The 57671-nt window shown below is 70.1% G+C and carries 53 protein-coding genes and 1 pseudogene (1 of these 54 running past the window's edge); 30 read left to right on the forward strand and 24 right to left on the reverse strand.

The features are described 5' to 3' along the window. The first annotated feature begins 687 nt into the window (after positions 1-687). Positions 688-2328, forward strand: coding sequence for an ABC transporter substrate-binding protein (locus ACFPFQ_RS09825; RefSeq protein ID WP_379617067.1), 1641 nt, complete (start codon positions 688-690; stop codon positions 2326-2328). A gap of 360 nt (positions 2329-2688) precedes the next feature. Then, positions 2689-3444 carry an SDR family NAD(P)-dependent oxidoreductase gene (locus ACFPFQ_RS09830; protein WP_379617188.1) on the forward strand — a complete coding sequence of 252 codons (756 nt, stop codon included), beginning with the start codon at positions 2689-2691 and terminating at the stop codon, positions 3442-3444. Between the two features lie 222 nt (positions 3445-3666). Here ACFPFQ_RS09830 and ACFPFQ_RS09835 read toward each other — a convergent pair whose 3' ends face one another. Further along, positions 3667-4005 (reverse strand): hypothetical protein, encoded by a 339-nt coding sequence (locus ACFPFQ_RS09835; protein ID WP_379617069.1) that lies wholly within the window; start codon positions 4003-4005, stop codon positions 3667-3669. Further along, positions 3983-4297: a hypothetical protein gene (locus ACFPFQ_RS09840; RefSeq protein WP_379617071.1), complete on the reverse strand. Its 315-nt coding sequence runs from the start codon at positions 4295-4297 to the stop codon at positions 3983-3985. The genes ACFPFQ_RS09835 and ACFPFQ_RS09840 overlap by 23 nt, the downstream gene beginning before the upstream one ends. A gap of 298 nt (positions 4298-4595) precedes the next feature. Here ACFPFQ_RS09840 and ACFPFQ_RS09845 point away from each other — a divergent pair, with 298 nt between their 5' ends. After that, entirely contained in the window at positions 4596-5162 is a 567-nt protein-coding gene (locus ACFPFQ_RS09845) for an RNA polymerase sigma factor (RefSeq protein WP_379617073.1), read from the forward strand. Continuing rightward, positions 5159-5749, forward strand: a complete 591-nt coding sequence (locus ACFPFQ_RS09850; RefSeq protein ID WP_379617190.1) for an Asp23/Gls24 family envelope stress response protein — start codon at positions 5159-5161, stop codon at positions 5747-5749. Before ACFPFQ_RS09845 ends, ACFPFQ_RS09850 begins: the two co-directional genes overlap by 4 nt. A 194-nt stretch (positions 5750-5943) precedes the next feature. Here ACFPFQ_RS09850 and ACFPFQ_RS09855 read toward each other — a convergent pair whose 3' ends face one another. The 7 genes and pseudogenes from ACFPFQ_RS09855 to ACFPFQ_RS09885 all read right to left on the reverse strand — a co-directional run bounded on the left by ACFPFQ_RS09855 (position 5944) and on the right by ACFPFQ_RS09885 (position 11467). Further along, positions 5944-6099: a DUF5313 family protein gene (locus tag ACFPFQ_RS09855; protein WP_379617192.1), complete on the reverse strand. Its 156-nt coding sequence runs from the start codon at positions 6097-6099 to the stop codon at positions 5944-5946. Between the two features lie 25 nt (positions 6100-6124). Further along, positions 6125-6358, reverse strand: a pseudogene (locus tag ACFPFQ_RS09860) (DUF5313 family protein); the annotation flags it as partial. 135 nt (positions 6359-6493) lie between these two features. Further along, the gene (locus tag ACFPFQ_RS09865; protein ID WP_379617075.1) at positions 6494-7363 is read right to left on the reverse strand and encodes a hypothetical protein; all 870 of its coding nucleotides are present in this window, start codon (positions 7361-7363) and stop codon (positions 6494-6496) included. A 328-nt stretch (positions 7364-7691) separates the two neighbouring features. Next, the gene (locus ACFPFQ_RS09870) at positions 7692-7901 is read right to left on the reverse strand and encodes a hypothetical protein (RefSeq protein WP_379617077.1); all 210 of its coding nucleotides are present in this window, start codon (positions 7899-7901) and stop codon (positions 7692-7694) included. A 113-nt stretch (positions 7902-8014) separates the two neighbouring features. Beyond that, the gene (locus ACFPFQ_RS09875) at positions 8015-9040 is read right to left on the reverse strand and encodes a hypothetical protein (RefSeq protein ID WP_379617079.1); all 1026 of its coding nucleotides are present in this window, start codon (positions 9038-9040) and stop codon (positions 8015-8017) included. 154 nt (positions 9041-9194) lie between these two features. Further along, a complete protein-coding gene (locus ACFPFQ_RS09880) occupies positions 9195-9431 on the reverse strand; it encodes a hypothetical protein (RefSeq protein WP_379617081.1) in 237 nt (78 codons plus the stop codon). A gap of 1094 nt (positions 9432-10525) precedes the next feature. Then, complete coding sequence (locus tag ACFPFQ_RS09885; protein WP_027504856.1) at positions 10526-11467, reverse strand: GlxA family transcriptional regulator; 942 nt, start codon at positions 11465-11467, stop codon at positions 10526-10528. 107 nt (positions 11468-11574) lie between these two features. Between ACFPFQ_RS09885 and ACFPFQ_RS09890 the strand changes: the two genes are divergently transcribed. Continuing rightward, on the forward strand, positions 11575-11886 hold the full coding sequence (locus ACFPFQ_RS09890) for a putative quinol monooxygenase (RefSeq protein ID WP_006247389.1): 312 nt from the start codon (positions 11575-11577) through the stop codon (positions 11884-11886). A 781-nt stretch (positions 11887-12667) separates the two neighbouring features. On the opposite strand, the gene ACFPFQ_RS09895 is transcribed toward ACFPFQ_RS09890, so the two are convergent. Further along, positions 12668-13417, reverse strand: a complete 750-nt coding sequence (locus ACFPFQ_RS09895) for an IS5 family transposase (RefSeq protein WP_379617084.1) — start codon at positions 13415-13417, stop codon at positions 12668-12670. Between the two features lie 248 nt (positions 13418-13665). Here ACFPFQ_RS09895 and ACFPFQ_RS09900 point away from each other — a divergent pair, with 248 nt between their 5' ends. Next, positions 13666-14226 carry a MarR family winged helix-turn-helix transcriptional regulator gene (locus ACFPFQ_RS09900; protein WP_379617086.1) on the forward strand — a complete coding sequence of 187 codons (561 nt, stop codon included), beginning with the start codon at positions 13666-13668 and terminating at the stop codon, positions 14224-14226. Positions 14227-14344: 118 nt separating this feature from the next. On the opposite strand, the gene ACFPFQ_RS09905 is transcribed toward ACFPFQ_RS09900, so the two are convergent. The 6 genes from ACFPFQ_RS09905 to ACFPFQ_RS09930 form a co-directional block, all read right to left on the reverse strand. Beyond that, a complete protein-coding gene (locus tag ACFPFQ_RS09905) occupies positions 14345-14764 on the reverse strand; it encodes a DUF6527 family protein (RefSeq protein ID WP_379617088.1) in 420 nt (139 codons plus the stop codon). Continuing rightward, positions 14761-16071, reverse strand: coding sequence for a ThiF family adenylyltransferase (locus ACFPFQ_RS09910; protein ID WP_379617090.1), 1311 nt, complete (start codon positions 16069-16071; stop codon positions 14761-14763). Before ACFPFQ_RS09910 ends, ACFPFQ_RS09905 begins: the two co-directional genes overlap by 4 nt. Continuing rightward, positions 16046-16345: a multiubiquitin domain-containing protein gene (locus tag ACFPFQ_RS09915; protein ID WP_379617092.1), complete on the reverse strand. Its 300-nt coding sequence runs from the start codon at positions 16343-16345 to the stop codon at positions 16046-16048. Before ACFPFQ_RS09915 ends, ACFPFQ_RS09910 begins: the two co-directional genes overlap by 26 nt. A gap of 103 nt (positions 16346-16448) precedes the next feature. Next, on the reverse strand, positions 16449-17444 hold the full coding sequence (locus ACFPFQ_RS09920) for an ImmA/IrrE family metallo-endopeptidase (RefSeq protein ID WP_379617094.1): 996 nt from the start codon (positions 17442-17444) through the stop codon (positions 16449-16451). A gap of 53 nt (positions 17445-17497) precedes the next feature. Continuing rightward, entirely contained in the window at positions 17498-18388 is an 891-nt protein-coding gene (locus ACFPFQ_RS09925; RefSeq protein WP_379617096.1) for a hypothetical protein, read from the reverse strand. Continuing rightward, positions 18378-19385 (reverse strand): hypothetical protein, encoded by a 1008-nt coding sequence (locus ACFPFQ_RS09930; RefSeq protein ID WP_379617098.1) that lies wholly within the window; start codon positions 19383-19385, stop codon positions 18378-18380. The genes ACFPFQ_RS09925 and ACFPFQ_RS09930 overlap by 11 nt, the downstream gene beginning before the upstream one ends. 501 nt (positions 19386-19886) lie before the next feature. On the opposite strand from ACFPFQ_RS09930, the gene ACFPFQ_RS09935 reads away from it, so the two are divergent. Both ACFPFQ_RS09935 and ACFPFQ_RS09940 read left to right on the forward strand, forming a co-directional pair. Then, the gene (locus ACFPFQ_RS09935) at positions 19887-20687 is read left to right on the forward strand and encodes a hypothetical protein (protein WP_379617100.1); all 801 of its coding nucleotides are present in this window, start codon (positions 19887-19889) and stop codon (positions 20685-20687) included. After that, positions 20684-20914 carry a hypothetical protein gene (locus ACFPFQ_RS09940; protein ID WP_379617102.1) on the forward strand — a complete coding sequence of 77 codons (231 nt, stop codon included), beginning with the start codon at positions 20684-20686 and terminating at the stop codon, positions 20912-20914. The genes ACFPFQ_RS09935 and ACFPFQ_RS09940 overlap by 4 nt, the downstream gene beginning before the upstream one ends. A gap of 2075 nt (positions 20915-22989) precedes the next feature. Here the strand turns inward: ACFPFQ_RS09940 and ACFPFQ_RS09945 are convergent. After that, positions 22990-23118: a hypothetical protein gene (locus ACFPFQ_RS09945; protein WP_379617104.1), complete on the reverse strand. Its 129-nt coding sequence runs from the start codon at positions 23116-23118 to the stop codon at positions 22990-22992. A 237-nt stretch (positions 23119-23355) separates the two neighbouring features. Here ACFPFQ_RS09945 and ACFPFQ_RS09950 point away from each other — a divergent pair, with 237 nt between their 5' ends. Together ACFPFQ_RS09950 and ACFPFQ_RS09955 are read left to right on the forward strand one after the other, a co-directional pair. Continuing rightward, the gene (locus ACFPFQ_RS09950) at positions 23356-23778 is read left to right on the forward strand and encodes a hypothetical protein (protein ID WP_379617106.1); all 423 of its coding nucleotides are present in this window, start codon (positions 23356-23358) and stop codon (positions 23776-23778) included. 339 nt (positions 23779-24117) lie between these two features. Then, the gene (locus tag ACFPFQ_RS09955; RefSeq protein WP_379617108.1) at positions 24118-25986 is read left to right on the forward strand and encodes a hypothetical protein; all 1869 of its coding nucleotides are present in this window, start codon (positions 24118-24120) and stop codon (positions 25984-25986) included. Here the strand turns inward: ACFPFQ_RS09955 and ACFPFQ_RS09960 are convergent. From ACFPFQ_RS09960 to ACFPFQ_RS09970, 3 genes are all read right to left on the reverse strand, one after another. Further along, complete coding sequence (locus ACFPFQ_RS09960; RefSeq protein ID WP_379617110.1) at positions 25934-26602, reverse strand: DUF305 domain-containing protein; 669 nt, start codon at positions 26600-26602, stop codon at positions 25934-25936. The genes ACFPFQ_RS09955 and ACFPFQ_RS09960 overlap by 53 nt on opposite strands. Positions 26603-26871: 269 nt before the next feature. Next, positions 26872-27039, reverse strand: coding sequence for a hypothetical protein (locus ACFPFQ_RS09965; protein ID WP_379617112.1), 168 nt, complete (start codon positions 27037-27039; stop codon positions 26872-26874). A 368-nt stretch (positions 27040-27407) separates the two neighbouring features. Then, positions 27408-28340, reverse strand: a complete 933-nt coding sequence (locus ACFPFQ_RS09970) for a LysR family transcriptional regulator (RefSeq protein ID WP_379617114.1) — start codon at positions 28338-28340, stop codon at positions 27408-27410. 71 nt (positions 28341-28411) lie between these two features. Here ACFPFQ_RS09970 and ACFPFQ_RS09975 point away from each other — a divergent pair, with 71 nt between their 5' ends. The 16 genes from ACFPFQ_RS09975 to ACFPFQ_RS10050 all read left to right on the forward strand — a co-directional run bounded on the left by ACFPFQ_RS09975 (position 28412) and on the right by ACFPFQ_RS10050 (position 44641). Beyond that, entirely contained in the window at positions 28412-29440 is a 1029-nt protein-coding gene (locus ACFPFQ_RS09975) for a YeiH family protein (RefSeq protein WP_379617116.1), read from the forward strand. Between the two features lie 618 nt (positions 29441-30058). Then, complete coding sequence (locus ACFPFQ_RS09980) at positions 30059-30862, forward strand: GntR family transcriptional regulator (RefSeq protein WP_379617118.1); 804 nt, start codon at positions 30059-30061, stop codon at positions 30860-30862. Between the two features lie 497 nt (positions 30863-31359). Continuing rightward, a complete protein-coding gene (locus ACFPFQ_RS09985) occupies positions 31360-33078 on the forward strand; it encodes a fumarate reductase/succinate dehydrogenase flavoprotein subunit (protein ID WP_379617120.1) in 1719 nt (572 codons plus the stop codon). Then, positions 33075-34001: a HEAT repeat domain-containing protein gene (locus ACFPFQ_RS09990; protein WP_379617122.1), complete on the forward strand. Its 927-nt coding sequence runs from the start codon at positions 33075-33077 to the stop codon at positions 33999-34001. Before ACFPFQ_RS09985 ends, ACFPFQ_RS09990 begins: the two co-directional genes overlap by 4 nt. 79 nt (positions 34002-34080) lie before the next feature. Continuing rightward, complete coding sequence (locus ACFPFQ_RS09995; RefSeq protein WP_379617124.1) at positions 34081-34308, forward strand: 4Fe-4S dicluster domain-containing protein; 228 nt, start codon at positions 34081-34083, stop codon at positions 34306-34308. Beyond that, positions 34305-35732, forward strand: coding sequence for an ABC transporter substrate-binding protein (locus ACFPFQ_RS10000; RefSeq protein ID WP_379617126.1), 1428 nt, complete (start codon positions 34305-34307; stop codon positions 35730-35732). The genes ACFPFQ_RS09995 and ACFPFQ_RS10000 overlap by 4 nt, the downstream gene beginning before the upstream one ends. A 15-nt stretch (positions 35733-35747) precedes the next feature. After that, positions 35748-36692 carry an ABC transporter permease gene (locus tag ACFPFQ_RS10005; protein WP_379617128.1) on the forward strand — a complete coding sequence of 315 codons (945 nt, stop codon included), beginning with the start codon at positions 35748-35750 and terminating at the stop codon, positions 36690-36692. Next, a complete protein-coding gene (locus tag ACFPFQ_RS10010) occupies positions 36689-37507 on the forward strand; it encodes an ABC transporter ATP-binding protein (RefSeq protein ID WP_379617130.1) in 819 nt (272 codons plus the stop codon). Before ACFPFQ_RS10005 ends, ACFPFQ_RS10010 begins: the two co-directional genes overlap by 4 nt. Positions 37508-37532: 25 nt before the next feature. Further along, positions 37533-37871 carry a ferredoxin gene (gene fdxA / locus ACFPFQ_RS10015; RefSeq protein WP_379617132.1) on the forward strand — a complete coding sequence of 113 codons (339 nt, stop codon included), beginning with the start codon at positions 37533-37535 and terminating at the stop codon, positions 37869-37871. After that, positions 37868-38551: a hypothetical protein gene (locus ACFPFQ_RS10020; protein WP_379617134.1), complete on the forward strand. Its 684-nt coding sequence runs from the start codon at positions 37868-37870 to the stop codon at positions 38549-38551. The genes fdxA and ACFPFQ_RS10020 overlap by 4 nt, the downstream gene beginning before the upstream one ends. 47 nt (positions 38552-38598) lie before the next feature. Then, positions 38599-40434, forward strand: coding sequence for a 2-oxoacid:acceptor oxidoreductase subunit alpha (locus ACFPFQ_RS10025; RefSeq protein WP_379617194.1), 1836 nt, complete (start codon positions 38599-38601; stop codon positions 40432-40434). Beyond that, positions 40431-41564 (forward strand): 2-oxoacid:ferredoxin oxidoreductase subunit beta, encoded by a 1134-nt coding sequence (locus tag ACFPFQ_RS10030; RefSeq protein ID WP_379617136.1) that lies wholly within the window; start codon positions 40431-40433, stop codon positions 41562-41564. Before ACFPFQ_RS10025 ends, ACFPFQ_RS10030 begins: the two co-directional genes overlap by 4 nt. Further along, positions 41561-42721 carry an Mrp/NBP35 family ATP-binding protein gene (locus tag ACFPFQ_RS10035; RefSeq protein WP_379617138.1) on the forward strand — a complete coding sequence of 387 codons (1161 nt, stop codon included), beginning with the start codon at positions 41561-41563 and terminating at the stop codon, positions 42719-42721. The genes ACFPFQ_RS10030 and ACFPFQ_RS10035 overlap by 4 nt, the downstream gene beginning before the upstream one ends. Before the next feature lie 320 nt (positions 42722-43041). Beyond that, entirely contained in the window at positions 43042-43416 is a 375-nt protein-coding gene (locus ACFPFQ_RS10040) for a hypothetical protein (RefSeq protein ID WP_379617140.1), read from the forward strand. A 250-nt stretch (positions 43417-43666) separates the two neighbouring features. Then, a complete protein-coding gene (locus ACFPFQ_RS10045) occupies positions 43667-43876 on the forward strand; it encodes a hypothetical protein (RefSeq protein WP_379617142.1) in 210 nt (69 codons plus the stop codon). 519 nt (positions 43877-44395) lie between these two features. Then, positions 44396-44641, forward strand: coding sequence for a hypothetical protein (locus tag ACFPFQ_RS10050; protein WP_379617144.1), 246 nt, complete (start codon positions 44396-44398; stop codon positions 44639-44641). Between the two features lie 237 nt (positions 44642-44878). On the opposite strand, the gene ACFPFQ_RS10055 is transcribed toward ACFPFQ_RS10050, so the two are convergent. From ACFPFQ_RS10055 to ACFPFQ_RS10070, 4 genes are all read right to left on the reverse strand, one after another. Further along, positions 44879-45862: an endonuclease/exonuclease/phosphatase family protein gene (locus ACFPFQ_RS10055; protein ID WP_379617146.1), complete on the reverse strand. Its 984-nt coding sequence runs from the start codon at positions 45860-45862 to the stop codon at positions 44879-44881. A 630-nt stretch (positions 45863-46492) separates the two neighbouring features. Next, positions 46493-50374, reverse strand: coding sequence for a trypsin-like peptidase domain-containing protein (locus ACFPFQ_RS10060; RefSeq protein ID WP_379617148.1), 3882 nt, complete (start codon positions 50372-50374; stop codon positions 46493-46495). A gap of 47 nt (positions 50375-50421) precedes the next feature. Continuing rightward, positions 50422-50700, reverse strand: coding sequence for a trypco2 family protein (locus ACFPFQ_RS10065; protein WP_379617196.1), 279 nt, complete (start codon positions 50698-50700; stop codon positions 50422-50424). Then, entirely contained in the window at positions 50589-51263 is a 675-nt protein-coding gene (locus tag ACFPFQ_RS10070; RefSeq protein ID WP_379617198.1) for a hypothetical protein, read from the reverse strand. Before ACFPFQ_RS10070 ends, ACFPFQ_RS10065 begins: the two co-directional genes overlap by 112 nt. 83 nt (positions 51264-51346) lie before the next feature. On the opposite strand from ACFPFQ_RS10070, the gene ACFPFQ_RS10075 reads away from it, so the two are divergent. The 4 genes from ACFPFQ_RS10075 to ACFPFQ_RS10090 all read left to right on the forward strand — a co-directional run. Beyond that, entirely contained in the window at positions 51347-54196 is a 2850-nt protein-coding gene (locus ACFPFQ_RS10075) for a helix-turn-helix transcriptional regulator (RefSeq protein WP_379617150.1), read from the forward strand. Positions 54197-54458: 262 nt separating this feature from the next. Then, positions 54459-54983, forward strand: coding sequence for a sigma-70 family RNA polymerase sigma factor (locus tag ACFPFQ_RS10080; RefSeq protein WP_379617152.1), 525 nt, complete (start codon positions 54459-54461; stop codon positions 54981-54983). Positions 54984-55081: 98 nt separating this feature from the next. Continuing rightward, a complete protein-coding gene (locus ACFPFQ_RS10085) occupies positions 55082-57124 on the forward strand; it encodes a protein kinase domain-containing protein (RefSeq protein ID WP_379617154.1) in 2043 nt (680 codons plus the stop codon). 266 nt (positions 57125-57390) lie between these two features. Beyond that, on the forward strand, positions 57391-57671 hold the 5' portion of the coding sequence (locus ACFPFQ_RS10090) for a hypothetical protein (RefSeq protein WP_379617156.1). 172 nt of this gene lie beyond the right edge of the window; the window shows 281 of its 453 coding nt (coding positions 1-281); it begins with the start codon at positions 57391-57393; the stop codon falls past the right edge of the window.

Here is a 57671-nt window from a genome sequence, read left to right on the forward strand (position 1 = left end):
CGCAGCAACTGACATACCTCATTCTCGCGCACCACCAACCGTAAACAGAGTTACGACACGCGACACTAGCGCGTCGTGTCCTGCTGTCGCGGGTTCGACGGGTTTCCGATTTCTGCCGGTCGGCCTTGGTGGGAGCCTCAACCACGATCCAACCGGGCAGAGCCGACGAGAGACGCGGATTCGACGCGCCAATCCGCACCCGGCAATGAGGCGTTCGCCGATGTATCCGCCGCTGTTGCCATGCGCGGAAACGGTGTGGTAAATGTCCCGTGACAGTACACCGTTCCGCCAGGAGAACGTTTGGTCGCCACTGGTGCGGAGTCACCAGCGGCTGTTCGGGCGTGGATGTGACAGCGCTTCTTCCATCGCCCAGCACGCGCACCCGCGGTACCGCGGTGAAGTCGGGGAAGTACGGCAGGGTACTGAAAACCGAAAAGGCTGGCCTCGGCACGAGGATGCGGTCCGGGCGGACTCCGCGAGTCCTGGGGTATCCACGGGCTGACCTCCCTGTCATGGCTGGCATGGGTCAACACGCCGAGATTCGGACCGTCGCGCCACAATCTGTGACTCCGAGATCTCAACTCGAGGCTTCCGTGCACGCGAGGACGACCTGCGGTCGCCGGATGAGCCGCCCAACGGTTTCATGCGCGGTTGCGAATACTCATGGCGCCTAGCTGAGGAGTCTCAATGGATGGAGAAATGCCGCAGGCTGGAATCGGTGCGGCCATGGATCGGCTGACACCGACGATGTCTCGCCGCGCGGTGCTCGCTGTGGCCGGTGGCGTTGCGCTGGCGGGCATTCTCGGCTCTTGCTCCAACGACAATGCTACGGTGCCTGCGGGCAGTGGCTCCGGCACCGCCGCCACCGATGTCCTGGTGGCGGCGGTAGGAAGCTTCGCGACCGAGACCGTGGACCCGCACGTGGCGCCGAACAATTCCAACCTGAGGCCCGTGATGTGGGCGATCTCGGAGACGCTGGCTCGACGGGACTTGGATGGAAAGCTCGTTCCTAATCTCGCACTGAGCTGGGAGACCAGCTCGGACGCGCTCACGTGGACGTTCACCCTGCGTCCGGGCGTTATGATGCAGGACGGCTCGACCTTTGCCGGGCGTGATGTGAAGACGGCGATCGACCGCGTCACGATGAACCCTGAGTTCACCTACTTTGCGCAGCTCAGGGAGAGTCTCGAGGCTGTCAACGTCTTGGGTGACGGGAGGGTCTCGGTCAAGCTCAAGAAGCCATATCCGACTATTCTCGACGAGCTGCCGGTCCCGATTCCAACAGCCTACTACGAGCAGGTCGGCAACGCGGAGTTCGGCAAGAGGCCGCTGGGCGCCGGTGCCTTCAAGTTCGTCTCGCAGCAGATTCACGGCAGCGTTACGATGGAGCGGTTTGATGGCTACTTCGACAAGTCGAGGATGCCCAATTTCAAGACCCTCAAGATGCTGATCATCCCCGATGAGAGCGCACGGATCGCAGGACTACTCAACGGGCAGATTGACATAGCCCACGGGCTGAGCGCAAATTCTGTCAAGCAGTTGGAGGGGGCGCCCAACATTCGCGTTCTCCGGAAGGACAACGCGTCGTTCGGAGCCGTGAACTTCCAGGATCTGTACTTCCCGGACCGCCCGTCTCCGTTCCTCGACGTCAGGGTTCGCAAGGCTCTGATATATGCCCTGGACCGTCAGAGTATGGTCACGTCGCTCTATCAGGGCTACGCCACGGTAGTGGCCAACTTCACGCTCCCCATCACTTTGGGAAACGATGCGTCCCTGGCGCCCTACCCATATGATCCGCAGCGGGCAAAGCAACTGCTCGCTGACGCCGGGGCCGAGAACCTGACGTTCGATTTCAGGTCGTACACCGTAGATAATGTACAGCCCAATGTCCAGCGACTCAGTCAGGCGATGGTCGGCTATTGGGCGCAGATCGGGGCAAAGGTCAACTATCAGGCCGTCGACAATGCCGTGGTCCTCGCGCAACATCGAGCCCACACGCTGACTGGCATCAGAATTGGTGGCTGGCCGGCCAATGTCTTCTACAAGGCAAATTACTCTGCTCACAACACCCTCTATGGCGCTGGCTTCAGTACATCGGTGCGGGATCCAGCCCTGGACGCCATCATCGATCGCCTGGACGCGGCCACTGATTCTGGACGCGAGGAAAGTATCGCAAATGAATACAGTAGATACGTCTATGACAATGTGCCGATCTTTCCCGTGCTCGGCTTTCCGTCGCTGGTCGGGATCGGTCCCAAAGTGAGGGACTTCCAGCTGCAGGCCGGCAACCCGTATCTGGGACCGTTCTGGAGTCTGCAGGCCGCGTAGCCGAGGTTGAGCCAGGGGGTACCGGGTCGGGGCGCTGGCACGATGTTCTCCGTTCCTGGGGTCGCCGTCGATGGGGATCTCGCGCGGGGCGGCTCGGTCGAGGCGCCCCGCCACCCCTTCTGTCGGAAGCGAGTCCACAGCGGCGTCGGGAGGCCGTCGACTCCACGGGCGGGGATCGCCGGTCTCCCTTGCGCGAGGTCGATGACCGTCCGATCAGCAGCGCTGCGCGCGTCCGTCCGGACCGAGAACCGCATGCTCCGCTGGCAACCGACAGTTCCGCCGGGATGACGCCAAGAAGTTCAACCGCACACCGAGGGAGCCTTCTCGATGAACGACTCAGGACCGACGTCCCACGGGCGCATGCACGGCAAGCGCGCCATCGTGACGGGCGCAGGACGTCACATCGGACGTGGGACCGCCATTCGCCTCGCTCGCGAAGGAGCCAGCGTGGCCCTGCTCGACATCAACGAGGCCTGGGTGCAGGAGACGGTCGAGATGGTGAAGGCCGAAGGCGGCAGCGCCCATGGCCTCGTCGTGGACATCCGGGATTCCGCTGCGGTCGCGCGCAGCGTCGAGCAGGCGGTCAGCTGGGCCGGAGGCGTCGACGCGTTGGCACATGTCGCTGGGGTCAACCGGATGAGCGCGGCGCTCGACGTGACGGAGGAGGACTGGGACTACGTCATCGACATCAATCTCAAGGGGTCGTTCCTCGTCAATCAATGGGTGGCTCGGGCGATGCGCAAGCAGGGCACCGGCGGAGCGATGGTCAACATCACCTCTGCCGAGGCGGAGGTGGCGATGGGCGACATGGTGCCGTATTGCGCCAGCAAGGGGGGCGTCCGTCAGTTGACGAAGGCCTTCGCGGTCGGGCTCGCCCCGGACAACATTCGAGTCAATGCCGTCGGTCCGGCGCTCATCCCCGGTCCGCGCCAAGCCGAGTACGTGGCTGCGGACCCCCACTACGCGGCCCGCGTCGACAACAGTCGCCGGTTGCGTCCTCGCATGGGCACCGCCGACGACATCGCACATGCGTGCCTGTTCCTCCTCAGCGATGAGGGAGATTTCATCACCGGGCACTCGCTGTACGTCGACGGTGGTGTCCTCGCCGTTCGCTGATCGGCTCCGGGATCGACGTCGGCCCCGCCCGACCGGCTAGCTCGACGTGGTCGTGAGCCTGTTCGGCTCGGCTGGGTCGCCGGCAAGGTCGTCTCCGGCAAGGTCGTCTCTGGCAAGGTCGTCTCTGGCAAGGTCACGGCCGCGTGCACGACACGATGGCCGATCGTGGCGGGGCCGGCGCGGATGGTCAGAGCTGGCGCGCGAACTCGCCGCGCCGGCTGGTCAGTTGCCGCGCGCGGGGTCGTGCTGGACATGCGCGCTGGCCTGATGCCCGGCGTCGAAGAGCGAACCTGTGCCGGTCGGATGCTGTTCGCGTTCGTCGTCGCGATGGTCAGGAGCGGACCCGAGAGCCTCCACGAGGCCACCCTCGGTGGCCGGCTCCCGATCACCTGCGGCAAGCCGGCCATGGTCCACCGCCGACGAGTCCTCGTCGGTCACCTCGGATCGTCGCGGCAGCGTGGTCTCGATCACGAGTGCGTCGAAGATGGGCGTGCTCTCGGATTCCGCGCCGGGCCGGACGGTGGCGTCGCCTCCAGGCTCAGCTGACTTCGTGATCGGCATCCTCATGTGACCCTTCTCGTTGGCCTGTGTCGTCGCCCGAGCGAGCACGCGGTTGGTAGGTGCGGGCCAGACTCTGCGCCAGCAGCTCGACCAGGTCGCGCACGGCGTCCCGGCCGTAGGCGCTGGTCAGCCAGAAGAGGGTCTCGCGCGCAGCCTGCCTGGCCGCGTCGGTGTCGTGGTTGTCCTGGAAGGCATCGACGAGGTCGTGCATTGCCGCGGCAAGGGCGTGCTCGTACATCGTCAGGCTGTCCGTCTTCGGTCGCTGCATCCTCGGCCCGCCCGCGCTCTGCATCCGATGTGGCACCTGTTCTTGTCGGATGTGCCCTGCTGCACATCACCCCCCGGTGACGGCGCCGGCCAGCCCCCTTGGCCGGCGCCGTTCAGTCACTGAGACAGCGCTGGGCCGGCATCGTCACGCCGGCAACGGTGTGACTCTCAGCACTTTGTTTCGAGACGGCCGGTGGCTGGGTCCGCCGACGAGGTCGTTACGGTCGCCTCTGTGTCCGGATGTGGCAGCACGTCCGGCCACGACAGGGCCGGCGCCGGTGATCACGGCTGACGCGGGGAGACCTCGGAGGGTGACAGGACCAGTGAGCAGCGACGGGCGCGGTGGGCCCAGCGCCCTGGACGCGGCCGCCGATGACTGGCTGGTCGCGAAGGCCCGCTCCGGTTCGATGGACGCCTGGGAGGTACTCATCCATCGCCACCGCGACCGGATATACCGGATCGCGCTGCGCATGGTGGGCAGCCCGGAGGACGCCGAGGACATCGCTCAGGACGTGGTGCTGCAGCTGTGGACGGCGCTGGCGAGCTTCGCGGGCAACAGCATGTTCACCACCTGGCTGTACCGGGTCGTGGTCAACCGGTGCATCAACCACGTCACCGGCTCGCGCCGCCACGACGAGCTGGCCGAGTCCGATCTCGCTCCGGCTCCGGGGGCCGACGACCAGGCCGTGGCCCGCCATCGACTCCGCGCCGCGATCTCCGCGGTGCTGGATCTCCCGCCGGAGCTTCGAGCCGCGATCGTGCTGGTCGACATCGAACAGCTCAGCTATCACGAGGCCGCGGCTATCCTCGACATCCCCGAGTCGACGGTGCGCGGACGCCTCCATCGTGCCCGACGCAGACTCCTCGATCACCTGCAGGCGTGGACATGACCGGCCGGGAGCACCAGGAACGAGTGTCGTCCGCCGACCGCCTTGTCTGCGGGCGGCTGGTGGACGACGTCATCGAGCAGGTCGCCAGGGGCGCCGCGGGAGTTCGTGATCAACATCAGCGGGGATGCGTGCACTGCCAGGCGGCGCTCGCCGACTACCAGCGGCGGTGGACACCCCTGGCCAACCTCGCCGCCGAGACCGTCGCGGCCCCCGACGGGAAGATCGACCAGCTCCTTCGCCGGCTCCGCGCAACGCTCGCCCATCCGGATTACGCGATCGTCCCCGGCCCTGACGGTGCCCTCCGCATCGCCGCACGAGTGATCATGGTCACCGCCCGTGAAACCGCCCAACAGGTGCCGGGCGTGCGTGTCGCCCTCGGCAGCGCGGCGCCCGATCAGGACCCCGCTGTCATCGCCGGCGTCGCCGGCACCTCCACCGCGATCGAGATCACCATCGCCGCCGGATACGGCTACAACCTCCAGGAGCTGTCCCAGCAGGTCCGCACCACCGTGGCGGCGACCATCCAGGAACTCACCGGACTCACGACCGTCGAGATCACCGTCATCGTCGACGACGTCCTCCCCTGAGACCGACCCGGCGCGGTTGGCGTCGACCAGTGGCGGCGACCACGGTGATCCGGCGCGGACGCGGCCGGCGTCGTGGCTGCGACCGGGGATCATCGCAGCGTCGCCGGGGTGATGTGGCCCCGTCGGTGGATGGCCGCGTGCCACACCACGAGGCACCGGCTCGGTCTCGGATCAGGTTTCCGGGGAGGAGACCTTCAGGGTTCGTCGCGTCGATACCGCGCTGCGTAGCGGGCTTCGGCTGCGGCGTGCTCGTCGGAGCGGGCAGCGTCGCGTACCGCTTGCGCGGTGCCCGATGGGTAGCCGGCCTGTCGGACGCGATGCTCGACGGACGCGATGCTCGACGGACAGATGCATGTTGAACACTGCGAATTGCAGTGCGACGAGCCAGCCCAGCGCGATCCCGACCAGTGGAACCCACCGTGGTCCCGGGACGATCAACAACACCGGCGGCGCGATCAGGGCCATCTGGACGAAGGCCCGCGCCAGGTGCCGCAGCTGCCAGGTCCGGCATGTGGTGTCGTAGAGCACCCAGGTCCGGTGGCGGGTCGGCAGACGACCGCCCATCGCGTACCAGAGCCACAGGAGGGGATTGGGCCTTCGTGGGATCATGGCCGGACGCCGCGTTCGCTCGATGGTCCCGAGCCGAACTGGTGGAGGTGGCCGCGCACTCGGTGGCCGCAACAGGAAGCGCGCGGCATCGGGCACGCGCTCTCTGCAGGTTCTCGGTGGTGTCTGGTCACGTCGTCATCGAACCGGATGGGCGTGCTCATCGCGGTGGATGCGCGCCGTGTCGGCCACCACTGCGAGGGCCGGAGCCGGTACCGCAGTATTCGACGATGGCGGAGCCGACCGGGCGGGATCCGACAGTGCGGGCAGGATCCGGCCGGGTGGGGTGCGCTGCGCCAGCACCTGCGCACAGGCCAGGCACTCGGCGAGGCCTGGCGGGTCACCGCGTTGGCAGCCGGTGCCGAGCAGGTACGGCAGTGCCAGTAGCGGCATGGTGGGGTCGTCGACGGCGATGACCCGGGTGAGCGAGTCCGCCGAACTCTTGGCTTGGCCCCAGGGTTGCGTGGTGCCGAGCAGGTCGATGACCAGCGCGTCGCGGCGAGACAGCGTCTGGAGCGGGAAGTTGTGCGCGTCGTCGAGGCCCCACCGGTCGATCTCACCGATCCCGGCCGCTGCCGCGAGCGCTACCAGCAGCGGGTTGTGATCCGCACCGACGATCACCACGCGGCCCTCGGCGGGAGGAGTTCCTCGGCGGTCCAGGATGCTCAACACCGCGGCGATCAGCGCGACCGCCGAGGTCTGCCGCTCGGTGATCACGGTCAGCGCGCCGGTCAGCGCGCCCTGCGCGGCCTCGGCCCGGGCCGGGTTCGTGAGGGTGAGGTAGGCACCGGAAAAGTCCGGGGCGACGCGGCGGAGATCGGCGATCAGCTCCTCGGTGTCCTCGGCGGTGACCAGCAGTGCGGTCGCCGCGATCCCGGCATGCTCCCGCAGCAGCGCCGCCGAGCCCAGCAACCCGGTCAACACCGTCGATCCGGGTTCTCGGTGAAAGTCGCTCGCGTCGCTGAGCACCGCCACGCGCTGGGCTGCGTCGAGGGCTGCGGACCTCACGAAGAACTGGTCTTGCCCGGTGGGCGAATAGGGGTTGGCCGACGGTGCGGCCGCGCCTCCGGCGGTGGGTCGCGGTCCACCGCCGTCCAGCATGCGGCCGCATCCACCAGGATTCCCGGGCCCTTCACTCTCGCCGACTTCCGTCGCTGTGTGAGCCTGGGCGCTGCGGTGGATGTCGCTTCGGTGGATGTCGCCGCGGATCGGGTCGTCATCCCGCCCAGACCGGCCTCTCGTAGGAGCGCGGGGAGGCTCTCGGTCAGTGGCGGCTCGGTGTTCGAACGCTCCACCGCGGGTTTCGGCGGGGTCGAGGCCGGGGAGGTGCCCGGGTTCACCGCGATCCACCCTCGGCCTGGGCCGGCGGCGCCAGCAGCGAACGGTCGACCCACGCGCTGACGTCGATGCCGTGGCGCATGGCCATCTCGACCAGGTCCTCCAGTCGGGCGCGGTGCAGGGTTGCCTCATACGGCAGACCGGCCTGGGTGGCGAGCCCGAGGTTGCGCTGAACCGTTTCGATCTGGGTATGCAGTTCTCCGATCACGAGCGCCGTCCCCTTTCACCGCTTGTCGAGCAATAATGTCTGCAGTTGTGAAATTATGCAAGTCTTGGACGGAGGACGGTGACTCAGAACGTGGATGGCCGGGCGAGCGTTCCTCATCCGCCGGCGTGGGGGCGCCGCTGGGACCGCGGAGGCCACCCGTTGTCCTGATCCTGCGTGGTGAGCGCGACGTGGATGGAGAGGGCGACCGCGGTGGCGATCGACTGGGCGGCTGCGGAAGGGATCGGACCTGCCCGGAAAAGGTCGTCCGAGCGTGGCCGCGCCAGCATGGCGCGAGCAACTGCTTCGGCGCACATCTGGTAGACGCCCAGCCCGAAGGGCAGTGCCCCGGCGGGGTGCTCGGTGATAGCACGCAACAGCCCGGGCGCGATGAGTGCTCCGGGATCGAGGCCGCGGCGGGTGATCACAGATCCTTCGGGACGGTCGAGGTCGAGCTCGGTGGCGCCGGCCCCGATGGTCGCTGCCGGGGTGCCGGGTGGTGGGTCCTGACGTGAAAGGTCGATCACGACGTCGGCGTCCCGAGCCGCGCGGGGCAGCGGGAACCAGGCAGTATCGGGGGCGTTCCACATCGAGATGTCGGGAAATCCGCAGGCGAGCAACAGTGGGGACAGGATGGGCAACCGGAGGGCGTCGGCGACCAGGATCCTGCTGCGGTAGGGGTCGCGACCCAGCCGACGCAGGTAGTGCAGGGCGGCCGCGGCCAAGGCGATCGCAGTGGCGTCCTCCTCGGTGAGCACCGGCGGCCCGCCGGCCTGCTCCACGAGGCGTTGCACGGTGCGTGCCCGCGCCGGATCGGTGCGCGTCAGGTAGCCGGCCGCGGCGGGGGTGGGGCAGTGCCAGATCCTCGCCGCGAAATCGGTCGCGGTATCCCCTTCGCCGGCGGTCTGGACGGCGGTGGGGACTCCGGCCAGCTGTTGGATGAGGGCGGCATCCTTGGCCAGTGCGGCCTGCAGTACCTGCGCCAGTGACGCAGAGTCAGGTGCGGGTGGGTCGGTTGCGTTCAGGTCGGACGTGCCGGGGCCGAGCCCGGGTGCGGTGCCGTCGGCGATGACCAGTATCTGACGTAGCCTCGCCGGGGTGTCCGCGGATCCGGCGCCGCCGGCCGCGGCATGAGCACTCACGGGGTGGGCTCGAGAACTCGGCACGCCTGGTGCCCGCCGGTGCCGGTCAGCTGGCCACGAAGCGCTGTCATCAACGGTCTGTGCATGTTCGAATTCCTGCAATTCTTTCGGTGCGCGGTTCCCGGTGCGAGATCTCCCGCGGGTTTGGGTGTGGTTACAGATCGTTGCCGGCGTAGGAGAGGTTGAAGCTCTTGTTGACCAGCGGGAAGTCCGGGACGATCGTGTTGGCCAACGCGACCGGTAGCGCCGGCCAGTTCAGGAAGCTCGGATCGACGACCTTGACCCGGGTCAGCCGGTCGTCGGGACCGATTTCGACGCGGTGCACGATTGTGCCGCGCCAGCCCTCGACGATCCCGACACCTGACGTGGCGGCCGCGGCGAGGGGCCGCACGAGCGGGCGCGGCTGCGCTGGTGGCGGCCACGTTCCCGGCGGCCGGCACCAGCAGCAGCGACACCACGAACAACGGCAGCACCGCTTGCACAGCACGACCGTCCAAGCCATGACCGCCCGCGACACTGGGTCGTGAGTACCCGATCCCGTAGATCGCCGCGACCGCAGCGACCGCGCCGCTCACCGCCATGAACACCCCGCCCAGCGGGTCCACCGCGACGACGACACCGGACAGCGGTAGCAGGCCGGGCAGCTGCATCGACCACGTCTGCCCGCCCATCGCGGCAACCCCCGCGACGGCGCCGAGCACCCCGGCCCCGCATGTCAGCACACCGACCACGACCGGGCGCGCGGCCCGCGTGGCCAGTAGCGCGGCCAACAGCGCGGCCACCCCGAGGAACCAGCGCCGAGCTGAGACCTAGCGCGTGTTTGATAATTGTCGGAGCCAGATATTGATCGCGGTGACCTGGGCGGTAGCCGTGTAGCGCAGGGCCAGCTTGTCGTAGCGGGTAGCGGTCGCGCGGTGTTGTTTGTGCAGGTTGATGCTGCACTCCACGGCGTGGCGCTGGCGGTAGATCTCAGGGTCGAACCGCGGCGGCCGGCCACCCCGTGATCCCCGTTTGAGCCGGTTGGCGTCCTGATCACGCTTGATCGGGATCGTCGCACGGATACCCCGACCGCGCAGGTAGGCACGGTTGGCGGCTCTTCCCAGATGACGGTGTAGGTCGGCCGGGCGCGTCGGTCCGCAGATAGACGTCGAGGTCTCCCGACGATGGAGGTTCCTACGCCATCCATCCGAAAGACCTCGACGTGTCCGACGCTACCCCGCCGGCCGGCTTCGGCCGCCCTGACCTGACCGCCTTCGCGGCTCATCCCAATCGACCCTGATCGGGTCTGCTGACCCCCTCGACGAGAACGCAGCGACATCACAGCCACCCAACCCCGACCGTCCGGGAAGCCGGGGCACGTCACATGGCCTGTGCTGCGGGCGTGTCGAGTGGGTCGTCCAGGGGCGACGCAGGAGCGTCGACGCGACGTGCTGAGAGGTGGTTCCAACCGAGCGCTAGGACACCGGCTACAGGCATGGCGATAGGTCAGGAACGGCGTCGCTCCCTGCGCAGGAGGGAGCGCAGAGTCTCGGCGTTCGCGTAGCCGACCCGTAGCGCGATCTCGGCGGAGGTGAGGTCCGTGGTTGCTGAGAGGTGCCGAGCTCGTTCGATGCGAAGCCGTTGGACGAAGCCGAGCGGAGTGAGGTTGAGCGCCGCACGGACTCGTCGTTCGAGGGTGCGCCGGCTGGTGCCGAGCGACTGCGCGACGAAGGCGACGTTGAACGGTTCGTCCAGGCGGGCGCGCACGAAGCGTTCGAACTCGACGACGATCGGGTCCTCGTGCCGGAGATGTTCGTAGGCGACGAAGGCCGCCTGCGACGGACGCTCGTCGATGATGAGGAGCTTGGCGACATGTTGGGCCAGGTCGGGGCTGATCGATCGCACGAGTGAGAGCGCGAGGTCGATGTGGGCGAACGCGGCGCCGGCGGTGACGAGGTTCCCGTCGACCACGACCATGGTGTCGAGATCGAGGGCGACGGTCGGATAGCGCTTCAGGAACTCCGGCCCCAGGAACCAGCTGGTCGTCGCCCGCCGATGATGCATCCGTCCAGTCTCGGCGACGGCGAACACGCCGGTGCACGCCGCGGCGATCCGGGTGGTCGCGTCGTCGAGGCGCCCGAGTGAGGCGATGACCGAACGTGCATCTCGGCTCTGGAGGGCGTCGTTGGTAGCGGCGGCCGTGAGGGTTCCAAGCGCAGGGACGACGACCACGTCGAACTCTCCGGACTCCGACAGCGGGTGGTCTACCGACAGGGTCATCGATGCCGTCGTGGTCACTCGCCGTTTCGGTCCGAGGATGGCGAGTTCGATCGGGTCGATCCGCGGGTCGACATCGCCGCGGGCTCCGTCGGCCACCCGCACGATGTCGATGACCGACGCGACAGCCGAACCGAAGCAGCCGTCGATCGCGATCAGTCCGATACGCATGGCGCGAACAATAGCAATACTGTCGTATACGCCACTCCCCACCGGCCCTCGCTCGTCATACGCTGAACTCGCCCCACGAAGAACCCCGACTTCAAGGAGAACCCCTCATGTCCACACCCGCATCACTTCCGTATGCCTTCGTCGCCAAGATCGTCGCGGCCGATGGACAGCACGACGCGCTCGCCGATCTGCTCGCCGGCGCTGTCGCACTCGCCAACGAAGAAGTAGGAACGATTGTCTGGTTCGCGGCTAGGACCCACGCCGACACCTTCTGGATCTTCGATGCATTCCCCGACGAGGCCGCTCGCGACGCCCACGCCAACGGCGCCATCGTCGCAGCCCTGATGGCCAACCAGCACCTCCTCGGCGCAGCACCCGAGATCCTGGCGGCCGACGTCCTCGCGTCCAAGCTCCCGTAGTCCGCCAACGCACGAGACGATCGCGCCCCGCCGAGCCGTCGGACCCGACCGCCTCGACACCCGCACCACGTTGACGATCCCCGACGGGCCGATCACGAGGAGGCCAGGCAACACCAGGCGCAAGCCTGGAGCGGCACTGTTTCACCGGTGGTCATCGAGAGAGCCAGCGCGGTTCCATGGCAGCGCAACTGTGTCAACTTGCCCTCCGTCCCGCGAGGCGCCGTGGGCGGGGTCGTGGTTGCGATCCGTTGCCGTGACGGGAGACGCGTTGCGCGTCGCAGCGATGACGGGTCGTTGGCGTTCCGGGGCGTTGCGTTCGTGCGCGCCGCGCGTGCGGCATGGAGCATCTCGCTGCGCACACAACGATCGCTGCGCCGACGCACCGTTGACACCTCGCACGTCCAGGTCGCGACACAACGCCACGCTGCGTTGCCGAGCGGAGCGAGGCCTATCGGCACACGGACAGGATGCCGGCCGCGAGCGCTCAGCCGGCGAGGGGTCCGTCGCAGAGGAGAGCGACGTCGGTGTCGGGCAGAGCCGTGAGGCCAGCGCATCGCGCGACCACCAGAACCGAACCGCCCCTGCCCTGCGTTTGCGCAGGTCAGGGGCGGTTCGCCGGAGCCGCCTGTCGGAATCGAACCGACGACCTAATCACGTCGGCTCTGCGTCTATCGCTTGATGCGCCCACTGGGTGAACGAGCCGCTGACCTGCGCAAACGCCGAGCGTGGGGGACGCTGCCATCCGGTGGTGACCGACGACGACCGACCAGTACCGACCGTTTTACCGGAGTTTCACCGGAGCTCGCGGCGGCGTCGAAGCCGAGCAAGCTCCATTCTTTAGCTCACCGCGCCTTGCTCCTCGCCGGTCCCGTCGTCGTCGAAGACGTTTGGCTCGCGACGAGTACGCCTTATCAGCCAAGACCCGGTCCGGGCGCGACCGCGGCCGACCTGGGCCCACCCGACCCACCCTGATGCGTTCCAGGACCGTGACGAACTGCGGACTGTCACCTCGCTGCCCACCGGTGATCACCAACGACAACGGTTTACGTCCCTGCTCAGCGGCCAGGTGCAGCTTCGTGGTCCATCCACCACGTGAGCGACCCAGACCGTGATCGACCGGCTCAACAACGCCCGGATCGGCGCTGGGCGGCTCGACCTGACGCTCGGGGTGGCGGCGCGCACCGGCGGCGTGCTGATGTGCCCGCACGATCGTGGAGTCCACCGACACATCCCATCCGATCATCTTCATCGCATCGCCGAGCTGGTGGAGCGCGGCCAGGATCTGCGCCCAGATGTCCTCGCGCTGCCACTGTCGAAACAACCCGTAGATCGACTGCCACGATCCGTACCGCTCCGGCACATCACGCCACGGGGTCCCGGCGCGGGTGCGCCAGCGAACCCCGTCGATCAACTGTCGCTTGGTCCATTTCGGGGGCCGCCCACGCCCACTCATCGCAGGTAGGAGCGGTTCAAGCACGTCCCACTGCGCGTCGGTGAGGTCATGACGAGCACCCGCGGGTACGGTCCCCACGAGGTCTCCGGATAGATGGTCTTCTTCGTCGTTGATCCATCTACCGGAAACCTCATCTATCTCCGGGCACCGACACGCAGGTCCTCAGCGGCCAGTGATCGACTTTCTAAACACGCGCTAGGCCCGTGATCAGCCAGAAGGCGATGTATTGACGGACCACCGGCCTGATCGGCCGCGGGGATCCGATGTGACCCCTCGTGGCCGGTCTTGGTTCGTTCGTGACTCTCCTTGCGGGGTACCGTGGCGTTGTGACGGATGAGCAGTGGCTGAGTCCGGACGCGGCCAGCGCCTGGCGCTCCTACTTGATCAGCAATCAGCTGTTGATGCGCGCGCTCGACCGGCAATTACAGCGGGATTCGGGTATCGAGCACACGCACTACGGGATCCTCGTCCAGCTCTCCGAGCGGCCCACCGGTTCGGCTCGGGTCACCGAGCTGGCCGTTCTCATGGACCACTCGCACGGCCGCATCGCCAAGGCTGTCACCAGCCTCGAACGCGAAGGGCTGGTGCGCCAAGTGCCCGACCCGAACGACGATCGGATGGTGCATGCCGTACTCACTGACGAGGGGCGCGAATTTCTACAGACTGCCGCGACGCCGAGCAGAAGGTGCCGGCCCTCGGTCAGTTGTCGGCGCGGGGCTGAGCGTGGCAGCTGGTCAGGACGGCGGCGATGGCATCGTGTTCGGCGGAGCTTGCTAGGCCGCGGTGCGCTGGAGCTGGATAAGCTTCAGTCCCATGCCGTCGGTCCGCCCACCCGCCAAGCCCGCCCTCAGTCGAGGCCGCCGACGAGCGCCCAGATGGCCGCCTAGCGGCGACTCGGCAGGGGCGTAGATGTGATCACGGGATCTGGTGAGAAGATCGTTGCGAAGAGCAGGTTCCCGATCTTCTGGACCTGTGCCCGGGGGCCGTCTCAAGTTAACGGACTGGCTACCGGCCTCCCAAGAGACGGCGCCACCACTGTCGAGGACGGGCCACAGCGGCTGTCGTGAGAGGTTCCGGTGTGGCCGGCGAGCTGCTTGGCGAGCGCTTGCGGACGGTGTCGGCGGTGCGGCCTCGTTCGATCTCCTCGCTGCTCCAACGCTGTGCCCAGCGGATCTCGTTGCGCCGGATGAGGTAGTGCGACTGGCAGGGCAAGCTCCAGCTGCCGACAGAGGGGCTGATAGTGACGGTCGGTCCGTCCCAGGTGATCTTCCAGTCATGAGGTGAGATGCCCAGGACGACTTCGTTGCTGCACCCGCAGGCGCACAGATGGAGGGTCGTCGCGTACTTGACCGACACGTAGAGGACGCCGGGCTCGGGCTGCTCGGGGATTGTGCTGACGAGCCGGGGTTGAAGCTGGGTGATCACGCCACGCTCCGGCCGTCATCGTTGGCGGCGTCCCGATCGGTGCCGTCGGCCACCGGCGTGTCGCCGGCAATAGGCGCGGCGGCTGATCGGGAGCTCGCGATGGTCGAGTTGCCGGCGGCCGGTGCGGCCGTGGGGGTTGTGTTGATGATGGTGTTGCCGTCGATGACGTAGGTGGAGCTGACCTCGTGTTCGAAGTCGGTGTAGACGCCGCGGGCTCGCTTCCAGCGCACGACGGCGAGGATGGCGTTGAGCGCGTTGAGCTCGGCGGTCTGAATGTTCTGCGCGTACACGGCGTCGTCGGCGCTGCCCACGAGCGGCATGTGCCTGCGGGCCTGCTCCCGGGTGCCCGCGGTGCTCAGCGTGGTGCGTAGCTGGCCGAACACCTGGGCCTGCCGCTCGTCGAGGAGTAGGCCCATACCGACGTCGATGAAGTCACAGCCGACGCGTTCGAGGAGCTCGACGACCTCGCGACGGGAGTCGCCGGTATCGACGCAGACGAACACCATGTCGATCTGAGACAAGAGTTCGGTGTGCTCCTCGCCGAGGCGCTGGGGATGGGCCATGACGCCGGTTCGCATGTGCGCCCACCGCCGGGCATACACGTCGACCTTGAACGTCCCGCCGGCGAGTTCCTCCTCGGACGTCGGCCCGGGCGAGCGGAACGCGTTGTGCTGTAGGTACCGGTCGTCGTCGAAGAGGTGGATCTCGTCGACCGGGCAGCGGGAGAGGAGATCGAGGACCCAGCTGCCGGTGCCGCCGACCCCGACCACTGCGACCTTGCGGCCGGTGATCTTGGCTGCGACCATCCCCAGCCCCGCGCGGGCGGTGGCCGTGTCGGCGTAGAGGAACGGCCCCGTGTTCTCCGGGTCGCGCCGGACCGGGTAGGTCCGCGCCGTGACCGTCGGGTCGAGCTTCAGCGCCGGCGCCATGATCATCTCGGCGTAGGTCGTCATCTTGTGGTGGTAGTCGGTGTAGCCCTCGGGGGGCTTGCTGGAGAAGCTCGCCCCGGCCTGGATGGTCGGGGTGAACTGCTGCGGGCCAGAGTGCGCGATCTGCTGCAGGACCGTCCCGTCGGCGTGGCAGGGGTGCTCGCCGATCCAGCTGGCGACATGTGTGCTCGGGGTGACCGTCACGCCACCACCGCTGAGGTCGAGCGTGCTGACCAGCGTTCCATAGCTGACCTGGGCGGCAGCGGTGACGTAGGGGATGTTGTGGATGAGCAGGTAGCCCTCGCGGAGCTCGACGTCGTAGCCGTCGTCGAGCAGCCGCTGCAGGTCGGGGCTAGGACTTGTCGGTCGCGGAGACAACGAACACCATCCCGTCCTTGATCTTGACGGTTTCGCCGGCGAGCAGCGACCCCTCAGGCTTGTTGCCGTGCCCGCGGCGGAAGGAGATGGTGAACAGGACGTTCTCGCCGGTCGGGGCGGAGGGAAACGCCAGCGCGACCAACTGCTCGAAGGTGAGTTCCTTGTCGGTGATGGTGCGCTCGCGCGCGTTGATCACGATGGTGATCCCGCGGGGGCGGTCGTGACCACGGGCGGTGTTGTCGGACGCCTCGTGCGGCTCGGGCTGGGCGCTCATGCGCGTGCCTCTTCCGTTTGTCGCTCGGCCCGGGGGCCGGAGAGCGCGGTGTGCCCTCTCGCTGAGGACTGACGTAGGAAGTGCCGGATCGTCCGGGCCGAGGTCAGGTGCAGTCCCGGCAGGGGGTGCTCGGGTCGGCGAAGTCGGCGAAGCGGGCCTTAGCGAGCGTGAGGTGGCAGCCCCGGCAGGTCCGTTCCCCCACGCTGCTGGGGCAGGCGCAGTGCCGACGTGGGCAGCGCGGGGCGGCGCAGCGGGCGCACACGTCGTCGGTGACGGTGAACTCGCGCAGGCACTGGTCGCATGTGGCCCACTTGCTGGGGCCGGTGTAGGTGCTGGTGCCGGGGCGGGGGAGCGCGAGTGGCTTCCAGCTGGCGTTGTCGGGCATGAGCACGGCGACGATGTACCCGTCGACCCATGTGGCCTGGCCGTAGAGCAGGTCGGAGGTGCCGGTGGAGTAGGAGGTGCTGGTGTCGTCGTGTTCTACGGTGTTTCCGGGCCGGGCGAGCGCGCGGGCGATCAGTGGTGTGGCGGACTGGTCGCTGCCACGGGCGGGCGGGATCAGCCCGGTGCTCGTGGCCATGTCGACGGTCCCGTTCTCGCGGTAGAGCACCACGGCGCCGCCGCCGGTCAGCAGCTCGGCTGCGCGGACGCAGCACGCGGCGCGGGACGCGTTGCTGCGCGAGTAGAACTCCGCGACGGTCGTCGCGTCCGGTCCCCGGGATGGAGTGATCGGGCTGACGAGAGCGTCGGGCAGCAGCACCCGGCTGGCGAAGACCTGGCACGCCGCCTCCTCGAGCTCCTCTTCGGCAGGGTGTTCCAGGAGCCGCTCGGCTAGGTCGAGGTTCGTGCGCTGCAGGTGATGACCGAACTCGTGCAACGCGGTGAAGGCGCGGCGCCGGTGCGAGAGCGACGTGGTGACCACGAGCGCCGGCGGGGTCTCGCTACCTCGGTACCCGCCGGCGACGGTGCACCCGTCTCCGGTGTCGCTCTCTGGGATCAGACGCAGAGCCACCTCCGGGTGCCGCTCGAGCGCAGCTACGGCGTCGTCGCACAGAGCGGTCAGGAGCTCCGGGGTGGTCGCCTCGAGCAACGCGATCATCCTGACGGCCTGCGCAGTCGCGGCCGGACGAAGCAGCACCGGCGGACGTCTTCTCATGCTTCACCCGCGACAAGGAGAGCGATCCGCTGAGTCCAGTCGGGCTCCGTGGTGCTTTCGCGAGCCGCGAGCGCGTAGGCATCGGCAGCCAGGCTGACGCGGGCGCTGAGTTCGTCCTGTCCGGTCCGTGCGGCGCGGCGGCGCGTGGCCTCGCGCCAGCGCGGGTGCTCGATCTCGAGGGCCAGGGCTGGGTCGATTCCGGCCGAGGAGGGCAAGGATCCGGGCCTCATGCCTAAGATGGTTTCGAGTACTTGAGCTTGTGCGGGGGTGAGTGTGCGCCGCCCGCGTCGCAATTCCATGGCTTCGTTCTGGTTGACGCCGAGGGTTTCGATCAGCAGCTCAAGCTGTTGCCGCCCACTTCCCGGGAGTTCCAGGGCTCGCGTTTCTGGACCGGCGGTGCGTACGGGGACGGCCGGGGCTGATTGAAGCCTGGCCAGGTCGTCGCGAAGCTCGGCCACGAGTTCGCTGCCTGGGTCGAACGGAGCCTCATCGAGGACCGTGCTGGGGAGGTCAACGCGCACCTGAACGGCCAACGAGGTGCTGACATCGGATTGCTCAACCATGACGTCGAGAACGCGATGGTGCAGAACCCCATGCACCGTCGGCCACAAAGTCAGTGAGCGGAATGTAGAGGTGGGGACTCGCTCGTGTTCGATTGTCGACGTGGTTGGGGGCGCTTCGCCGGGAGTTGCGACAACGACCTCGCCGGAGCCGTCAGTGAAGTCGCCGACGATCAGCACGATAAGGACAGTTCCATCGATTCGGGCTCGCCAGATCTGTCCGACAGAGATATCGGGGCGGCTATCAGCGGCCAGCGCCTCGCGCAGGCGTTCGGGCGCTTGGTATCTGCTGAGCGCAGCGTGCAGGCGGTCGTCGTTAGGTCTCACGAGTGCTGCGCCCCTTCGCGTCGGTGATGGCGGACAGTTCTGACGTCGCATCCTGCACATCGTCCGGCCCGGCGTCCCGAGCCAGCCTGACTAGCTCGTCGACGAGAGCTTCGACGTCGATGTCCTCCGCTGCGAGCGTCGCGAGGACCGCCCGTACTCGGGAGATGTGGTTGTAGGCGACACTGCGACCGACGCCCAGGATCTGCTCGACCTGAGCACGGTCGTCAAGGTGGAGGAGGATACGGCGTTCACGATCGCTGAGCTGGGCATAAACCTCCTCCGCGCGAGCTACCGCCCTGCGCTCCTCGCTGATATCGAACACCCTCGGCGCGATCACCCGGTCCCGCAGCGTGTCGTCGTCCTCGAGCGGGACGTGCGAGGTGAGCACCACGCCGAAACGGCGCTGGAAGACGTGGGCCAGCATGCCGATCTCGAGCCCAGCGGGGCCCGCGCAGCCCAGCACCGCGATCAGGACCCGGATGAGATCCGGGCCGCTGGCCATCGGGGGCCGCCGGTTCTGGTCGCGCCAGCGGACTGGCTTGACGTCTGACACACCCATTGCGGCGGTGTACAGAGTGTCCCCGTCATCACGCCCGGCTTCGGTGCCGGTCAGCCTTGCCAGAGCCCACCGCGCGGGGCGATCCGAGAGCCGAACGAACTCGCTGTTGCTCCCGAGTAGCTCCTCAAGGCGAAGGCGGACCGCGCCAGCGTCGGTCTTGCGGGCCTGGTCGATCAACCAGTGCCTCATGATGCGACTGGTCAGCTTCAGCACTGCCTCCTCGTCTGTGCCCACAGCGATGAGTGCGTCGGCGAGGTCCTCCAAGCGGTCGGCGAGGAAGTCGTGGAGCAGATCCTGCGCGCTCTCCTCGTCCCATCCGCCCGGCGGCTCCAGCACGAAGAGCGGCTTGATCGCGCTGCACCACCGCTCCGTCAACATCTTCATAGTGGTGGCGCCGCCGAGGTGGCCGAGTTCGCAGAGCTCGTCGGAAATCGTCACGACTGACCCCCAGCCATGAAGAGCGGGAGGGTACGTACGGAGCCGCCAGGGATCGATCTATCGATCATGGCGGGCATCCCGGCGGCCGGGTCGTTCACGCCATCGAGTGTCGGGCTTCACTGTCTGTAGTGGTGGACCGGCGCGGCGCTCGGCGCCGAGCGGAGGCTAGGTGACGCCGAGGTGACATGAGGTGCAGCCCCAGCACTACGCGCACCGCGACGAACGGGCGTGGCCGTTCGTCGACCGGGCGCGACCGTCACGGCCCGCCTCGGTGGCGAGACTGCTACCGAACTCCACGACCTCCATCGACCGGCGGATCCGTAGTGGTCGTGACCCGATCGGAAGGGTGCCGTACCTGCTGGTCGCAAGGCGATCCGCTGTGATCGGTGCGTATCGTGCCTCTGCGTAGCGGAGCCATTCGTGGTGCGAAACCCCGTCGAGCTGCGCCGGGAACTGGTCGCGCTCAACCGCGACGCCTACCTGCCCAACCTGGCCATGTCGGTGAACAACCTGGCCGGGTCCGGCAGCTCGTCGGAGAACCCGGCGCGTGCGTCTACATGGGACCAGCACCCCCTGATCGCTCGACGACGCGCAGGCACGGCCGGTGCACCGGCGGCGGGCTCACCGGACGCTGCTGCGGTCGCGGAGTTCGAAACCGATCCGCAGGCGGTGAAGGCGATCGTCGCGGCGGCGAAGTCGGGCCAGTTCGACCACACCGTGCAGCGGCTACGCGATGGCCGTGCCGACGCTGCGGCGCAAGAGGCCGTGCGCGCGGAGCTCGTGGAGACCGGGGTGGAGGTGATCGAACGTGAGGAGATGGCGTGGCCGATGGGGTGGCTCGATAACCACCATCTCGACCCGGTCAAGCACGTGAGCTGTCCCGGGCACGCGGCCTACGTCTCCACGATCTGGAGTAGCGAACGGCAGGGGCAGACCTTCGCGGCGATCTTCGTGTGCCGCGACGTCGTCGCGCACGGTCATGTCGACCCGCCTGCTGCGAGCGGTGGGGCGGGTGCCCGGTCGCGGATGAGTGAGCAGGACAAGGCGGAGCGGAAGGTTGTGATCGAGCGCAACAGGCAGTGGGTGTCCGCGACCACGGTGCGTCGGGACTGGTTGCGCAGCTTCGTGGCGCGTAAGAGTGCGCCGGTGGGGGCGGAGCGGTTCATCGCGACGTGGCTGTTCTCGACCGACCACACCATCCGCCAAGCGTTGGAAGCGATTGGCCACTGCTGCGCGAGCTGCTCGACCACGGATCGACCACGCCCGAGGTGTATGGCGCGGGCCGCGAGCAACTCGCGGTGATCATCGAGCAACTTGCCGCCGCCACACCGAAGCGGGTGACGCTGCTGATCGCTGCGGCGTTGCTGTGCGCGTGGGAGGCCAAGACCGGCACGCACACCTGGCGCCAGCAGGCGCCGGAGACGGCCCGGTACCCGGGGCAGATGCAAGCCTGGGCAACGAGCTGGCCGACATCGAACGCCACGGGATCGGAGCAGACTCGGCCACGTAGATCGAGCGCCCGCGTGTAGCCCGTCCCGAGACTGGGGGCGGGCGACACGCGCGTCGGTGGTGGGGGTGTGAACGGGTGCGTGGCGGCCCAGGCCAGGGCGCGGGCGCGCAGCTCGCGGGCTGCGGCCCCTTCGGTGATCGGCCCGTTCCCGGCGCTGCTGCGCGGGTCTCTACGTCGGGCGAGTTCGTCGAGGTCGCGCTGCTCGAGCGTGCGTGGGGCGAGGAGGTTGTCGAGGTGGTCGGGGCAGGCGAACTCTCGCCACACCTTCCACGGGGGCTGTGCCGATACGACCAGGCCGGCCGCGACCGGTTCCCGCAGGCACGACGACGGCGCCAGGATCGGATGCGTGCGGTATCCGCCGCATCCCCGTGCTGCCGAGCCGGAACGGTCCAAGACTCATCGCCTTCACCCCTTGCAGGTCCACCGAGCGGCCGCGTGAACCTGGGTTCGTGGATGCGGGAAGTGGACTCAGCTGAGATAGCCACGCTCGAGGTAGAGCAACTGCTGCTGCGGCACTCGGCGCCATCGTTGATCATCGCCGGCGCGATGGTCTTCACCGGATACCTGCCAGAAACTGAAGGCTTGACCGGATATGTACCAGCACCGCTAGAGTTATCCACATGAACACCTGCTCCGCGCAGGTGTGCCACGTATGTGTGTCCGAGGGGGGACTTGAACCCCCACGAGTTGCACCCCTGCGTAGCGCGGGGGTTCATGCGAACTACCTTACCTCAGCGTGTTCGCTGACGGCCAACGCACCGTCATGACGACGGAGTCTGCGAGGGCTTCCCAGGTGTGGTCGATTCCTGGGCCTCACATCACGTAGTCGCCGGCACATTCCATGAGCTTCTGTCCGTCGGACAAGGTGACGTGGGAACCTACCCTCGATGAGGATCGTCAGGGTCGTTCGGTGATCTCCAGGGGTCCACTCCGCGCGTCTGTCACCGATCGGGTGGTGCGCCCATTTGACCTCAACTTCGTTGGTCGAACGCGGTCCGTGTTTTGGGTGGAAGAAGTGGCCGACGAGCCAACCCCGCGTAACGGCAGAATCTTCCGAAGCGTTGCCTGCGGATCAGTTCTCGCTCAACTGTTCGTGCTCCTTGCTCGGTGGCGCGCTTACCCTCTCGCTGTGATGCCCTCATCGACTGCTCGTCGTCCGCTTGTCGGACTCGATCACCCTCCTCGAGAAACCCCGACAGGTTCGCCAGAGAGTTGGGGTCCGGCCAGACGCCCCCGGGCACCCGCGGGCAAATCGGTCGTCGGGACTCGCTTCGTGGTATCGCAGGGGCGAGTTCATGCAGGGTCGGGCATCGTGACGAAGCCAGCATCGTAGAAGACCTGCCGGACGTCGGTAGCCGTGTGGTCGGGAAGGGCGATGGCGCAGTAGCGGCGTGCGCGGGTCAGCGCGACGTAGAGGAATCGTAGTTCCTCGGCGTCGGTTTCACCGATGGGGTTGCCGGCGAGTCGCGATGCCCACAGCGCTGGCTCGCTGGGGCGGCGTCGCGGACGTTGCGGGTCAGCAATGAGGAGGACTGCGTCGCAGGTTGCGCCCTTGAGGTTGTGGACGGTCCGAGCGGTGTACGCGGCGGTCGGCGTGGTGGTGAAGTGTCAGGCCTGCTCAGCAAGGCCCGCCGCGACCGCGGGGGCGCGCGCAGCGCGCGGATCAACGGGCCGAGCTCCAGATCCCACTCGCCCGGCCCGGTCGACGCCGGCTGCCACCCGGCATCGCGGCCGTCGAAGCTCGCGATGACCCGACCGGTCTGGCGCACCGACGTGCAGAGCGAAGGCCACCGCGGGCGCGCCGAACCAGAGCCCGGCGCCGGGAGCCATGCTGATGCCGCCGCCCTGCACGGCCGCGTCGAGGCCACGACGTCGGCAGGCTCCGGCGGCCGCCCTCGCCCCCGACCTCGTCGGTCCTCGCGCCGTCGACCCGTCCTGACCTCGTCTTCAGCCCCCGAGGAGCCACATCATGATCGAGAAGCTGCAAGCCCACTACCTGTTGACTGAACTACGAACAGTGTTTGCGCAGCTCAGTGACCCTTTGGCATCGTCGTCGTTGATTGTTGACCGCCAACTCGCGTGAGGAGGACCGCGTCACGGCGGGGTGATCATGGTGATGGGCTGGGAGCGGTGAGGCTCGTCCCTGCCGGCGGTCGTGTGCGACGCCAGGGTGAGGACGTCCGACAGGTAGGCGACGGCCCTTCCGTAGGTCTTGGCGGACACGGAAGGGCCGTCTTGGTGCATGGGAGTGCACCCGTGTTGACGGTAGGCGTGGACCGCGCGGTGGTCGAGACCGCGCTATGCGGTGGCGGACTGCGGTGTCCAGCGCCGAGCTGCGGGCAGCGGCTGGGGCCGTGGGGGTCGGCCCGGGGGCGCAGCGTGCGCGGCGTCGGTCGGTTGACGCCGCGGCGGGCGAGGTGCTCTGGCTGTCGGCGCACCCATGTGCTGCTACCAGCGAGTGTGCTGCTGCGTCGGGCGGACGCGGTGACGGTGATCGGTGCGGCGTTGGTGGCCAAGGCCTTGGGGTGCGGGCATCGTCGTGTCGCGGAGCTGCTCGGGCGCCCGGTAACGACGGTGCGGGGCTGGTTGCGCCGGATCGGGCGGGTCGCAGCCCGGGTGCTCGCAGTGCTCGCCGCGGCCGCCGCGGAGTTGGGCACCGAGTTCGCGGCGCCTGCACCGGCCACCGGGTCGACGGGGGCGGTGGTCGAGTTGGTGGGGGCGCTGGCTCGGGCGGTGGCCCGGCGGCTGGGGGGCTCGTGTGAGCCGTGGCGGTTGGCTGCGGTGATCAGCGGTGGCCGGTTGCTCGCCCCGACGGGTCCTGATCTTGGGTCGGGGGTGGGGGTGGCGGGCAACACGAGCCGGCCCTGGGCGGGTGATCCGTGAGCCGGTGAGGTGATCTCTGATCGGTCCGTGCCGGGCGGGCTGCGACCGGGAAGGACCCAAGCGTGAGTGCGGAACATGATCAGGAGGCGGTGCGGCGGGTCCGGGCCCGGGAGGTGGGGCTGTTTCGCTACGGGCTCATCTCCGATGCGTTGAATCCGGGGTTGTCGACCAAGCAGCGGGGTCGGCTGGTCCGCGCGGTCGCCGCCCGGCTCCATCCGGGCCCGTTCTCACCGGAGCCGGTGCGGGTGAGCCGGGCCAGTCTGGATCGCTGGTGTCGACGCGCAGACCGTGGCCGCGGCCGTGCGCCGCTGCATGTCCCGGCCGTCGTATCAGCGGCGAGTGGCCTGGGCGCTGGAGGCCCACCCGGGCTTGCTGACCGGGGACGCTCACCTCGCGCCGCTGCGCGCCATCCCGCGGCTGATCGAGCTGCTCGCCGACGCCGGTGTCGCCGGGATCGTCCGGCCGAGCTGCCCGCGCTGTCGGCGGGTGGTGCGCATCGACAAGCCGCTGGACGGGATGCGGGTCTGCCGGACCTGCATCGCACACTCCCGCCTTGAGGATTGCGTCCGCTGCGGCGCGCTCCGCGAACCGGCCACCCGCGACGAGGATGGCCGCCCGGTCTGCGCGAACTGCTTCATCACCGACCCGGCGAACCTGCAGACCTGCCTGAACTGCGGGCGCCGCCGCCGCGTCGGCCAGCGGACCCCCGATGGACCGCTCTGCCCCAGCTGCCCGGCACTGCCGGTGGCGACCTGCACGATCTGCGGTGACACCACCGGGTGCGGCATCTCCCGGGCCACCGGGCGGCCGTGGTGTCCGGGCTGCCAGCGCCGCTCGGCCGCCTGCTCGACATGCGGACGGCTCGGTCCCATCGTCTCCGGCACGCTGGCCGATCCGCTCTGCGCCGGCTGCACCGCCCCCGCCGCCTGGCTGAGCTGCCCCACCTGCAGCGACCCCGACCACCCCCACCCCGGCCAGTGCGGCCGCTGCCTGATCAACAGCCGGCTGACCGAGCTGATGGGCCCCGACACCGGCGGGCTGCCGCCCGGGCTGCGGACCCTGCGCGCCAAAATCGCCGCGGCCGAGCACCCGATCACCGCGATGCGCTGGTTGACCAAGCCCGCGATCACCCCGGTGTTGGCCGACCTCGCCGCGGGTCGGATGCCGCTGACCCACGCCGCGTTCGACGAGCGGGGTGAGGGCCAGGCCCTGGCCCATCTGCGCCAGACCCTCGTCGCCGTCGGTGCCCTGCCCGAGCGCGACGAGGAACTCGTCCGCCTCGAGCGGTTCCTGACCGGTCTCCTCGCCGGCCAGCCGGACCCGGACCGCCGCAAGATCTTGCACCGCTACACGATCTGGCACCTGCTCCGGCGGCTGCGCGGCCGCAACCACGCTCGGCCCACCTCCCGGCAACAGGCGCTGCGCATCCGCAGCCACGCACGCGCGGCCGTCGCGTTCATGGACTGGCTGCAGGCGCGCAACCTCACCCTGAGCGCCTGCACCCAGGCCGATCTCGACCGCTGGCGCGGCGACGACGCGGGTGTCTACCGCTTCGAGACCGGCAACTTCATCCGGTGGGCACGTGCCAACAAGCTCACCGCCGGTCACCTCGCCTCCCTCCGCTGGGGCGGCCCCGCGCAGCTCCTGGATGACCAGCACCGGTGGGACACCGCGCGCCGACTGCTGCACGACGAGGACCTGGGCGCCGAGGACCGGCTCGCTGGCCTGCTGGTCTTGCTCTACGCCCAAGGTGCCACCGCGATCAGCCGGATGACCGTCGAGCAGATCCACATCGATACCCACGAGGTTCGGCTGCGCCTGGGCCGGGTGCCCATCCAGCTACCCGAGCCGGTCGCCACCCTGGCCCGCGATGTCGTCGCCCACCGCAAGGGCCACGCGACCATCGGAGCCCTCACACCGTCGCCCTGGCTGTTCCCCGGGGGTCAGCCCGGACGGCCGATCAGCACCGCGCGACTGACCCAGCGGCTCAACGGTCTCGGGATCCGACCCAACCAGACCCGCAGCACGGCGCTGTTCCAGCTCGCCACCGAGATCCCCGCCGCGATCCTCGCCCGCACCCTGGGCATCCGCACCGATGTCGCCGTCACCTGGCAGCGCCTCTCCGGCGGGGACTGGGCCAGCTACGCCGCCCAGATCAGCCAACGAACCACGCCGCCGGCCAGGCATTCCGACAGTTCGAATATTTGAGGTCACCGTTACACGCAAGGAGGAGGTGATCCGCCGGGTGCTGGCCCATCACGGCGAGCAGACCCGCCAGGCCGCCGCGCGGGTCACCCCAGCCGCGGCGCCCGGCTACCGGCCCGAGTCGCTCGACGTCCTGTTCGGGACAGGGCCCTCGTGAGCAGCAGCGCCAAGCTCGAGCGAGCAGCCGCCCCGACGTGGATCGCCCCGTCACGGACGCCGTCACCGGACCGGCGGCTGGCGGCACGGACCCGGTTTCCATCCCGTGGTCGCCCATCTCACCGGTAGGGGCGGCCGGAACGTTCCAGCTGCGCAGGAAGCCCTGCATGTGCGTGATCTCCGGACCCTGAGCCTGGGCGATCTGTGTGGCGAGTTCGATGACCTGGGGCGACGCCCCTCGACCGGTGACCAGGTCGGACATGGCGACCGCCTGGGTGTGGTGCGGGATCATGCCCTGCACGAACGTGATGTCGGCGTTGTTGTGCTCGGCGGCGGACGCGGCCGGCGCGGGGGCGGTCACCGTGACGGACGGCGCGGCCGTAGGGGCGCTGGCTCCACAGCCGGCGATGGCGGCGGTGCTGAGCAGGGCTGCGAGCGCGCCGATCATGGTCTTGCTGTTCATGGGATTGGTCCTCTGTGGGTGTGCGAAATGGATCAGTCAGCCGGTGAGAGCTGATTGATCAGTTCCGAAGCACGCAGAGTTGCGCGAGCCGGACCGCGGACCGTGGGCCACACGACCACGACCAGCCCGGTATGCGACGTGAGTGCCGGAGGCCGACGCCTCCAGGCCGTCAACGCGACCATGATCAGGGCGAGCAGGATCACCGCCGCGAGTACGGCCAAATCGGCATGCGGTCGGTGAGTTCGGTTCGGACGGTCATCACGAATCGTTCAGCGAAGCAGTTCGCCCTCGGGCCCGATCTTGACGACCTCGATGCCCGCATCCGCCAGCACCGCGTCGAACGGCGCCGCGATCTGCCCCGCACGGTCGCGGACCAGGAACCGGAAGCGGGCGGTGCGCTCGCCGAGGTCCATCACGAGGTTGCGGGTCATGCTCATCGCGGCCACGAATTCGGGAGCCGCACTTGGCCGCGCTTCCCCCATACTCGCGGTTTTGCCATCTCACCCGCGGGCAACGCCGGGGCTGGCTACGCATCCAACGGTCTTGGCCCTGGGCGCACGAGCTGGCGGCCGCGTTCGCCCGGCTCATCGCGCTACCCGTCCCCGCTGGTTGATCTTCCAATCCGAGACCACGAGCGGCGGGAGCCATCGGCAGAACAGCACGCCGGTTCCACCGCCATGCCCGCGCCCAGAAGCGACAACCACCGAGGTCAACAGCCCAACCACAAGATCATCTCGCGGGTGTGTCCGCAGCGACGGGCCGCCGGGCCCGTGTGCGGTAACGATGCGAGGGTGGCTCGTCGCGATCAGCGCAAGAAACTGCAGCACCACGAGCCCGGCGTCCCGCCGGGTACGGCGACGTCGATCAGCCGCGCGGCGGGCCCCGCCGGCCGTGTCCCGGCGGCCCACACCGCTCGCAGGGTTCGGTGGAGGTCGATGCCGATTGTCGGCACCTCGACCAGCGTCCCGGCCGCGATGTCGGTGGCGACGACCAACTCGCTGAGCAGGGCTGGACCGCCGCCGGCCAGCACCGTGCTGCGGACCGCGGCGCTCGAGCCCAGCTCCAGCAACGGCGCGACGAGCTCCTCACCCGCAGCTGCGACGGCCCGCTCCGCCGTGTCCCGTGTGCCGGAGCCCGCCTCGCGGCTGATCAGTGGCGTGGCGGCGAGTTCGGCGACTCCTAGCTGACGCCGCCTGCGCGCCCACGGGTGTCCGGGCGCCACGAGGAGCATCAGCCGGTCGCGCGCCACGGGCCGCGACTCCAGGCCCTCCAGCGCCCCCGGGGACTCGATGAACCCCAGGTCCACAGCCCGGTCCCGGACCAGTCTGCAGACCCGTGTGGAGTTCGTGACCTGCAGGCCGACCCGCAGGTCCGCAGCCGATCGGCGCAGCTCGCCCAGCCAGGTCGGCAACAGGTACTCGGCCACGGTCAGGCTTGCGGCGACCGCCAGCTGGGCCGACGCCTCTCGGCGCAGGGCCGCCGCGGCTTGCACCAATACCTCGAGCTCGTCAAGGACCCGCCGCGCCCGGCCCGCCAACAGCTCCCCGGCCTCGGTCATCGCCGAGCCTCGGCGGGTGCGCACGAGCAGCCGCACCCCCAACCTGCGCTCGAGCATGCTGATCCGCTTGCTCGCCGCTGGCTGGCTCACTCCCAGCTCCCCGGCCGCCGCCGTCAGGCTCCTGTGCTCGGCCACCAGCACCAGAAGCCGCAGCGACTCGACGTCCGGTCGCCAGGTCATGACTGCAGGTTATGACATGCGGTGGAAGCGGTGGGTACCGGACGGCGCGTGATGGGCGCACCGTCGGCGACATGACCACCACCTGCGACGAACCCGGTCTCGCCCGGCGCGCGCTCACCCGGGCCGGGACGCTCCTGCCCGGCCTGCTGGTCGCCGCGCTCGGCACCGCGATGGCCTTCGGCGTCAACACGCTGCTACCCGCGGTCAGCGCGCTGACCGTCGCCGTCGTGTTGGGCGTGCTGGTCGGGCAGTTCCTGCCGGAGCCGGCCCGCGCCGGCCTGGCCTGGGCGACGAAGAAGTTCCTGCGGCTCGGCGTCGTGTTGCTGGGCCTGCAGCTCGGGCTCGGCGAGGTGTTCGGCCTGGGCGCGGGCACGGTGATCGCCGTGGTGGTGACCGTGCTTGTGGTGTTCTTCGGCACGATCGCGCTCGGTCGAATCGTGGGCGTGTCCCGCGGCCTCGGACTGATGGTCGCGACCGGCTTCTCCATCTGCGGCGCCTCCGCGATCGCGGCGATGGACAGCGTGACCGACAACGACCGGGAGGATGTCGCCACCGGCGTCACCCTCGTGACCCTCTACGGCAGCGCCGCCATCGGCCTCGTCCCGCTGATCGGCCGCGGGCTCGGACTCTCCCCCGAGCACCTGGGTGCCTGGGCTGGCCTCAGCGTCCACGAGGTGGCCCAGGTCGTTGCCGCCGCCTCGCCCGCCGGCGCCTCTGCGGTCGGGATCGCGGTGGTCGTGAAGCTGACCAGGGTAGTCCTGCTGGCGCCAATGGTCGCCGGCGTGAGCCTCACTGAGCGCCGCCGCCGCGGCACCACCGCCGGAACCGGGAAGCGACCGCCGATCGTGCCGATGTTCGTCCTCGGCTTCCTGGCGATGATGCTCCTGCGCAGCAACGGCATCGTCCCGGCAGGGGTGCTGTCGGTCGCGCAGGTGTCGACCACGCTGCTCCTCGCCGCAGCGCTGTTCGGGCTCGGCACAGGTGTCCGGCTCGGCCGTTTGCTGCGCACCGGACGGCGTGGTCTCGCCCTCGGCGCTCTGTCCACCGTGCTCGTCGCCCTGGTCGGGTTCGGCGCGCTCGCCCTCACCGGGGCCGCATAAGGGATCCCGCTCCGATCTCTCCCATAATGTGGAAACGACACAAGGCACGCTCCTTCTTGTGAGCGACGGGGCACAACTCGGGTAGGTCCCCGATCCAGCTCCTCCTGGCCGCATCGGCAGTGGCCCTCGCTTCCGCCGTGGGCGGGGCGACCGGCCTCCCCTTCCTGCTGCTGGTCGGCTCGACGTGCCATCAGTCGTCGTAGTCGACCTCAGCGTGACACTGGTCAGCCGGCTCGAGGTGCTGTGGCGGCGGCGGCGGTCGACCGCCGCCGGGCGTCTTGCTGCTTGCCGGCAGCGCGCCGGGAGTCGTGGCCGGAGCGCTCACGGTGGGACATCTCGACCCGCACTTGTTGAAGAAACGCCGCCGGGGTGGTCGTCACCGTGCTCGCGTCGTCCTGCTCCTGCGCCGGGGTCCTCGCCGATGAACGTGGCGCTGTCCTCGACTGTCGGTCGCTCGGCGACCCCCTGGTGCCGGCGAACCCGATTTGTGGCGGGGCGCTGTCGGTGCTCCCGGTGTTGTCCGAGGTCAGTAGCTATGGCGTAACCCTGGCGTAATTGGCGGCGCGGTAGCGTCGGTTCCGACGAAGTGGACCCGGGCGCGCGAGGATCGGAGGGGTCGTGCCAGAGCAGCATCGGCGTCTCGCCAGCCCGTCCCGTGGCGCATCGAGCCGCTCCCGGGCGGCCCGCGCTCGCCAGATCGCGGATGTGCTGCGCCACCAGATCACGTCGGGCGACTTCCCCGAGGGGATGCTCCCGGACGAGTCCACCCTCGGCAAGTGGCTGGGGGCCAGCCGGAACGCCGTCCGCGAGGCGCTCGGGCTACTCGGCGCGGAGGGGCTGATCAGCCGCAGACAGGGGGTCGGAACGGTCATCGTCATGCCCAAGTACGGGCACGGGATGAACCGGCTCGCCGGCCTCGCGGAGACGCTGACTGGCTACGGGACGGTGACCAACGAGGTCCGGGCCGCGCACTTCGTGACGAACCCACCGGCCGTGATCGCGGAGCGGCTGGAGCTGACGCGCAGCGCCGGCGCGGTGTACATCGAGCGGCTTCGCTGGTCGGACGGCCTGCCGCTGTCGCTGGACACCACCTACCTCGCCCCCGACGTGGGGCGACTCCTGCTGAGCTGTGACCTCGCGAGCCGGGACATCTTTGCGTTGATCGAGGAGATGACCGGGGAGCGACTAGGGCGGGCCGACGTATCCGTGCACGCGGTGAACGCCGGGCCCGACGCCGCCGTATTGCTCGACATCCCGGCCGGAGCAGCCGTGTTCGCGGTCGAGAGGTCGACCCGGCTGCACGACGGCCGCCCCGTCGATGTGGAGTCGATCCAGATCCGCGCGGACCGCATGGCCTTCAACGCCGTGCTGCATCGCGGAGTCGGCCCGGCGGCGAACCAGCTTCAAGGCTCTCGTTCATAGGTCGGTAGCGCATCCATCGACCCGGTCTCGCGGCGAGGTCGGGTCGCGTGCTTTTCCGGGCTTCCCACCGGTCTGTCCCGTTCCGCCGCGTGCAGCGCCGCTCCTGCCCGGTCGGCTCGCCGCTGGCGAGCCATGGAGGTCCCGTCCTCGCCGCGCCCAGGGATGACCGGAGAAAAAATGTGGCGATTCCGCTGATCTTCGGCGCGAATCATGCGGGTCACGGTGCATCTGTGCTGACCAGGGACCTGGCGTAACCCATGGGAAACGGGCCGCGGGGCCGTTTGTAACAGGGCGGACCAAGTATTTCGGTAGTCGGAAAGGCCGATGTGGATCAGATTGGAGATCCCGTGACAGCGCGTCGCGGGGTGCCTTTCGAGCGATTGAATGCCGTTCTGGGGCGGGCTCGAGCTGACCTTGCTCTATTTCTGACAATGTGAAACGAAAGGGCTGACGTGCAGATCCCACCACTTTCAGAGCGACGCGAGCTGACGTGTGATGTGCTCGTCGTCGGAGGCGGCACCGCAGGGACGATGGCCGCGCTGACCGCCGCCTCGCAGGGCGTGAACGTCCTGCTCCTGGAGAAGGCCAACGTGCGCCACTCCGGTGCACTCGCGATGGGGATGGACGGTGTCAACAACGCCGTCATCCCGGGCAAGGCCAGCCCGGCGGACTACGTCGCGGACATCACGACGGCCAACGACGGGATCGTCAACCAGCGCACCGTCTACCAGACCGCGACCCGCGGCTTCGACATGGTGAAGCGCCTGGAGTCCTACGGTGTCAAGTTCGAGAAGGACGAGCACGACGAGTACGCGGTCCGGCGGGTGCACCGCTCGGGCAGCTACGTGCTGCCGATGCCGGAGGGCAAGGACGTCAAGAAGGTCCTCTACCGCCAGCTGCGCGCCCGCAACGTGCGCGCGATGGTGACGATCGAGAACCGGATCATGCCGGTGCGGGTGCTCACGGTGGACGGGCGCGCGGTCGGCGCGGTCGGCTTCAACACCCGCACCGGCGAGTTCGTGACGATCTCGGCAGGCGCGGTCATCCTGGCCGCCGGCGCGTGCGGGCGCCTGGGGCTGCCGGCGAGCGGCTACCTGTACGGCACGTACGAGAACCCGACCAACGCCGGCGACGGCTACGCGATGGCCTACCACGCAGGTGCGGAGCTCAGCGGCATCGAGTGCTTCCAGGTCAACCCGCTGATCAAGGACTACAACGGGCCCGCCTGCGCCTACGTCGCGAACCCGTTCGGCGGCTACCAGGTCAACGCCGACGGCAACCGCTTCGTGGACTGCGACTACTGGTCGGGTCAGATGATGGCCGAGGTCAAGGCCGAGCTCGACAGCGCCCGCGGCCCCATCTACCTCAAGCTCTCGCACCTCCCCGACGCCACGATCAGCGAGATCGAGGGCATCCTGCACACAACCGAGCGGCCGACGCGGGGCACGTTCCACTCCGGCCGCGGGCACGACTACCGCGAGCGCGACATCGAGATGCACATCTCCGAGATCGGCCTCTGCAGCGGACACTCGGCTTCTGGCGTGTGGGTCGACGAGACCGCCGCGACCACCGTGCCGGGCCTCTACGCCGCGGGCGACATGGCGCTCGTGCCGCACAACTACATGATCGGTGCCTTCGTCTTCGGCGACATCGCCGGTGAGCACGCCAGCGCGTTCGCGAAGGACGCGCCGCGCCCGGAGCTGCCCGCCGACCAGATCGCCACCGCGCACGAGCTGATCTACCGGCCGCTGTCCAACCCGGACGGCCCGCCGCAGCAGCAGGTCGAGTACAAGCTGCGCCGGTTCGTCAACGACTACATGCAGCCGCCCAAGACCGAGCGGTACCTCTCGCTCGGCCTGGAGTCGTTCGAGCGGATGCGCACCGACATCGCCGCGATGGGGGCGCGCACCCCGCACGAGCTGATGCGCTGCGCCGAGGTGACCTTCATCCGGGACTGCGCGGAGATGGCCGCGCGGGCGTCGCTGGCCCGCACCGAGAGCCGGTGGGGCCTCTACCACCAGCGGTCGGACATGCCGCAGATGGACGACGCCCGCTGGTTCTGCCACCTGAACCTGAAGATGGACCACAGCAGGGGAGCGATGGAGATGCTCACCCGCCCGGTGGCGCCCTACATCGTTCCCGTCCCGGGCTTCACCCGTCCCGACGGCGTCGAGAACGAGACGATCGCGCCGGAGCTGGCGGGAGCATGGGCATGAGCACGTTCCCCGACGGCACCGACACCGCCCCCTCAGCGCGGATCGTGAACCTCCTCGAACTCGCCGAGGCGGACCCGACGCAGGAGGAGCTGGAGGAGTTCCTGCGCGACCCGGCGCCGGACGTCCGCCGGACCGCCCTGTCCGTGCTCAGCGAGTCCGCCGAGGACTGGGCACAGGCCTCGCCGGTGTTCGCCGCCGCGCTGACCGACGAGGACCGCGCCGTCCGCGTGGCGGCGACGAAGCTGGTGCGCGAGCTGAGCGAGGTGCTGGTCCCCGGCCCCGAGTTCGACGCCGCCCTGCGCCGGGCGACCGGGCACCGCGACGCCGTCGTGCGCATCGAGGCGATCGACGCGCTCTGGCGCCACCGGTTGACCACCGTGGAGGAGCTGCGCGGGCTGCTGGCCGACCCCGACGTCGCGGTGCGGTGCGAGGTCGTGCTCGGCTTCGTCTCGCTCGACGCCCTCGACGCGCTCGACCGGGCGGGCCACGACCCCGAGCCTGCGGTGCGACTCGCCGTCACCCGCGGTCTCGGCTCGGTCGGCGACCCGCGCGGCGCGGCGTTGCTGATCAGGCTGGCCGGCGACCCGGAGTTCCTGGTGCGGGCAGCGGCGCTGTCGGCGATGGCGCACACCGGCTGCAGCGAGGACGCCGCGCTGATCGCCACCACGGCGCTGAGCGACGAGGCCTGGGAGGTCCGCCAAGGCGGGGCCAACGCCCTGTCCGCCGCGGCGCCCGACGAACGCGGGACCGCGGCGCTGGCCGAGGCGCTGGCCGACCCCAACCTCGACGTCCGCAAGGCCGCGGTCAAGGCACTGGGGGCGTGGCTCCCCAGCCGCCCGGCCATCCGGCCCGCCCTCGAGGCAGCGCTGTCCGATGTCGACGCCGACGTCCGCGCCCACGCCCGGATGAGCCTGACGGCCTGATCGCCCGACCGCCTGATCGATGCCCTCGCGCGAGCGGGGGAACCGGCACGACCACCACGACACCGCAGAGGAACCTCTCATGGCACAGGCAACCAACCGGGTCGACGTCCCCGTATCGATCGACCCGACCAAGTGCATCGACGGCTGCACTCTGTGCGTCGACGTTTGCCCGCTCGACTCGCTGGCGATCGACCCGGAGACGAACAAGGCCTACATGCACGTCGACGAGTGCTGGTACTGCGGGCCGTGCGCCGCGCGCTGCCCCGTCGACGCGGTGACCGTCAACATTCCCTACCTGCTGCGATGAGCGGCCGGTTCTTCCCGGGCGGGCGGGCCTGGCCGCTGGCGCTCGCGGTCGTGCTGGGCATGGCCGCCGGATGCTCCTCCGGCGCGGGCGACGGCTCCACCGTCGTCGTGCGTGTGGGCTACCAGTCCAAGACGATCAACACGATCAACGCCGGGACGCTGCTGCGCGAGCGCGGGTCGCTGGAGGCCACGCTGAAGACGCAGTCGGCCACCACGGGCAAGACCTACACCGTGGAGTGGCAGGACTTCCCCTCCGGTGCGCCGCTGACCGCCCAGATGATCGCCGAGAAGGTCGACATCGGCTCCATGGGCGACTACCCGCTCCTGGTCAACGGGTCCAAGACCAGCGGGTTCGGCGCGGACCGGTCGGTACTGGTCGGCGTGACCGGCTACAACCTGCGCGGCTCGCTCAACCAGATCGTGGTCCCGCCGTCCTCGCCCGCGAAGACCCTGTCGGACCTGCGCGGCCAGGTGGTGTCCACCAGCCTCGGCTCGGCCGGGCACGGCATGCTCGTCGACGGCCTCCAGCGCAACGGGATGGCCGCGACCGATGTGCAGGTCCTCAACCAGGAGCCCGCCGTCGGCGCGTCGGCGATCGAGGGCGGCCAGGTCGCCGGCCTCGCGCAGTTCGTGCCGTGGCCGCAGCTGCTCGTCTTCCGCGGGCAGGCCAAGCTGCTCTACGACGGCGGGGACACCGGGCGGCCGACCTTCCACGGTGTGGTCGCCCGCCAGTCCTTCGGCACGGAGCATCCCGAGGTGATGCAGGCCTTCATGCAGGCCGTCCGCGACACGAGCGACTACATCGAGAGGAACCCGCTCGAGGCGGCCGAGAAGGTCTCGCAGATCACCGGCATCGAGCCCGAGGTGATCTACCTCTACAACGGGCCCAACGGGCTGGTGACCTTCGACCCGACCATCAAGCAACCGCTGGTCGACGCGCTGAAGGCCGACCTGCCCTTCCTCAAGCAGGTCGGGTCGGCAGGTGACCTCGACGTCGACGGGTTCGTCGACGAGACCGCCCTGCGCGCCGTCTACGGCGCCGACTACGACGCCGCGAAGGCCGACATGACCCCGGCCGACGCCCTCGCGGGCACCGACCCGGTCTGCGGGGTCCCGCTCGACGACCCGGCGACGGCCTCGGAGGTGTGGTTCGCCGGCGACATCGCCACCCAGGTCGCCGCGACCCCGACCTGCGCGATGCGCGCGGTGGAGGAGAGCGGCAAGCAAGTCCGGGCCGCCTACGTCCCGGACACCAGCACCGGGACCCGGCTGTTCGCCTCGTCGGCGAGCTGGGTCCTCGACCCCGCCGCGGCGGAGACCGCCCGGCTCCTGCCCTTCGCCACCGATGCCGCCGCCCAGGCCTACCTGCAGTCCCACCCCGGCACCCGTCAGCTCGACTACGCGGCCGCGCGCACCACCGCGTGAGTTCCTGGAGGACACATGACCACCCACTCGTTCCCGCCCAGAACCGAGCCGTCCGCGGCCCTGGTCGCGGGTGCTTCCGCTGACCAGGGCGTGCAGGTCGACGTCGCCCCGATCCCGCAGCCGGACCGCCTCGCCGGTCCCGACGGCTCCCCGCGGCCGCCCGGGGTGCGGGGACTGCTGTTCTCCCGCCGCCGGCTCGCCACGACGGCGCTGTCGGTGGCACCGCTGGTGCTCGCGGTCCTGCTCTGGCAGGTGCTCACCGCCTACGACGTGGTCGCCTGGCTGAGCTTCGACAAGCTGCCCGGTCCCGGCGCGGTGTTCTCCACCTTCGTCGCCCAGCTCGGCAGCGGCACCTACTACCAGGACCTGCTCTCCAGCGTCCGCCGGATCCTGCTCGGGTTCGGGCTGGCCACGCTCGCCGGCGTGGTGATCGGCATCGCGGTGGGCCGCTACCGGACCGCGCAGGCCGCCATCCGCCCGTTGATCGAGATCGCCCGTCCCATCCCGGCGATCGCGCTGGTCCCGCTCTCGATCCTGATCTTCCCGACAAGCGAGCAGGGGATCGTGTTCATCACGTTCTTCGCGGCGTTCTTCCCGGTCGCGGTGAGCACCATCCACGCGATGAAGAGCCTGCCCAAGGTCTGGGAGGAGGCCGCCCGCACGATGGGCGCGAACGGGTTCTCCGTGCTGACGCACGTCGTGCTGCCCGGCGCGATGCCCGGCATCTTCTCCGGCCTGTCGGTGTCGATGGGCGTCGCCTGGATCTGCGTGATCAGCGCGGAGATGATCTCGGGCCAGTTCGGGATCGGCTACTACACCTGGCAGGCCTACGGGCTGCTCGACTACGCGGGCGTCGTGGTCGGGATGTTCTCGATCGGCGCGCTGGGCTTCGGCACCGCCTGGATCGTCGAACGGATCGGCACCCGGGTGAACCACTGGCTGCCGAGGGCCGCGAAGTGACCGCCCCCGCCGTCCCCGGCAGCGGTGCGGTGAAAGACGGGGCCCTCGGTGGCGCCCGGGTCACCCTCACCGACCTGAAGATCGCCTTTGGCGGCATGCTGGCCGCCGACATCGCACTCGACGTCCCCGCCGGGGAGATCGTCGTCCTGCTCGGCCCGTCGGGCTGCGGCAAGTCCACCATCCTGCGCGCGCTGGCGGGGCTGCTCAAACCCCGGTCCGGCACCGCGGAGGTCGACGGAATCCCCGTCGAGGAGAGCCGCTCGCGCTGCGCGATGGTGTTCCAGGAGGACGCGCTGCTGCCGTGGCGATCCGCGCGGCGCAACGTCGAGTTCGCCCTCAAGCTGCGCGGCGTCCCCCGCGGGGAGCGCCGGGCCGAGGCCGAGGAGCTGCTCGGCCAGGTCGGTCTGCGGGACTTCGCCGACCACATGCCCGGGCAGCTCTCCGGCGGGATGCGCCAGCGGGTGCAGCTCGCCCGCACCCTCGCCACCCGCCCGCGCGTGCTGCTCATGGACGAACCCTTCGGCGCGCTCGACGCGCAGACCCGCTCGGACATGCAGCGGCTGCTCGTCTCGGTGTGGCGCCAGTACCGCACCACCGTCCTGTTCGTCACCCACGACGTCGACGAGGCCCTGCTGCTCGGCGACCGGGTCGTCGTACTGACCCCCCGCCCGGCGCGCGTCTCCCGCGTCATCGAGATCCCCGAACCGCGCCGTCCCGGCGCCCAGTTCGAGCCAGAGTTCTCCCGGCGGCGCTACGAGATCCTCGCGCTGCTCGGAGAGTCCCCGGACTCCGCGCTCGTCCCGCCGACCGCGTGAGCCCCGGACCGAGAGGACACCGTTCATGAGCTACGTCATCGGCGCATCCTGCATCGACGTCACCGACCGCGCGTGCGTCGACGAGTGCCCGGTCGACTGCATCTATGTCGGCGACCGCATGGCCTACGTCAATCCCGCCGAGTGCATCGACTGCAGCGCGTGCGAACCGGTCTGCCCGGTCGAGGCGATCGTCCCCGAGGGGGACGTGCTCGACGAGGAGAAGGAGTTCGTCGCCACCAACGCCGCCTTCTTCGTCGAGATCCTGCCCGGGCGTTCCGAGCCCCTCGGCAACCCGGGCGGAGCGGGCGAGGTCGGCGAGATCGGCGCGGACGCCGCCTTCGTCCGGTCCTACCAGAGCCCGTGACCGCCGCCGGCGAGCTGCTCGCCGCCCGCACCGCGTCGCACACCGCGGTGGTGGCCGTCGTCCTGCGCAGCGCGCGCTGGCCCTACTCCTGCGGGCTGGCCCACTTCGCCCGGCAGCAGGCGCAGGAGTGGGCCGCCGCGGGCGCGGAGGTGCTCGTCGGGGTCGACGAACCACCGCAGCGGTTGCAGCGCATGGCCGCGGCATGGGGACTGTCGGCGCGGTTGCTGCCCGCGGCACTGGTCGAGCGGCTCGCCCGCGAGCTAGACCTGTGGGACGGCCCGACGGGGCGGGCCGACGACGGCATCGGCCTGCTCGCCCCGGACGGGGCCTGGATCGCCCGGTGGGACCTCACCGACCCGTTCGGCGAGCCGGACCCGGCAACTGTCCTGTCCGCCTTGCCACACTTGGGGCTGCCGCCCGCGCCACCACCGCCCGCGGCTCCAGTCGCAGCGCCCGCGGCGGGCATCCCCGACCGTGGGGTCTGCGATCCGGCCGCCGCCGCGCAGGCGCTGCGGCGCGCCCGGGCCTCGGCCGTGCGGACGACCCCGCTGATGGACACGCCGTCCGCCGCCGCCCGGACCGAGCGGGCCGTCCGGTTGCTCGGCCACTACCTGGACGCCCTCGACCCCCGCGCATCCGACACCCGCACACCCGATCCCACCGGAAAGGTCAGGCACTGACCGTGCACGCCACCGACACATCCGAGACCCACCCGTCGCAGCGGTCGATGGACCGCGTCGTCGTACGGCTCGCCGGGGACTCCGGCGACGGGATGCAACTGGCGGGCGAGCGCTTCACCGCGGAGGCCGCGGCGTTCGGCAACGACCTCGCCACCTCGCCGAATTTCCCGGCCGAGATCCGCGCACCGCAGGGCACTGTCGCGGGGGTGTCGTCGTTCCAGGTGCAGATCGCCGACTACGACATCCTCACCGCGGGCGACCGCCCCGACGTCCTGGTCGCGATGAACCCGGCCGCGCTGTGCGCCAACCTGGCCGACGTCCCGATCACCGGGATGATCGTCCTCGACGCCGACGAGTTCACCGCCCGCAACGTCACGAGGGCGGGCTACACCCGCGACCCGCGCACCGACGGCAGCCTGGCCGACTACCAGGTGCACGAGGTCGCGATGGCGACGCTGACCCGGGAGGCGGTCGCCGCGACCGGCCTGGGCAAGAAGGACGCCCAGCGCTGCCGCAACATGTTCGCCCTCGGCCTGCTGTCGTTCATGTACGGCCGCTCGAGCGAGGTCACCGAGACGTTCCTGCGCGCGAAGTTCGCCGGGGCACCCGCCGTGGCGGAGGCGAACGTGCTGGCGTTCCGGGCGGGCTGGAACTACGGCGAGACCACCGAGGCGTTCCCGACGGTGCAGGTCGCACCGGCCGTGCTCGCGCCCGGCACCTACCGGCAGATCACCGGCAACACTGCCCTCGCCTACGGCCTGGTGACGGCGCAGGAACGCTCGGCGCTGCCGCTGCTGTTCGGCGCCTACCCGATCACCCCGGCCTCCGACGTGCTGCACGAGCTCACCAAGCACAAGAACTTCGGGATCCTCACCGTGCAGGCCGAGGACGAGATCGCCGCGGTCGGCGCGGCACTGGGAGCGTCGTTCGCCGGGGCCCTCGGCGTGACCGCGACCTCCGGGCCCGGCCTCGCGCTCAAGGCCGAGACCATCGGCCTCGGCGTGATGACCGAGCTGCCGATGGTCGTCATCGACGTGCAGCGCGGCGGACCCTCGACCGGCCTGCCGACGAAGACCGAACAGGCCGACCTGCTCCAGGCCCTGCACGGCCGCAACGGCGAGTCACCGGTGCCGGTCCTCGCCCCCCGCTCGCCCTCGGACTGCTTCGACGTCGTCCTCGAGGCCGCCCGCATCGCGCTCACCTACCGCACCCCGGTGATCCTGCTCTCCGACGGCGCGATCGCCAACGGCTCCGAACCCTGGCCGATCCCGGAGATCGAGGACCTTCCCGACCTGCGCGTCGACTTCGCGACCAGCCCGAACGCCCCCGACGGCTCGGAGAGCTACTGGCCCTACCTGCGCGACCCCGAGACGCTGGCCAGGGAGTGGGCGATCCCGGGGACCCCCGGCATGGAACACCGGATCGGTGGCCTGGAGAAGAGCGACGGGAACGGGGCGATCTCCTACGACCCCGCCAACCACGACCGCATGGTGCGGCTGCGCCGGCGCAAGATCGCCGAGATCGCCGTTCCCGAGGCCGTCGTGGACGATCCGCGCGGCGACGCCGACGTGCTGGCGCTCGGCTGGGGCTCGACCTACGGCGCCATCGGCGCCGCGTGCCGCCGGATCCGCCGGCAGGGACGCTCGATCGCCCAGGTCCACCTTCGTCACCTCAACCCCCTGCCGCCCGGCCTCGGGGACGTGCTGCGCCGCTACGAGCGGGTCGTGGTCCCGGAGCTGAACCTCGGGCAGCTCGCGTCGATCCTGCGCTCCACCTACGTCCTCGACGTCCGGTCGATCACCAAGGTCACCGGCATGCCCTTCACCGCAGAAGAACTGCAGCTCGCACTCACCGACTCGATCGAGGGGACCGTTCCCGCATGACCGCCACCACCGGTCACCGCCTGCCCGCCGACCCGGCCGGGACCGTCCTGCCGGAGATTGGCGGCCTGCTCGACGGCACCGGCCTCGTGCCCCCGGCCGACCTCCCGCTCACCGCCGCCGACTTCAAGTCCGACCAGGAGGTCCGGTGGTGCCCCGGGTGCGGGGACTACATCGTGCTGAACACTGTGCAGTCGTTCCTGCCGACGCTCGGGCTGCGCCGGGAGAACATGGTGTTCGTCTCCGGAATCGGGTGCAGCTCCCGGTTCCCGTACTACCTCGAGACCTACGGGATGCATTCCATCCACGGCCGGGCCCCGACGATCGCCACCGGCATGGCCGTCGCGCGCCCCGACCTGTCGGTGTGGGTGGTCACCGGGGATGGGGACGCCCTGTCCATCGGGGGGAACCACCTGATCCACGCCCTGCGCCGCAACGTCAACATCACGATCCTGCTGTTCAACAACCGCGTGTACGGGCTGACCAAGGGGCAGTACTCGCCGACCAGCTCCGCCGGAACCGTCACGAAGTCCACCCCGATGGGATCTGTGGACACCCCGCTCAACCCCGTCTCGCTGGCCCTCGGCGCCGAGGCGACGTTCGTCGGGCGGGCCCTGGACTCCGACCGCGCCGGCCTCACCGCGGTCCTGACCGCCGCCGCCCGCCACCGCGGCTCGGCGCTGGTGGAGATCTACCAGAACTGCCCGGTCTTCAACGCAGGCGCCTTCGACGACCTCAAGCGGAAGGACACCGCCGCCGAGCGGATCGTCCGGCTGCGTCCCGGCATGCCGATCCGCTTCGGCCGCGACCAGGAGCTGGGCGTGCGGGTCGGCCCGCGCGGCGGTCTCGAGATCGGCGAGGTCGACGCGATCGGCGCGGAGTCCGTGGTCGTCCACGACCCCACCGTCGACGACCCCGCCTACGCCTTCGCGCTGTCGCGGCTGGGCGAGCAGGACCTCGCCCACGTCCCCGTCGGCATCTTCCGCCAGGTGCAGCGGCCCACCTACGACGACGAGGTCCGCGCCCAGGTCGACCGCGCCCGCCGGCGGGCCGCCCCGGACCTGCGCAGCCTGCTGCGCGGCAAGGACACCTGGACCGTCGCCGCATCGCCGGTACCGGCGGGTGCACGGTGACCGGCACCGTCACCGCCCGCCCGGACGAGGCCGCGGTGCGGGCCGCGCTGGCCACCGTCGAGGACCCCGAGATCCACAAGCCGGTGACCGAGCTCGGCATGGTCTCCCGCGTCGTCCTCGGCGACGACGGCACGGTCGCGGTCACCCTGCTGCTCACCGTCGCCGGCTGCCCCCTGAAGGACACCCTGATCCGCGACACCACCGCCGCCCTGGCCGCGGTCAGCGGCGTCCGCGGCGTCTCGGTCGAGTTCGGGGTGATGACCGACGAGCAGCGCACCGCGCTGCGCCGCTCGCTGCGGGGGGACGCCGACGAGCCGATCATCCCGTTCGCCCGGCCCGGCTCCACCACCAGGGTCTACTGCGTGGCGTCCGGGAAGGGCGGTGTCGGCAAGTCGAGCGTCGCGGTCAACCTGGCGGCCTCACTCGCCGCGCGGGGCCTGGCGGTCGGCATCCTCGACGCCGACATCCACGGCCACTCGGTGCCCCGGATGCTCGGCGCCGCCGACGCCCGCCCGACCCAGGTGGAGCGCATGATCATGCCGCCGCGGGCGTACGGGATCCGGCTGATCTCGGTGGGGATGTTCACCGACGGCAACGCACCCGTCGTGTGGCGGGGGCCGATGCTGCACCGTGCCCTGCAGCAGTTCCTCGCGGACGTGTTCTGGGGCGACCTGGACGTCCTGCTCCTCGACCTGCCCCCTGGCACCGGTGACATCGCCATCTCCCTGGCGCAGATGCTGCCCACCGCCGAGATACTCGTCGTCACGACACCGCAGCAGGCGGCCGCCGAGGTCGCCGAGCGCGCCGGCACCATCGCCGTCCAGACCGGGCAGCGCATTGCCGGAGTGGTGGAGAACATGTCCTGGTTCGAGACGCCCGAGGGTGCGCGGATCGAGCTGTTCGGCAGCGGCGGTGGTGCGGCCGTCGCGCAGCGGCTGACCCTGGCCGTCGGCACCGAGGTGCCGCTTCTCGGGCAGATCCCGCTCGACCAGCGGCTGCGCGAGGGCGGCGACGCCGGGCATCCCCTCGTCCTGGGCCACCCGGACGCGCCGGCGGCACGAGCGCTCGTCGCCGTGGCCGACCGGCTCGCGGTGCGCCCGCGCGGCCTCGCCGGGAGACGTCTCTCGATCACCCCGAACGCAGGCCGTCCGAGCTGAGCGGATCCGACCCGCAGAGCCGCGCTCCGGGGAGGCCCGCGAGACCCTGGAGACGATCGGCACCCGGGTCGTGGCGCTCTCCGTCGACGACGGCGCCACCACCAAGGCCCTCGTCGGCAAACACCACCTGGCCTTCCCCGTCGGCCATAGCGCCGACGCCCGCGCCGTCGCCGAGGCCACCGGCGCCTACGTCAACCCCGAGCCCATGTACCTGCTGTCCACGGCTTCGTGCTCGATCCTGCGGGAGCGGTCGTCGTCAGCGTCTTCTCGAGCGGCGCCATCGGTATCCGCTACATGCGCGAGCACGGAGCTGAGCGCCGATGACCCGCGTCATCGCCTTCGACGTCAACGAGACCCTGCTCGACCTCGGAGCCCTCGACGACGCGTTCGTCGAGCTCTTCGGCTCCGCGGCCAGTGGTTCGCCCAGCTGTTCCAGCTCACCTTCGTGGGGGGGCCTGACCGGCGACTACGTCCCCGGAGCGTCAGGGTCGACATCGGCGAGGTCCGGCTGGTCGCTGGCGCGCTCGGGGGACGTCTCCGGCGCGCTCGCGGCCGGGTGCAAAGCCGCTTTCGTCGCCCGGCCCGGGATGGCGCCCAGTCCATTCGGGCCCCAACCGGACGTGGTGGGCGCGGACGTGGCGGAGGTCGTCGACCAGATCCTGGCCCGCGACGTCGATCCGGGCGGTGCCCCGTAGCCGATCGTCGGGCACCCGCGATCGGGTGAGGAGGCCGGGCCTCGCCGGACCGGGGCTGGGCGGCCTTGCTCGCCGCGGTGACGAGCTCCTCCTCGAGCGCTCGATCCGCGCGGCCGGCGCGGTGTCGCAGAACCAGCGGTGATCTCGTGGTCGCCTCGGAGGTGGACGCGGTGTCGGGCCCGACGGTAGGCATATCGTGTCGCCGCGCAGCGGTTCCGGTCGCAGGTCCGGCTTCGTAAGAGGTGTGCGGGTGCCCGCCACGACGGTGATCACCGTGCACGACACCCGGGCGCGGTGGGCGGACCTGTGGGTCGTCGCCGCCGTGGTGGTGCTGATCGCCGGGTCGGTGATCGTCGGTCGGCGGCTGCTCGCCGCGGGCGTGGACATCTTCCTCGGCTTGCCGCCGCTGCTGGACGTTGCGCCAGGCGCGCTCTGCCGGGATCCCGTCGAGGTCGGGTAGTTCGATCTCGAGAACCAGCTCCTGACCGCCGGGCTCGTAGGTTCCGCGCCCGCCGTCGAGGAGGCCGCGCAGGAGGGTGGAGGCATACAGGATCGTCGCCGCGAACTCGCCGACGGTGTCGGGATCGCCTGCGGCCACCGCCGTTGCCGTGGCGGTCCATGTTGTGTGATGGGCGCGGCGCCGTTGGCTGGCGGCGTCCTGGTGTTCCTGCAGTAGTGCCGCCAAGCCCTCCTGGCGTTGTCGGTCGTAGTCGGTGATCGCCTGCGTGAACTCTGCCCTGGCCACCGTGACGGCACGGTCATAGCGCCGCCGCCCGAACATGCCCGGCTCCGCGGGCGCGAACGCTGACCAGGCGGGGCGCGGTGGCGCAGGAACATCATCGAGCGTCGGCGGGGTCGTGGTGGGGAGGGACGCGGAGAAGAACGCGAGGTCGCGCGCCGGTTCGCGGGCGGCGCTGCGCAGCAGCCCGGCCAGCTGCGCCACGATGGTCTGCACGTTCGCGTCGAGTCCGGCAGCCTCGTGTTCCTGCTCCGCGCGGACGCGGCGCGTCTGTTCGGCTCGTTCTACACGGTCGGTGGCCACCGCGGCCCGCCGGGCACGTTCCTGATCGGCTGCCATCGCCCTGAGGAACTGCTTCTCCGCCGTGCGCTGCGCGCGGCGTCGGCGTTCGCGGTCCGCCGCGACGTCACTCCAGATCGATGTCATGTCGTCACCCCCCGCGATCAGCTGACCACACCATGCGCTGCGCACGGCACCACCGGTTGAGCGAGACATCAACGGCTCCGGCCCGTGGTGATCCGGGGGTGTGGGGAGGCCGGTGGCCGGCAGCAGCCCGCCTTCATCGCCCGGCGGGACAAGCGCCGGGACCCCGCAAGCCGGCGCCCGCAGACCCGGCACGGTCGCCGTTCCCGGCCTGCCAGCAACACGCAAAGAAATCTTCGCGAACTCTCCTCCTCCTCCTCGTCGGTTGCTGGTAGCACGACACCGTGACAGCCAGCGGGGTTACGCGTCGAACTCGAAGGTCGCGACGACCGGTGCGTGATCGGATTCTGGGTATTTGCGGTCGATCGCGAATGCTGCTGACTCGTCGTGTAACACCTCGTTGTGGATTTCGGAGCCGCGGTATCCCGCGAGCATGTTGCGTGTCACGAGCATGTGGTCGAGCATCTCGCCTCTGCCCTGGTGGTAGAGCGTGTAGCGCGACGACGCCGGCACGGTGTTTTCGATGGGGACGAGTACCCGGCGGGCCAGGTCGCCGTTTCCGGTATTCTCCACGGCGCCGCGGATGGCCTGCACGGGAACTTCGTCCGGGGTGGCGTTGAAGTCGCCAGCGACGATGATCATGGCGTCGGGGTCGGCGGTGAGGATGGTGTCGACCAGGCGCCGTACCTCCAGGGCTTGACTCATCCGCTTCATCGAGGACAGGAAGACACCCTCGGCCCACGCCTCCGCGGTCTTCCAGGTGAACCCGTCGAGCTTCTGCCCGGGGATGTCGGTCGGGATTTTCGACTTCAGGTGCACGTTGATGACGTGCAGGATCGCAACGCCAGTGTCGATCGTGACGTGCAGGATCGGTCGTTCGATCCCGATCGGTGTGGCTTCGGTGTCGGGTGGAACAGCGGTCAGACGGAGGTACATGGGCTCGGCGACGAGCTTGTTGCGCAGCTGCTCGCGGGCCAGGACCTGATGGTGGGTCGCGACCACGAGGTTGCGTTCGTCGTAGACGCCATCGTTGTCGGGTTTGCTGCTCACCAGGTTCGCACCGGCGAGGTTCGTGCCCTCCAGTAGACGTTGCAGAGCCAGCAGCGCGCGGGGCTGGCCGGGCCGCTCCTGGCCGTTGACCTCCTGGAAGCACGCGACGTCGGCGCGTAGGCGGACGATCTGCGGACGCATCAGCACGATGCGCTCATCGAGTGAGGGCCGCTCCCCGTCACCGGTCTCGTCGAAGTTCTCCAGATTGAACGTGGCAATCCGTACCGTTGTCACGATTTCACCTCTCGCATGCACGGCCTGCTGGTACCGACACCCGGTGGGCATCGTTCGACACACGGCCAGCTGCGGTACCCGGGTGCTCGGCCGGTTGCCCACGCTGGCACAGGACACCGTCTACCTGGGCGCGGCGCGTGTCACGAGTACCCGGCTACTTGCGCACCAGTACCGGCCCGGGGAACACGGCCCGACGGTGATCAGACGCGCGATCCGCCGCTGGCGTGGACGCACCGGTCGGTTCAAGGACAGCGGACAGCCGGCGCAAGACGAGCTGTTCCTCCACGTGTGGCTCTGCGAACCGCTGGCTGAGCCGCAGGACGGCGCCTGGATCGTCCGGCGCCGTTCCCACGGCGGCCAGTGCAGCGACCACGACCCCCGCCATCGTGGCACTGCGATCTAGGGTCGCCGGCACGGCCGGTCCGGCCGCGCTCAAACAGCAGCTCCTCCGCATTGTGCCGGCTCAGCCACGTAGGGAGCACCGCGTCCGGCTGCCTCCTGTTCGAGACCCGCCCACCCGTGGCCGGACGGGTAACGGCACGGTAGGGCTGCCCGGCCGGTATGAACTGACCGCCCTGAGCCGTTCACCCGCGTGGCGCTCGTGCCCTCGGTCCAAAGGGGTCGGCGGGTTCAGTCGAACGATGCTGGTTTCGGATACCGGATGTCTCGATCTCTCAGCCATGCCGTTGCCGCCTGGGCTGCGCGCTTGTCCAGGCGCATGGCCAGATCTGCGATGCGCCAGTCGAAGGACTTGGCGAGCTCGACGACGATCAGCGGGCGGGCGGTCTCCGGGCTGGTCTTTGTCGCGGCGGCCATGACTTGCAGGCGGGCATGATGCCGCGGCCATGATTCAGTGATCGCTGCGGTCTGTTGCCACGCCACGTCGAGGAGCGTGGTGGCTCGCGCTTGGCTGGTGGCCGCCAATGCGGATCGGACGAGCAGGTCGACATGGATTTCTTCGTCGAGTCTGCCGCGCAGTGACGAGTACAGCTGCTCGAACGATGCCGGGTCGTCGGCGACCGCGATGGCGAGGTGGGTTCGAAGGCTCGTCGAGGGTCGGCGTATATGGGCGAGCACCTCCTTCGCGAGTTCCGCTGGTTTCTCCGTCGACTCGAGGAGCTGGCCGATCGCGTCGTGGAGGTCGCTTCGCTCGACAGTGCCGGCGAGTGACGCGAAGTATGGGCCGCGCCGTGAGGTGGGCAGTGCGCCGGCGGCCCTCACGACGGCGGTGTGGAGGGCTCGGCGACTCGGCTCGTGGTCGACCTCCGCCGCCACGGCGAGGGCTGCCGAGAGGCTGGTGGCGGCCCGTTCCACGAACCCGCTGCGGGCTTCGGAAGCGGCGATCTCGGTCATCGCGTCGGCCCGGACGTAGGGGTCGGGGTAGTCCGCGATAATTCGGTCGGCGAAGTCGAACGCGTCCGTGGTGCCCAGCGCGGCGGCGGTGGCGGCCACTGTGATCAGTCCGTAGTGCTCGTTCTGCGGGTTGGAGAGCTCGGCCGCGCGGTCGAGGACCGCCCACACGCGCGCCTGATCGCCGATGCGACTGGCCGCCTTGGCCACTTCGATGTGCGCATCCACCTGGTGCCGGACGCCGGTAACCAGGCCGAGTAGGTCATTGGCGATGGCGCCGCGCGCGGGGTCGTATGCGGCCAGGATCCGCACGATCTCGACGACGGCGTCGTCGAGCTGGTCCGGGTCCTCGATCTCGCCAAGAATGGCGATGGCCCGCTCCACGTGTCCCAGGCGCGCATACAGCTGCGCGATCTGCGAGATGGAGTGCCAGCTGATGTGACCGGACCAGTAGTTGGGGGTTTGCAGGCGACGGGTGTCTGACTCCTTTTGTCGCGCCGCGTCGACGTAGCGCAATGCGCGGGCAGCGTCTCCCGAACTGTGGGCCAGGTCGGCGAGCGTCAGCAGCATGCCGACCGACTCGTCGGACAGGCCGGCCAACCGTTCGGCTATCTCGAGTGGGTAGCCCTTGGCCGCTGTCTGCACGGTGTGGAGGATCTCGGCGGCCCCGACCCGGTCGCCGACCGAGTCGAGGATGACCTTCACGCCGTCGGTGTCGCCAGCCCTGGCGTCAGCCTCCGCGACGACGGATAGCAGTCTGATGTGTTCAGCGGTGAGATGGTCAGTCGTCGACACCAGCTCGGCATTCTTCACCAGACGGCGCGCGTCATCGAGGTCGTGGAATGCGATCGCGCGGGCAAGCAGGGCATACGCGACACCCTGCATGTAGTACAGCGGAATGTCCGGTATATGTTGCTCGGCTTGACTGATGAGGGCGGGATTGAGGGTGCGCGCCGCGGCGTCGATCTTGTATATCAGTGACCTGCTCAGTTGGTCCGGCTCGGGGTCGTAGTCGGGAGCTTCGGCGACCGCCACGGAAAGTAGGTCGCACGCCCCTGACACGTCGCCTGCGGCGAGTGCTTCGTGCAGGCCCCCGGCGAGTTCGACGTCGTAGTCATTGCTTTCCCACGGTTCGGACGCGATGGCGGCGGCGGCGGCGAGAAATCCGGCGGCCCGGTCCGATTCGCCGAGGTCCTCCGCGACAGCGGCGAGCTCGCGGAGTGCCCAGGCGCGATAGGGGGGAGCGGTGAGATTGGCTGCCAGGTATGCGGCGCGGCCCCATTGGTGCACGGCGCCCCACGCGACCGCGATCTCCTGGGGTAGGTGGCCGACCGGCGTCAGGAGCTCATCGCGGTGAATCGCCAGCACCAGTGTGCTGACGATGTCCTCTGCGCTGACGGCGGCCGTTAACGCGTCGTCGATCTCCCGCAGCGCTGCGGTGTCGTGCCCGGCACGGCTACGCAGGAGGGCGGTCCGCGGGCGGCTGGGCAGTCGGACCAGTCGTGCGGTGTCGTTCACGGTCGTGAGCAGAGCGGTGTAATGCTCGCAGAGATACCCCGGGGTGGACTCCGGCCAACCCAGATCTGCGTAGTGCTCGGCCCACGAGTGGATCGCCTGCCGTGACCGGCGCGTCGCCGCCATGCCCAATGTCTCGGCTGCGGCGGCACGCAGCTGATCGTGCGCGAACACGTAGCCATCCGACGTGAGCTGCAGGATGCGCGGGGCCCGCACCCGCATCACATTCTTGATGCGGGTCAGCGACAGGGCCTCACCCCGCGGGAGGTGTTTGCCTGCCAACTCGTCCACGTCGGACAGCCTGAGAGGGCCCTCGGCGGCCGCGCACAGGCCGAGCACGGTCTCGGTCGGCTGGTCGGGGTTGCGCACAAGCAAGTCGTCCAGCTCCTGGATGGCCCTCTGCTCGAGCTCGCTTGCATGTAGGCTCTGGGTCATCTCGAGGACGTAGTCGGCAACGGCCAGAGGGTGCTCGGGCGGCAGCAGGCTCGGCACCTCGACGCCGGGTCTGCTCAACACGATCAGCCGAGCTCGAACCGGAATGAGGTCGGCGATGCGTCGTTGGTCGTGCGCCTCATCCAGGCCGTCGAGCAGGAGGACGAGCGTGCGGTTGTTCGCGGCTGAGTGGCTTTCCGCGCGGGTCCACAGTTCGGTGAGATCGTCCAGATCCGGCCCGGTCGGCGCGGTCTCACCGCAGATCGCGGCGAGCTGGTCAGCCACGGTCTGCTGGAACTCGCGAGCCTGCTGACTGAGGCGGCGCGAGAAGAAGAACGCGACCAGGTCGACATCGGTCGGTGGATGCAGAAAGAAGTGAGCGGCGAGGGTCGTCTTGCCGTACCACGGCGGCGTCATCCACCACTGGGACCTCGTGCCGGACTGGGCGAAGGACCCCAGCCGGTGAAGCTCGGTGGAGCGCTCGTCAGCGGGGGCCGAGAACCAGTCGGCCACCCTGTCCAGGTACGTCGGCCTGCGACGCATCAGCTCGGGCTGGGTGTCTACATGGTCGGCGGTCAGTAGCGCGTGCAGCTCGTCGAGCCGATCCTGCCGCTCGGTGAACTCCGGGCGCGCCCTCATTGCCCCGGGGATCAGGTGCCGCAGTGGCACCGCCACAAGGACCCCGGCCGTGTGCGCCGCTCGCGTAACCACCCCGACCAGCAGGTCGTGCGAGAAGACCGCTGCCCCGGAGAAGCCCTCCCAGCTTTCGCCCACCGTGTTGACGCGCGTGTCCCGGTCCAACTCGAACAGGCCGGTCTTCGGGTTGGTCAGCGGACTGATGAACCCCATCAGCTCGTGCCCGTCCCGGACCACCGCCCCGCTGGCGAGCGTTCTCGTCTGGAACCGCGGGTATCCCATCGACCGGTACGGGTACCGCTGCGTCGCGCCCGCAGGCGCTACCCCGAACCGCACGGCAGCGCAGTCACGTGGCTGGGTCAACTGGAGTACCGCGACATCGAGGTCGCTCGCCTGTGCGGTCCACACCACCCGCGCCGGATACCGCTGTGGATCGCCGCCGTGCCCGTAGCGCACGTCCACCTGGCCGGCGAGGCCGGCCACGACGTGTCGCGCCGTGAGAACCAGACTCGGGCTGATCTGGTACCCCGATCCCAACCGGGCCGACTCCCGTCCCGTTGGCGCGATGACCTCGACCACCTGCGACGGTCGCAACGGAAAGCGGCGGTGCGGAGCCATCGGCCCGACTACTCGGGCACGGTGCCGCGATAGAGCTCGGCTACGTCGAGATCAGAGCCGTCGACCGCTTTCGGGGTCAGGGTGAAATGGATGCGCTGTGTCGCTGTCCGAGACCCGGACCCGCCACCGCCCACTGTCACCACCCACAACTTGACCTCGGCCTTGGCGTCAGCTGCTACCGTGGTGGCCACCTCCAGGTCCAACTCGACCGGCCCCACAACGAACCGGACCGGGCTGGACGCGCCCTCTGCGACCGCGGCTTCGAGCTCCGCGCGCAGTTGCCTGATCCACCGGGACAGGGATATGAGCCCGGGCTCCGCTTCAGCCAATCCACACCACCTTCCATGATCACGACACAGGCCAGCGTAGCGAGCGCGCCAGCCTGGCGACCATAGTCCCGCCGGGAGACCGACGGAGGAATTGCCGAGACCTGCGGATGGACGCTCGACGGATCTCCGGTGTCGTTTCGTTGATGTTCAGGTATTCCCCGGAACGGCCGCGCGAAGGTCGAGGAGTTGCTGGGTGTGTCGGCCATGGCGTCGAGGACCGCGGCGTCGTCCCGACCGGCCAGCGTGCCCACGGGGTCGAGACCCGCGTCGAAGGCCAGGTGGACGTGCACGTCGACGAGCCCGGGCAGCAGCGAGGCGCCGGGCAGCTCCAGCGGCTCGGCGTCCGGCGGCGCGGCGGCCTGCAGCCCGAACGCGACGGAGGCGAAATGGCCGTCCTCGACCACGACGAGCGGATCGGCCCGGATCGGCGTCCCAGCTCCGTCGAACAGGCGTGCCACGCGGATGGCGATGCGGTGCCGGCGCCGGTCTATCGCTGTGGTGTGCGTCGTCGTCTGGGTCATGGCGGGGCACTCGACGACGTCACGAGCTGGGCGACATCGGGGGAACCACGTCGAGCGGTACGGGCCTGCGCTACGTTCGCCCGGTGGAGCCCAGGTTCGTCGGTCGATCCGCCGAGCTGGACGAGCTGGTCGGCCGGTTCGAGGACGCGCTCGCCGGGCGGCCGGGGGTGGCGCTCGTCGCGGGCGAGCCGGGGATCGGCAAGACCCGGCTCGTGGCCGAGGTCTGCCGGATCGCCGGGAGCAGGGCCGTTCCGGCGTTGTGGGGCACCTGCACTGACGAGGAGGGTGCGCCCGCGTACTGGCCGTGGCGGCGGATCCTGCGTTCGTGGATCGCCGCCGCCGGCCCCGAGGCGGTGCTGCCCGAGGTGGCGGCCGAGCTCGTCCGGATCGCGCCGGAGCTGCGTACCTCGGGTGCGGTTCCCCCTGGCCCCGCGGGGCCGGAGCAGCGCTTCGCCGCATTCGACGCCGCCGCGTCCTTCTTCACGGAGGCCGCCGCGCCGGGCGGGCTCGTGTTGGTGCTCGACGACGCGCAGTGGGCCGACCCCGCATCGCTGGCGCTGCTCGGCCACGTGGCCAGGCACGCGCGCGACGCTCGACTGCTGCTCGCGGTCACCTACCGGCCCCGTGAGCTCGGCGACGATCCCGCTCGCACCGCGGCCGTCGCCGACCTCGCACGGCTGCCCGGCACGGTTCGCCTGGAGCTGCGCGGCCTCGACGAGCACGCCGTCGCGGCAGCACTGACGGATCGGCTCGGTAGGCGGCCATCGGCGGAGGTCGTGGCGACGGTCGTGCGCCGCAGCCGTGGCAACCCGTTCTTTGTCGGGGAGCTGGGCCGGGTGCTGGCCAACCCCGGTGCGACGGGTGACCAGGTGCCCGGTGCTGTCCGCGACGCCGTCCGGCGCAGGCTCGACCGCCTACCCCCGGCCAGTAGAACGGTGCTGGACGTCGCGGCGGTGATCGGCCGCGAGTTCGATCTCGAGATGCTGGCCGGGGCAGCCGGAGTGTCCGCGGAGACGCTGCTCGACGAGCTGGAGCCGGCGCTCGCCGACGGCCTCCTCGACCGCCCACGTGGAAGCACCGCCCTGCGTTTCGGCCACGACCTCGTCCGCGAGACCCTGCTGGTGGAGCTCGCCCCGGCCCAGCGGACCCGGGTCCACCACCGCATCGTCGCCTTGCTCGAACCGATGGCGACCGACCCCGACGTCGCGCCCGAGCTGGCCCACCACGCGCTCGCCGCGCTCCCGCTCGGCAGCCCCGCGGCCGCGGTCGGGTGGGCCCGGACGGCTGCCGAGCAGGCCATGGCACAGCTCGCCCACGAGGAGGCGGCGCGGCTGTACACGCTCGCCGTCGATGCCGGCCGGAGCGTGTTGCCGGCCGCCGCGCGCGCCGAGCTGCTCATCGCGGCGGCGCACGCGTACGCGGCCGCCAACGCCGTCGCGACCACGACCGAGCTGTGCACCGAAGCTGCCGACCTGGCCAGGCACATCGGCGACCCGCAGCTGCTGGGCAGAGCCGCGCTGGTGATGCCCGGGGTGTCGGACCTGACGTGGCTGGCGGTGTCGAGGCAGTGGTGCGAGGAGGCACTGCGGGATCTCGCCCCGGCCGACAGTCCGCTGCGAGCCAGGCTGCTCGCCCAGCTCTGTCACGCCATGGTGGTCGCGGCCGACCATGACGGGATGGACGACGCGAGCGCGCGTGCGTTGGCCATGGCGGAGCGGCTCGGCGACCGGGAGTCGCTGGTCAGCGCCCTGCGGGCGCGCCAGCTGGCCCGGTCGAGCGCTGATGGCAACGCGGAGCGCGCGGCGTTGGGCGGGCGGATGCTCGCCCTCGGCGAGTCCACCGGCGACGCCGACGCTGCGCTGTGGGGTCGCATCTGGCGCTTCGACGCGTTCCTGCAGGCCGGCCGGATCGCCGATGCCGAGCTGGAGCTCGACCGCGTCGAACCGGTCGTGGCCCGGCTGCGGCTGCCGCTCGCCCGACTGCACCTCATCCGGAGCCGGGCGGCGCTGGCCTTCGGCCGCGGTCAGTACGCCGACGCCACGCGGCTCAACGACGAGGCGATGCGGATCGCCGAGGACGGGCAGCACTCGGGGGCTCTCCTGACGGCGACCGCGGTGCGGTTCACGCTGAGGATGTTCACCGGCAGCAACGTCGAGGTCGATGCGCTCGAGTCGATGGCCGAGCACGACAGCCCGTTCGTTGCACTCGTGCGCTCGTGGCTTGCGCAGTGGCTGATGGCGGTCGGTCGGCTGGACGCCGCGCACCGGTGGTATGCGCGCCTACCCCCGCCGGGTTCGCGGCGGCTCCTGCCGTTCATGGTGATGCCCGTCCTGACCCACCGCGCCCTGCTCGCCACCGACCTCGGCGACGCCGCATCCGCAGAGGTCTGTTACCGGCTCCTGCTGCCCCACGCCGATCTGCACGGCGTCGGCGGCGCGGGTGCTGTGACCACCGGCGGTTCGGTGCAGCTCTACCTGGGCACGGCCGCGCTCGGCGCGGGACGACCTGAGCCCGCCGTGCGCCATCTGCGGGCCGCGATCATTGCCAACGAAGCGGTGGGGTTCGTCCCCTTCGCGGCGATGTCGCGGTACCGGCTCGCGGCAGCGCTGCGGGCCCGCGGCCGACCGGCTGACAGCGACGAGGCCGTCGCTCTGCTCGCGGCCGCCGACACCGTGGCCGATCGGATCGGTATGGCGCCACTGCGCGCGCAGATCGCGCGGCTCGCCGGTCAGGTTCGGGACGGGGGTGTGTTGACCCACCGCGAGACCGAGATCGCCGAGCTGGTCGGCCGCGGGCTCACCAACCGGCAGGTGGCCGCTTCCACGCACATCTCCGAGCGCACCGTCGAGAGCCACGTGCAGCACATCCTGGCCAAGCTCGGGTTCAGCAGCCGCAGCCAGATCGCTGCTTGGAGCGCGCGCCGCACCGGCTGAACCGGCCGAGTACCCGTACCACCTATCCGTGGTTTCCGGGATGGCCGGATCCGCGGGGCCGATGACACTCGCGGCATGTCCACGACAGCGCGCCCCACGGGTCCCCCGTCGATCCGTGTGTGCGGCCGGGAACCTGCCCGGATCGGGCGGGAGCTTCGACCCTGGCACCCGGGAGATCCGGACGGTCATCGTCGCATCGACCACGACGTCCAGGAGGAGCCGAATGTCGGACAGCAGTGATTGCTCTCAGAACGACCGGACGTTGCTGAGAGCAGCAGCTGACGGCGACGACGACGCCCTTGCCCTGATCGTGGAGCGCTACACCGAGATGGTCTGGTCGATCGCCCGCAGCTTCCGGCTGGCCCCGGCCGACGCCGCCGATGCCGCGCAGACCACGTGGCTGCGACTGGTCGAACATCTCGACCGGATCACCGGCCCCGACCGCCTCCCCGGCTGGCTGGCCACGACCGTCCGCCGCGAATGCCTGCACCAGCTGCGCCGTTCCCGTCGCGAGCAGGTCGGGCTGCCCTCGATGCTGCCGGACAGCCCGCCCGACGATCAGGATCCGGTGGACGCCAGGCTGCTGCGCAGCGAGCGCGACCTTGCGCTGCATCGAGCATCGGAGTCGATCCGGCCGCGTTACCGGCAACTCCTGCGCGCGCTCATGGCTTCGCCGCCACCGACGTACGCGGCGATGTCGCGGGCACGCGACATCCCGATCGGCAGCATCGGGCCGAGCCGGCGGCGTGCACTGGACACCCTTCGTCTGGCGACCCGACGTTCATGAGGAGCACCGGATTGTCCGCACGTGGCGGTACCGACCAGACCGAATCGAGTAGTCCACTACGCAGGTCGCGAGCGGGCGCCTCGCACAGAATCGCGTCCATGATCGAGCCGTCATGGAACGTCCCCGGGTATCGGCATGTCAGGGAGCTCGGCAGCGGGGCGAGCGGCACCGTCGTACTGGCGACGGACCGGTCCGGTGCGTCCGTCGCGATCAAGTACTTGGCGGCGGACCTGCTGGCCGACCCGGGGTTCCGGGCGGAGTTCCGGGACGAGGCGACGCTGCTGTCCGGGGTGCACGACCCGCATGTGGTGCGGCTGCTCGCCTTCCAGGAGTCCGCGGCGGGTGCGGCGCTCGTCATGGACCTGGTTGACGGGGCGTCGCTGCGGGCGTTGCTGCGCGAGCACGGTCCGACCGAGCCGGAGGCGGCGCTGGTGGCGCTGCGCGGATCGTTGCTGGGGCTCGGCGCGGCGCACGCGCAGGGGGTGGTGCACCGGGACTACAAGCCGGAGAACGTGCTGGTCACCCAGGCCGGGCGCAGCATCCTCACCGACTTCGGCGTCGCGGCGCGCGCCGGCACGGCGGGAATGACCTCGGGAACGCCCGAGTACATGGCGCCCGAGCAGTGGCAGGGCAGGCCGGCGAGTTTCGCGGGCGACGTGTACGCGGCGGCCGTCACCTTCGCGGAGTGCCTCATCGGCCGGCCCCCGTTCGACGCGGACGACCTCGACGCGCTGCGCCGCCAGCACGAGCGCGCGCCGGTCCCCGTCGCCTGGCTGCCGGAGCCGGTGCGGCCGCTGCTCGAGCGGGGCATGGCGAAGGACCCGGCGCAGCGCCCGTCGGGAACGGCCGAGTTCCTCGCGGAGCTGGAGGCTGCGGCGACCGCGGGTTACGGGCCGGACTGGGAGGAACGCGGTCGCGACCAGCTGGCCCGCCGGGCGGCTCTGCTGGCCTTTCTGTTTCCGCTGGCCGGCGGGGTGGTCGGCGGGACAGCGATCGCCTCCACCGTGCTCGGCCGTGCGCGGCCAAGCGGGCGGGTGCTGGCCGCGGCTGGGGCGGTCGCGGTACTCGTGCTCGGCGGCGGGGCGGTGCTCTTCGCCGGGGTGCAAGAGCCTCCGGTCGTCGTCGCGGCACCGGGCGGGTCCCTGACTGCCGGAGCCCCGGCCCGGTCGCCAGAGTCCGGGGCGGTGCCGTCGGTCGTCGGGTCCGGGTCGGGGCCCGAGGTTCCCGCCGCTGCAGCAGCACTGCGTCAGCCGGCTGCGCCCGTGGCCGGTGGCGGCACCTCCGCCCGGCTGCTCACCGGGCCGGCCGAAGTCGTCGACGAGGAACCGGCGGCCGGCGAGCCCGGGGGCCAGTTCGCCGACACCGCAGCCGATGACAGCGACACCGATGACACCGCCGCCGATGACACCGCCGCCGATGACGCCGATGACGCCGACGCCGGGGACGGGTCGGCCGGAGGTGCGGCAGCCGGCGGATCCGACGACGGTGCTGGCCTCGGTCAGGGCAGTGGCTCGACCGACGGGAACCAGGGCAACGACAGCGGCTCGGGCAGCGGGGCACCTGCTGCTGGCGTCGGCGACGGCACGGGGATCGGCGGGGGCACCGGGACCGATGGGCCGGGAGGTACGGGTGGTGCGACTGGTGCCGACGACGGTGTGGGTCTCGGTCAGGGCGATGGCTCGATCGACGGGAACCAGGGCAACGGCGGCGGCTCGGGCAGCGGGGCGCCGGCTGCTGGCACCGGCGACGGCACGGGGATCGGCGGGAGCGGCGGGACCGATGGGCCGGGAGGTACGGGTGGTGCGACTGGTGCCGACGACGGTGTGGGTCTCGGTCAGGGCGATGGCTCGATCGACGGGAACCAGGGCAACGGCGGCGGCTCGGGCAGCGGGGCGCCGGCCGCTGGCACCGGCGACGGCACGGGGATCAGCGGGAGCGGCGGGACCGATGGGCCGGGAGGTGCCGGTGGTGCGACGGGTATCGACGACGGTGCTGGCCTCGGTCAGGGTGACGGCTCGACCGACGGTAACCAGGGCATCGGTGGTGCGAGCCCCGAGCCCGACGGCGGCGGCGGCGAAGGCTCGGACGGAAGCGACGACCCGCCGTTGATCGACCTCGGCGTGCTCACGGTGCAGTTGTGATGGCCGCCGAGGACCGCCCCACCAGTGCAGGGCGCCGTAGGGCGGACGCGGACGACACCGGCCTCGGCCTCCCGACCGCCGCGGGGTCCGATGGCCCCGACGTTGCACGAGATGGCGCCACTCGATCCGGGCGCAGACCGGACCCGGTCGCACGCGTCGCGGATCCGGCACCGTCTGATCGGGCCACCCGTGCCGGGCGGGGCCGCCCTGAATTGGTGGACGAGCGGGCCACCCGTCTCGGGCATGCGGTGCGCAGGCCCCCCGGCGTGCCAACCACGGCTGCGCCCACGCCGACGTGGCCGGTCGCGGCCCCGCTGCGACGGACGCGGCGCCGTTCCCAGACCGGCGGCGTGATCACGGCCCTGATCGCGGTCGCCGTGCTCGCGTTCCTGCTGACCCGGCCCGAACATCTGCGCGTGACTGCGGCGACCGTCGCACCTGCCGTCGAGCCGGGCACGTCGTGCGACGTGACCGTGGATGTCGTCGGCACGGCCACTACGAACGGCAAGCCCGGGGTGCTCACCTACCAGTGGGTGCGCAGCGACGG

The organism is Pseudonocardia sp. GCM10023141 (assembly GCF_042653605.1).

Bases quoted from the DNA above. Each gene is read 5' to 3' on its own strand.
- ACFPFQ_RS09915 (WP_379617092.1), bottom strand. From the start codon at position 16,345: ATGAGCGCCCAGCCCGAGCCGCACGAGGCGTCCGACAACACCGCCCGT.
- ACFPFQ_RS09965 (WP_379617112.1), bottom strand. From the start codon at position 27,039: ATGAGCATGACCCGCAACCTCGTGATGGACCTCGGCGAGCGCACCGCC.
- ACFPFQ_RS10025 (WP_379617194.1), top strand. From the start codon at position 38,599: ATGGACCGCGTCGTCGTACGGCTCGCCGGGGACTCCGGCGACGGGATG.
- ACFPFQ_RS09920 (WP_379617094.1), bottom strand. From the start codon at position 17,444: ATGATCGCGTTGCTCGAGGCGACCACCCCGGAGCTCCTGACCGCTCTG.
- ACFPFQ_RS09825 (WP_379617067.1), top strand. From the start codon at position 688: ATGGATGGAGAAATGCCGCAGGCTGGAATCGGTGCGGCCATGGATCGG.
- ACFPFQ_RS09960 (WP_379617110.1), bottom strand. From the start codon at position 26,602: ATGAACAGCAAGACCATGATCGGCGCGCTCGCAGCCCTGCTCAGCACC.
- ACFPFQ_RS09890 (WP_006247389.1), top strand. From the start codon at position 11,575: ATGTCCACACCCGCATCACTTCCGTATGCCTTCGTCGCCAAGATCGTC.
- ACFPFQ_RS09850 (WP_379617190.1), top strand. From the start codon at position 5,159: ATGACCGGCCGGGAGCACCAGGAACGAGTGTCGTCCGCCGACCGCCTT.
- ACFPFQ_RS10085 (WP_379617154.1), top strand. From the start codon at position 55,082: ATGATCGAGCCGTCATGGAACGTCCCCGGGTATCGGCATGTCAGGGAG.
- ACFPFQ_RS10000 (WP_379617126.1), top strand. From the start codon at position 34,305: ATGAGCGGCCGGTTCTTCCCGGGCGGGCGGGCCTGGCCGCTGGCGCTC.
- ACFPFQ_RS10005 (WP_379617128.1), top strand. From the start codon at position 35,748: ATGACCACCCACTCGTTCCCGCCCAGAACCGAGCCGTCCGCGGCCCTG.
- ACFPFQ_RS10070 (WP_379617198.1), bottom strand. From the start codon at position 51,263: ATGACCCAGACGACGACGCACACCACAGCGATAGACCGGCGCCGGCAC.
- ACFPFQ_RS09975 (WP_379617116.1), top strand. From the start codon at position 28,412: ATGACCACCACCTGCGACGAACCCGGTCTCGCCCGGCGCGCGCTCACC.
- ACFPFQ_RS10040 (WP_379617140.1), top strand. From the start codon at position 43,042: ATGACCCGCGTCATCGCCTTCGACGTCAACGAGACCCTGCTCGACCTC.
- ACFPFQ_RS10030 (WP_379617136.1), top strand. From the start codon at position 40,431: ATGACCGCCACCACCGGTCACCGCCTGCCCGCCGACCCGGCCGGGACC.
- ACFPFQ_RS09970 (WP_379617114.1), bottom strand. From the start codon at position 28,340: ATGACCTGGCGACCGGACGTCGAGTCGCTGCGGCTTCTGGTGCTGGTG.
- ACFPFQ_RS09830 (WP_379617188.1), top strand. From the start codon at position 2,689: ATGCACGGCAAGCGCGCCATCGTGACGGGCGCAGGACGTCACATCGGA.
- ACFPFQ_RS09885 (WP_027504856.1), bottom strand. From the start codon at position 11,467: ATGCGTATCGGACTGATCGCGATCGACGGCTGCTTCGGTTCGGCTGTC.
- ACFPFQ_RS09995 (WP_379617124.1), top strand. From the start codon at position 34,081: ATGGCACAGGCAACCAACCGGGTCGACGTCCCCGTATCGATCGACCCG.
- ACFPFQ_RS09990 (WP_379617122.1), top strand. From the start codon at position 33,075: ATGAGCACGTTCCCCGACGGCACCGACACCGCCCCCTCAGCGCGGATC.
- fdxA (WP_379617132.1), top strand. From the start codon at position 37,533: ATGAGCTACGTCATCGGCGCATCCTGCATCGACGTCACCGACCGCGCG.
- ACFPFQ_RS09835 (WP_379617069.1), bottom strand. From the start codon at position 4,005: ATGCCGATCACGAAGTCAGCTGAGCCTGGAGGCGACGCCACCGTCCGG.
- ACFPFQ_RS09840 (WP_379617071.1), bottom strand. From the start codon at position 4,297: ATGCAGAGCGCGGGCGGGCCGAGGATGCAGCGACCGAAGACGGACAGC.